This is a genomic window from Actinoplanes sp. NPDC021490, from assembly GCF_055562135.1.
Genome location: NZ_JBVHFW010000003.1, coordinates 610455 through 666490, shown reverse-complemented (window position 1 = coordinate 666490; position 56036 = coordinate 610455). Strand labels below are relative to the sequence as shown.

The 56036-nt window shown below is 70.3% G+C and carries 50 protein-coding genes and 3 pseudogenes (2 of these 53 cut by a window edge); 35 read left to right on the top strand and 18 right to left on the bottom strand.

What is annotated here, in order from left to right:
* Nucleotides 1-474, bottom strand: the 5' portion of a protein-coding gene (locus ACZ3I4_RS11450) for an ATP-dependent Clp protease proteolytic subunit (RefSeq protein ID WP_465381854.1). The gene continues 132 nt to the left of window position 1, outside the view; only the first 474 of its 606 coding nucleotides appear in the window; the start codon lies at nt 472-474; its stop codon lies off the left edge, out of view.
* 202 nt (nt 475-676) lie between these two features.
* Here ACZ3I4_RS11450 and ACZ3I4_RS11445 point away from each other — a divergent pair, with 202 nt between their 5' ends.
* From ACZ3I4_RS11445 to ACZ3I4_RS11435, 3 genes are read left to right on the top strand one after another with little or no spacing between them, the layout of a single operon-like run.
* Nucleotides 677-1411, top strand: a complete 735-nt coding sequence (locus tag ACZ3I4_RS11445) for a GntR family transcriptional regulator (protein WP_465381783.1) — start codon at nt 677-679, stop codon at nt 1409-1411.
* 26 nt (nt 1412-1437) lie between these two features.
* A complete protein-coding gene (locus tag ACZ3I4_RS11440) occupies nt 1438-2937 on the top strand; it encodes an NCS1 family nucleobase:cation symporter-1 (RefSeq protein ID WP_465381782.1) in 1500 nt (499 codons plus the stop codon).
* Entirely contained in the window at nt 2934-3656 is a 723-nt protein-coding gene (locus ACZ3I4_RS11435; protein ID WP_465381781.1) for an aspartate/glutamate racemase family protein, read from the top strand. The genes ACZ3I4_RS11440 and ACZ3I4_RS11435 overlap by 4 nt, the downstream gene beginning before the upstream one ends.
* 7 nt (nt 3657-3663) lie before the next feature.
* On the opposite strand, the gene ACZ3I4_RS11430 is transcribed toward ACZ3I4_RS11435, so the two are convergent.
* Nucleotides 3664-4311, bottom strand: a complete 648-nt coding sequence (locus tag ACZ3I4_RS11430; RefSeq protein ID WP_465381780.1) for an MBL fold metallo-hydrolase — start codon at nt 4309-4311, stop codon at nt 3664-3666.
* A 2-nt stretch (nt 4312-4313) separates the two neighbouring features.
* Nucleotides 4314-5018 carry a maleylpyruvate isomerase family mycothiol-dependent enzyme gene (locus ACZ3I4_RS11425; protein WP_465381779.1) on the bottom strand — a complete coding sequence of 235 codons (705 nt, stop codon included), beginning with the start codon at nt 5016-5018 and terminating at the stop codon, nt 4314-4316.
* 188 nt (nt 5019-5206) lie between these two features.
* Between ACZ3I4_RS11425 and rsgA the strand changes: the two genes are divergently transcribed.
* The 13 genes and pseudogenes from rsgA (at nt 5207) to ACZ3I4_RS11360 (ending at nt 22445) form a co-directional block, all read left to right on the top strand.
* Nucleotides 5207-6244 carry a ribosome small subunit-dependent GTPase A gene (rsgA, locus tag ACZ3I4_RS11420; RefSeq protein ID WP_465381778.1) on the top strand — a complete coding sequence of 346 codons (1038 nt, stop codon included), beginning with the start codon at nt 5207-5209 and terminating at the stop codon, nt 6242-6244.
* A 25-nt stretch (nt 6245-6269) separates the two neighbouring features.
* Nucleotides 6270-8063 carry a DUF6311 domain-containing protein gene (locus tag ACZ3I4_RS11415; RefSeq protein WP_465381777.1) on the top strand — a complete coding sequence of 598 codons (1794 nt, stop codon included), beginning with the start codon at nt 6270-6272 and terminating at the stop codon, nt 8061-8063.
* A 168-nt stretch (nt 8064-8231) separates the two neighbouring features.
* Nucleotides 8232-11198: pseudogene (uvrA, locus tag ACZ3I4_RS11410) on the top strand (excinuclease ABC subunit UvrA); the annotation flags it as partial.
* Nucleotides 11199-11653: 455 nt separating this feature from the next.
* Nucleotides 11654-12187 (top strand): Rieske (2Fe-2S) protein, encoded by a 534-nt coding sequence (locus tag ACZ3I4_RS11405; protein ID WP_465381776.1) that lies wholly within the window; start codon nt 11654-11656, stop codon nt 12185-12187.
* 98 nt (nt 12188-12285) lie between these two features.
* Nucleotides 12286-14451: pseudogene (gene uvrC, locus ACZ3I4_RS11400) on the top strand (excinuclease ABC subunit UvrC); the annotation flags it as partial.
* A gap of 831 nt (nt 14452-15282) precedes the next feature.
* A complete protein-coding gene (gene rapZ, locus ACZ3I4_RS11395) occupies nt 15283-16182 on the top strand; it encodes an RNase adapter RapZ (protein WP_465381853.1) in 900 nt (299 codons plus the stop codon).
* A gap of 2 nt (nt 16183-16184) precedes the next feature.
* A complete protein-coding gene (locus ACZ3I4_RS11390; RefSeq protein ID WP_465381775.1) occupies nt 16185-17168 on the top strand; it encodes a gluconeogenesis factor YvcK family protein in 984 nt (327 codons plus the stop codon).
* Between the two features lie 54 nt (nt 17169-17222).
* Complete coding sequence (gene whiA, locus ACZ3I4_RS11385; RefSeq protein ID WP_097322458.1) at nt 17223-18203, top strand: DNA-binding protein WhiA; 981 nt, start codon at nt 17223-17225, stop codon at nt 18201-18203.
* A 404-nt stretch (nt 18204-18607) separates the two neighbouring features.
* Nucleotides 18608-19606, top strand: a complete 999-nt coding sequence (gene gap / locus ACZ3I4_RS11380) for a type I glyceraldehyde-3-phosphate dehydrogenase (RefSeq protein ID WP_465381774.1) — start codon at nt 18608-18610, stop codon at nt 19604-19606.
* Complete coding sequence (locus tag ACZ3I4_RS11375) at nt 19603-20805, top strand: phosphoglycerate kinase (RefSeq protein WP_465381852.1); 1203 nt, start codon at nt 19603-19605, stop codon at nt 20803-20805. Before gap ends, ACZ3I4_RS11375 begins: the two co-directional genes overlap by 4 nt.
* Complete coding sequence (gene tpiA, locus ACZ3I4_RS11370) at nt 20805-21593, top strand: triose-phosphate isomerase (RefSeq protein ID WP_465381773.1); 789 nt, start codon at nt 20805-20807, stop codon at nt 21591-21593. Before ACZ3I4_RS11375 ends, tpiA begins: the two co-directional genes overlap by 1 nt.
* A gap of 97 nt (nt 21594-21690) precedes the next feature.
* Nucleotides 21691-21948, top strand: a complete 258-nt coding sequence (secG, locus tag ACZ3I4_RS11365) for a preprotein translocase subunit SecG (protein WP_465381772.1) — start codon at nt 21691-21693, stop codon at nt 21946-21948.
* Nucleotides 21949-22100: 152 nt separating this feature from the next.
* Entirely contained in the window at nt 22101-22445 is a 345-nt protein-coding gene (locus ACZ3I4_RS11360; protein WP_465381771.1) for an RNA polymerase-binding protein RbpA, read from the top strand.
* Between the two features lie 6 nt (nt 22446-22451).
* Here ACZ3I4_RS11360 and ACZ3I4_RS11355 read toward each other — a convergent pair whose 3' ends face one another.
* The 6 genes from ACZ3I4_RS11355 to tkt form a co-directional block, all read right to left on the bottom strand.
* Complete coding sequence (locus ACZ3I4_RS11355; RefSeq protein WP_465381770.1) at nt 22452-23051, bottom strand: GNAT family N-acetyltransferase; 600 nt, start codon at nt 23049-23051, stop codon at nt 22452-22454.
* Nucleotides 23052-23099: 48 nt separating this feature from the next.
* Entirely contained in the window at nt 23100-23834 is a 735-nt protein-coding gene (pgl, locus tag ACZ3I4_RS11350) for a 6-phosphogluconolactonase (protein WP_465381769.1), read from the bottom strand.
* Between the two features lie 76 nt (nt 23835-23910).
* Nucleotides 23911-24924 (bottom strand): glucose-6-phosphate dehydrogenase assembly protein OpcA, encoded by a 1014-nt coding sequence (locus ACZ3I4_RS11345; protein ID WP_465381768.1) that lies wholly within the window; start codon nt 24922-24924, stop codon nt 23911-23913.
* Nucleotides 24921-26438 carry a glucose-6-phosphate dehydrogenase gene (zwf, locus tag ACZ3I4_RS11340; protein ID WP_465381767.1) on the bottom strand — a complete coding sequence of 506 codons (1518 nt, stop codon included), beginning with the start codon at nt 26436-26438 and terminating at the stop codon, nt 24921-24923. Before zwf ends, ACZ3I4_RS11345 begins: the two co-directional genes overlap by 4 nt.
* Nucleotides 26439-26530: 92 nt before the next feature.
* Nucleotides 26531-27667, bottom strand: coding sequence for a transaldolase (tal, locus tag ACZ3I4_RS11335; protein ID WP_465381766.1), 1137 nt, complete (start codon nt 27665-27667; stop codon nt 26531-26533).
* Nucleotides 27668-27678: 11 nt separating this feature from the next.
* Nucleotides 27679-29811 carry a transketolase gene (gene tkt, locus ACZ3I4_RS11330; RefSeq protein ID WP_465381765.1) on the bottom strand — a complete coding sequence of 711 codons (2133 nt, stop codon included), beginning with the start codon at nt 29809-29811 and terminating at the stop codon, nt 27679-27681.
* 264 nt (nt 29812-30075) lie between these two features.
* Between tkt and ACZ3I4_RS11325 the strand changes: the two genes are divergently transcribed.
* The 3 genes from ACZ3I4_RS11325 to ACZ3I4_RS11315 all read left to right on the top strand — a co-directional run bounded on the left by ACZ3I4_RS11325 (nt 30076) and on the right by ACZ3I4_RS11315 (nt 32823).
* Nucleotides 30076-31041, top strand: coding sequence for a heme o synthase (locus tag ACZ3I4_RS11325; RefSeq protein ID WP_465381851.1), 966 nt, complete (start codon nt 30076-30078; stop codon nt 31039-31041).
* Between the two features lie 581 nt (nt 31042-31622).
* On the top strand, nt 31623-31916 hold the full coding sequence (locus tag ACZ3I4_RS11320) for a hypothetical protein (RefSeq protein ID WP_436654614.1): 294 nt from the start codon (nt 31623-31625) through the stop codon (nt 31914-31916).
* A 1-nt stretch (nt 31917) separates the two neighbouring features.
* Nucleotides 31918-32823: an ATP-grasp domain-containing protein gene (locus ACZ3I4_RS11315; protein ID WP_465381764.1), complete on the top strand. Its 906-nt coding sequence runs from the start codon at nt 31918-31920 to the stop codon at nt 32821-32823.
* Between the two features lie 1012 nt (nt 32824-33835).
* Here ACZ3I4_RS11315 and ACZ3I4_RS11310 read toward each other — a convergent pair.
* Entirely contained in the window at nt 33836-34780 is a 945-nt protein-coding gene (locus tag ACZ3I4_RS11310) for a COX15/CtaA family protein (RefSeq protein WP_465381763.1), read from the bottom strand.
* A gap of 149 nt (nt 34781-34929) precedes the next feature.
* Here ACZ3I4_RS11310 and ACZ3I4_RS11305 point away from each other — a divergent pair, with 149 nt between their 5' ends.
* The 9 genes and pseudogenes from ACZ3I4_RS11305 to ACZ3I4_RS11265 all read left to right on the top strand — a co-directional run bounded on the left by ACZ3I4_RS11305 (nt 34930) and on the right by ACZ3I4_RS11265 (nt 42056).
* Entirely contained in the window at nt 34930-35601 is a 672-nt protein-coding gene (locus ACZ3I4_RS11305; RefSeq protein WP_465381850.1) for a helix-turn-helix transcriptional regulator, read from the top strand.
* On the top strand, nt 35598-37019 hold the full coding sequence (gene sufB / locus ACZ3I4_RS11300) for a Fe-S cluster assembly protein SufB (protein WP_465381762.1): 1422 nt from the start codon (nt 35598-35600) through the stop codon (nt 37017-37019). Before ACZ3I4_RS11305 ends, sufB begins: the two co-directional genes overlap by 4 nt.
* Nucleotides 37020-37022: 3 nt before the next feature.
* Nucleotides 37023-38153, top strand: a complete 1131-nt coding sequence (sufD, locus tag ACZ3I4_RS11295; RefSeq protein WP_465381761.1) for a Fe-S cluster assembly protein SufD — start codon at nt 37023-37025, stop codon at nt 38151-38153.
* Nucleotides 38150-38482 carry a Rieske (2Fe-2S) protein gene (locus ACZ3I4_RS11290; RefSeq protein WP_465381760.1) on the top strand — a complete coding sequence of 111 codons (333 nt, stop codon included), beginning with the start codon at nt 38150-38152 and terminating at the stop codon, nt 38480-38482. The genes sufD and ACZ3I4_RS11290 overlap by 4 nt, the downstream gene beginning before the upstream one ends.
* On the top strand, nt 38479-39240 hold the full coding sequence (gene sufC, locus ACZ3I4_RS11285; RefSeq protein WP_465381759.1) for a Fe-S cluster assembly ATPase SufC: 762 nt from the start codon (nt 38479-38481) through the stop codon (nt 39238-39240). Before ACZ3I4_RS11290 ends, sufC begins: the two co-directional genes overlap by 4 nt.
* 14 nt (nt 39241-39254) lie before the next feature.
* A complete protein-coding gene (locus ACZ3I4_RS11280; RefSeq protein ID WP_465381758.1) occupies nt 39255-40484 on the top strand; it encodes a cysteine desulfurase in 1230 nt (409 codons plus the stop codon).
* Entirely contained in the window at nt 40481-40942 is a 462-nt protein-coding gene (sufU, locus tag ACZ3I4_RS11275; RefSeq protein WP_465381757.1) for a Fe-S cluster assembly sulfur transfer protein SufU, read from the top strand. The genes ACZ3I4_RS11280 and sufU overlap by 4 nt, the downstream gene beginning before the upstream one ends.
* A 17-nt stretch (nt 40943-40959) precedes the next feature.
* A pseudogene (locus ACZ3I4_RS11270) lies at nt 40960-41283 on the top strand (metal-sulfur cluster assembly factor); the annotation flags it as partial.
* Nucleotides 41284-41312: 29 nt separating this feature from the next.
* Nucleotides 41313-42056 (top strand): maleylpyruvate isomerase family mycothiol-dependent enzyme, encoded by a 744-nt coding sequence (locus ACZ3I4_RS11265; RefSeq protein WP_465381756.1) that lies wholly within the window; start codon nt 41313-41315, stop codon nt 42054-42056.
* Between the two features lie 2 nt (nt 42057-42058).
* Here the strand turns inward: ACZ3I4_RS11265 and ACZ3I4_RS11260 are convergent, their stop codons facing one another.
* Nucleotides 42059-42754, bottom strand: a complete 696-nt coding sequence (locus tag ACZ3I4_RS11260; protein WP_465381755.1) for a histidine phosphatase family protein — start codon at nt 42752-42754, stop codon at nt 42059-42061.
* A gap of 18 nt (nt 42755-42772) precedes the next feature.
* A complete protein-coding gene (locus ACZ3I4_RS11255) occupies nt 42773-43741 on the bottom strand; it encodes a GlxA family transcriptional regulator (RefSeq protein WP_465381754.1) in 969 nt (322 codons plus the stop codon).
* Nucleotides 43742-43811: 70 nt separating this feature from the next.
* Here ACZ3I4_RS11255 and ACZ3I4_RS11250 point away from each other — a divergent pair, with 70 nt between their 5' ends.
* The gene (locus ACZ3I4_RS11250) at nt 43812-44546 is read left to right on the top strand and encodes an MBL fold metallo-hydrolase (RefSeq protein ID WP_465381753.1); all 735 of its coding nucleotides are present in this window, start codon (nt 43812-43814) and stop codon (nt 44544-44546) included.
* Nucleotides 44547-44991: 445 nt separating this feature from the next.
* Complete coding sequence (locus tag ACZ3I4_RS11245; RefSeq protein WP_465381752.1) at nt 44992-45594, top strand: LysE family transporter; 603 nt, start codon at nt 44992-44994, stop codon at nt 45592-45594.
* 74 nt (nt 45595-45668) lie between these two features.
* On the opposite strand, the gene ACZ3I4_RS11240 is transcribed toward ACZ3I4_RS11245, so the two are convergent.
* Nucleotides 45669-46562 carry a Vgb family protein gene (locus ACZ3I4_RS11240; RefSeq protein ID WP_465381751.1) on the bottom strand — a complete coding sequence of 298 codons (894 nt, stop codon included), beginning with the start codon at nt 46560-46562 and terminating at the stop codon, nt 45669-45671.
* Between the two features lie 53 nt (nt 46563-46615).
* Complete coding sequence (locus ACZ3I4_RS11235) at nt 46616-47284, bottom strand: DNA alkylation repair protein (RefSeq protein ID WP_465381750.1); 669 nt, start codon at nt 47282-47284, stop codon at nt 46616-46618.
* A gap of 32 nt (nt 47285-47316) precedes the next feature.
* Between ACZ3I4_RS11235 and ACZ3I4_RS11230 the strand changes: the two genes are divergently transcribed.
* Nucleotides 47317-47952 carry an acVLRF1 family peptidyl-tRNA hydrolase gene (locus tag ACZ3I4_RS11230; protein WP_465381749.1) on the top strand — a complete coding sequence of 212 codons (636 nt, stop codon included), beginning with the start codon at nt 47317-47319 and terminating at the stop codon, nt 47950-47952.
* Here ACZ3I4_RS11230 and ypfJ read toward each other — a convergent pair.
* A complete protein-coding gene (gene ypfJ, locus ACZ3I4_RS11225) occupies nt 47949-48848 on the bottom strand; it encodes a KPN_02809 family neutral zinc metallopeptidase (protein WP_465381748.1) in 900 nt (299 codons plus the stop codon). The genes ACZ3I4_RS11230 and ypfJ overlap by 4 nt on opposite strands.
* 217 nt (nt 48849-49065) lie before the next feature.
* On the opposite strand from ypfJ, the gene ACZ3I4_RS11220 reads away from it, so the two are divergent.
* From ACZ3I4_RS11220 to ACZ3I4_RS11205, 4 genes are all read left to right on the top strand, one after another.
* On the top strand, nt 49066-50670 hold the full coding sequence (locus ACZ3I4_RS11220) for an ABC-F family ATP-binding cassette domain-containing protein (protein WP_465381747.1): 1605 nt from the start codon (nt 49066-49068) through the stop codon (nt 50668-50670).
* Between the two features lie 458 nt (nt 50671-51128).
* Nucleotides 51129-51356, top strand: a complete 228-nt coding sequence (locus ACZ3I4_RS11215) for a helix-turn-helix domain-containing protein (protein WP_133872162.1) — start codon at nt 51129-51131, stop codon at nt 51354-51356.
* Nucleotides 51353-52138: an enoyl-CoA hydratase/isomerase family protein gene (locus tag ACZ3I4_RS11210; RefSeq protein WP_465381746.1), complete on the top strand. Its 786-nt coding sequence runs from the start codon at nt 51353-51355 to the stop codon at nt 52136-52138. The genes ACZ3I4_RS11215 and ACZ3I4_RS11210 overlap by 4 nt, the downstream gene beginning before the upstream one ends.
* An 80-nt stretch (nt 52139-52218) precedes the next feature.
* On the top strand, nt 52219-54150 hold the full coding sequence (locus ACZ3I4_RS11205) for an ABC transporter ATP-binding protein (RefSeq protein ID WP_465381745.1): 1932 nt from the start codon (nt 52219-52221) through the stop codon (nt 54148-54150).
* A 28-nt stretch (nt 54151-54178) separates the two neighbouring features.
* Here ACZ3I4_RS11205 and ACZ3I4_RS11200 read toward each other — a convergent pair whose 3' ends face one another.
* The 3 genes in view from ACZ3I4_RS11200 to ACZ3I4_RS11190 are tightly spaced (each overlapping or abutting the next) and all read right to left on the bottom strand, a layout consistent with a single transcriptional unit that may run on beyond the window.
* Nucleotides 54179-54736 (bottom strand): TIGR03086 family metal-binding protein, encoded by a 558-nt coding sequence (locus tag ACZ3I4_RS11200; RefSeq protein WP_465381744.1) that lies wholly within the window; start codon nt 54734-54736, stop codon nt 54179-54181.
* Nucleotides 54733-55284: a G/U mismatch-specific DNA glycosylase gene (gene mug, locus ACZ3I4_RS11195; protein WP_465381743.1), complete on the bottom strand. Its 552-nt coding sequence runs from the start codon at nt 55282-55284 to the stop codon at nt 54733-54735. Before mug ends, ACZ3I4_RS11200 begins: the two co-directional genes overlap by 4 nt.
* A protein-coding gene (locus tag ACZ3I4_RS11190; RefSeq protein WP_465381742.1) for an SDR family oxidoreductase crosses the window boundary here: on the bottom strand, nt 55281-56036 show its 3' portion. Its footprint extends 6 nt past the window's final position; only the last 756 of its 762 coding nucleotides appear in the window; the start codon falls outside the window, past its right edge; the stop codon is at nt 55281-55283. The genes mug and ACZ3I4_RS11190 overlap by 4 nt, the downstream gene beginning before the upstream one ends.

Genomic DNA, 56036 nt, shown 5'->3' with positions numbered 1-56036 from the left:
GATCTCCTCAAGTTCGCGAAGGTGCTGCCCGGCGGCCCGGGCGACCTCGTCGGCGGTGCCGGTCACGCCGGCCGAGCGGGGCTCGTTGAGCTTGAAACGGGCGTGCCGGTACGCCGCCCGCCGCTCGGCCGCGGCCAGCAGGGCCACCACGGCGCCGCCGGCCTGCGAGGTGATCACGGCCTGAACCGGTGCGGCCATCGAGTCGATCACGTCGATGATCGAGAGAACGGCCCCGAGTTCGCCGCCCGGGCTGGCCACGTGCAGCTGGACCGGGGCCGCGCCGTGCGCGTCCAGGGTCATCAGGGCCGCGGCGACCCCCGAGGCGGCCTCCGAGGTGAGCTGGCCGCGGATCATCACGATCCGCTGGTCGAAGAGTTTCTCCTCGAGCCAGCCCGGCAGGCCCGGCCCACCGCCGCCCTGCGCCCAGGGTTCGGGCGACTGCGGCTGGCCCCATCGCATCGGATCGTGGCGCATCTCCACCGACATACCTCCCAGGCCGAGTGTCCTTCAGCCTAATCAGACCCACCGGCCACGACTTCCCCTTCCGCTGAGGGCAGAGAGATGCTTGCGTGAGGGGAGTGACGCGGGCCACAACCCAGGGGGCGGGATGACGAAGGTGCGCCGGAACGACCGAAGTGGCAAAGGCCCCGTAACGGCCCGGGTCTAGATTCCGGTCATGCCAGGTCCCCGTCGTCGATCGGTTCTGATCTCGCGGCTGGCCGGACGCCCCCTCGGCCGCCCGCAGAACGTCATCCTCGACGAGCTGCGCGGCATCATCCTGGACGGGCAGGTGCCGCCGGGCTCGGCCATCCCCGTCGATGCGGTGGCGGCCGCGTTCGGGGTGAGCCGGATCCCCGTACGGGAAGCTCTGATGACCTTGATCGGGGAAGGGCTGGTCGATCACCGGCCCAACGGCGGGTATCGCGTGGCCATGATGACCGCGCCCGAGTTCGCGGAGATCTATCTGGTGCGCGAGGCCCTCGAGACGGCCGGGCTGCGGGTGGCCGTCGAGCGGGCGTGCCCGGACGACGACGAGCAGGCCCGGTCGGCGCTGCATGCCCTCGACGAGGCGATCACCGCGTACGACGGAAGGGTCTATCACCGCGAGAGCCGGCGCTTCCACCTGGCGCTGATCAGGCCGTGCCGGATGCGCCGCCTGCTGCACATGCTCGACCTGGCGTGGAACCAGACCGAGCCGTTGCAGCCGATGTCGCATCTGGGCAGTTCCGAGCGGGAGCAGCTGCACGCCGACCACGCCGGCATGCTGGCCGCCTTCTGCGCCCGCGACACCGACACGCTGATCGCGGTGTTCGAGACCCACCATCATCGGCTGCAGACCGCGATCGGGGCGTTGCCGCAGGACACCGGCCTGTTCGAGCCGGAAGATATACAGTTCCGCTCATCTATGTGAAACAGCCGATACCTAGCGTCACGGCTATGGCCGACATCACCACGAGCAAGCCCAAGGACCTGGTCGAAGCCGCCGGCATGCCGGTCGGTAGCGGCGTCATCAAGCCCTCCTACGATCCGCGCCTGACGAACGAGGACCTCGCCCCGCTGCGCAAACAGCACTGGGGTTCGTACAACATCTTCGCGTTCTGGATGTCCGATGTGCACAGCGTCGGTGGCTATGTGACCGCGGGCAGCCTGTTCGCGCTGGGCCTGTCGAGCTGGCAGGTGCTGGTCTCGCTGGTCGTCGGCATCACGATCGTCTACTTCTTCTGCAACCTGGTCGCCAAGCCGAGCCAGATGACCGGCGTGCCCTATCCGGTGATCAACCGGGCCGCGTTCGGTGTGCTCGGCGCGAACGTGCCGGCGATCATCCGGGGGGCGATCGCCGTCGCCTGGTACGGCATTCAGACCTACCTGGCCTCGGCCGCGCTCGACGTCGTGGTCCTCAAGTTCTGGCCCAGCCTGCTCCCGTACGCCGATGTCAACCAGTACGGGTTCCTCGGCCTGCCGCTGCTCGGGTGGTGCACGTACGCGATCCTCTGGGTTCTGCAGGCGGCGGTGTTCTGGACCGGCATGGAGACGATCCGCAAGTTCATCGACTTCTGCGGGCCGGCCGTCTACGTCGTGATGATCCTGCTGTGCGGCTATCTGATCTGGAAGGCCGGCTGGAGCGAGATTGACCTCAACCTGGGCGACGTGAAATACCACGGCTGGGACGCGGTGCCGGTCATGCTGGGGGCCATCGCGCTGGTGGTGTCGTACTTCTCCGGCCCGATGCTCAACTTCGGCGACTTCTCCCGCTACGGCAAGTCGTTCGCCGCGGTCAAACGGGGCAACCTGCTCGGCCTGCCGCTGAACTTCCTGTTCTTCGCGATCCTGGTGGTGGTGACCGCGTCGCTGACCCTGCCGGTCTTCGGCGAGCTGATCACCGACCCGGTGCAGACCGTGTCGCGCATCGACAGCACGTTCGCCATCGCCCTGGGCGCGCTGACCTTCACCGTCGCGACGATCGGCATCAACATCGTCGCCAACTTCATCTCGCCGGCGTTCGACTTCTCCAACGTCAGCCCGCAACGCATCAGCTGGCGGGCCGGCGGCATGATCGCGGCGGTCGGGTCGGTGCTGCTCACGCCGTGGAACCTCTACAACAACCCGGACGTCATCCACTACACGCTGGAGACGCTGGGCGCCTTCATCGGCCCGCTGTTCGGGGTGCTGATCGCTGACTACTACCTGATCCGCAAGCAGCAGATCGACGTCGACGCCATGTTCACGATGTCGCCCGAGGGCCGCTATCACTACAAGAAGGGGTACAACCCGCCGGCGATCATCGCGACGGCGGCCGGCGCGGTGATCGCGATGATCCCGGTGCTGTGGACCGGCGGACCCGGCATGCACACCACCGCGCAGTACAGCTGGTTCATCGGGATGGGCCTGGGCTTCGTCACCTATCTGCTGCTGACCCCCAGGACCCGCGTCGCATGAGAATCCGGGTCGTCAACCCCAACACCACGGAGTCGATGACCGCGCTGATCGCGGCGAGCGCCCGGGCCGTGGCCGGTCCGGGCGTCGTCGTGGAGGCGGTCACCCCGGTCATGGGCCCGGCCTCGATCGAGAGCCACTACGACGAGGCCCTGGCCGTCCCGGGGGTGCTGGCCGCGGTCGCCGCCGAGGGGGCCGACGGCCACGTGCTGGCCTGTTTCGGCGACCCCGGTCTGGACGCGGCCCGCGAGCTGGCCACCGGGCCGGTGGTCGGCATCGCCGAGGCCGCGATGCACGCGGCCACCCTGGTCGGTCGCGGTTTCAGCGTGGTCACGACCCTTTCCCGTACGCGGGGACGGGCGCACGACCTGGCCGCGCGTTACGTGCCGGCCGGGGCCTGCCGCGGGGTGCACGCCTGCGACATCCCCGTGCTGAGCCTCGAGTCCGACCCGGCCGCGCGCGAGGAGGTCGTCGCGCTGGCCCGGCACGCCCTCGAGCGTGACCAGTCCGACGTGATCGTGCTGGGCTGCGCGGGGATGGCCGCCTTCGCCGCCGAGGCGAGCGCCGAGCTGGGGGTGCCGGTGATCGACGGTGTCGCCGCGGCCACGGTCATGGTGCAGTCGCTGGTCACCCTGGGGATCCGCACGTCGGCCCGCCAGGAGTACGCGCCGCCGCCGCCGAAGGCCTACACGGGCCTTCTACGGCAGTTCACCGTCGCGTGAGGGCCGGCTACCAGCCGCGGGCCCGCCACTCGGGCAGGTGGGGGCGCTCGGCGCCGAGCGTGGAGTCCTTGCCGTGACCCGGATAGAACCAGGTGTCGTCGGGCAGGCGGTCGAACAGTTTGCGTTCGACGTCGTTGATCAGGGACTCGAAGTTCTGTTTGTTCTTCCGCGTGTTGCCGACGCCGCCCGGGAAGAGGCTGTCGCCGGTGAACAGGTGGGCCGAGCCGTCCGGGTCCTGATAGAGCAGGGCGATCGAGCCCGGCGTGTGCCCGACCAGCTGGATCACCTCGAGCGTGGCGTCGCCCACCGTGAGGTGTTCGCCGTCGCGCAGGTCGCGGTTGACCAGCGGGATCTCGGCGGCGTCGTCGATGTGCGCCAGCGACTCGGCCCCGGTCGCCGCGACGACCTCCTCGAGCGCCTGCCAGTGGTCACCGTGGCGGTGGGTGGTCACGATCGTGCTCAGCCGGGCGCCGCCGGCCAGGGCGATCAAGGTCGGCGCGTCGTTGGCCGCGTCGATCAGCAGCTGGTCGTCGCCGCTGCGCAGCAGGTAGGCGTTGTTGTCCATCGGGCCCACCGACACCTTGGTGATGGTCAGGCCGCCCAGCTCACGCACGTCGGGCGGCCCGCCCTGGGTGACTTCTCCGGTGTACGCCATGGCTATTTCCACCTCGCGGGGGTCGGGAACTCGCCGTCGGGCGAGACGGTCAGGCCGGCGCTGTCGCCCCGGCCGGTCAGCCAGGCGGCGATCGACTTGGTGGGCCCGCCGACGACCGGCGGGTTGGGCCCGTCGCCGATGGCCACCACGTGGTCGATGCCGTAGGGCCGCAGGTGCATCGCGGGCCAGTCCGCACCGGCCCCGGCGGCGATCTCGCGCAACAGGCGCAGCGCGAACGCGTCGGACCAGTCGGACGGCGTGTAACCGAGCCCGAGGTCGACGTGGTGCACGGTGACCTCGCGCAGCCGGGTCCACGGCACCGCCGCGGCCGACTGCCCGAGCCAGGGCAGCCGGAACGCCCACGCCTCGGCGGGCATGGCCGCCCCGGCGTCGGCGAACCGGTCGTGCGCGGCCCGGATGTCTTCGAGCTGCTCGCGCAGGGGACGGCCGGCGCCCTCCTCGATGGCCGCGTCGCGCGCCTGCGGGGAGGCGTACGGGAGGGTCTCGACACCGGTGCGGGCCCAGGTCAGCAGGTTGGTCAGCGCGTCGGCGTTGCGCGCCACATGCGTCAGCACGTGCCCGATCGTCCAGCCGGGCAGCAGCGACGGCCCGCCCACCGCCGCGGGGTCTAGGTCGGCCGCGGTGCGCAGCAGGTCGTCGGTCGCCCGGTCTACGTCGGTCAACATGACGAGCGGATCCATGGTCACGCAGGAAACCCTAGTGGGTCGGAAATCGCTTTCGCTGGGGTAGGCGCGTCCGTACCGTCGGTGCAGACGCGCCGATCAGATTCCGCGGAGGAGGTGGGGAGCGTGCTGTTCGTCTTTGCGTCCCTCTACCCGGAGGCCGCCGCCTGACCACGCGGTCCGGCTGTCTCCCTGTCCTGAAACGGATCCTCATGGCACACGAGTTGTCCCAGCTGGGCTGGGACGAGTCCCGCGCATCCGCATACCGCCCCTACGACCGGTCCGACGCCTCGCCCGGCCGTGTGCTGCGGGCCGACCGCGGCGTCTGCACCGTGCTCGGCGCGGACGGCGTCGTCCGGGCCAGCCTGGGCGGCGGCGTGCTGCTCGGGGCGGCCCGCGACCCGGCCTCGCTGCCCTGCGCGGGCGACTGGGTGGTGCTGCGCCGATGGCCCGATCACCGGGTCACCGCCGAGGCCGTCCTGCCCCGGCGCACCTGCCTGATCCGCCGCACCTCCGACAAGGACAGCACCGGGCAGGTGCTGGCCGCGAACATGGACACGGTCGCCGTCGTCGAGCCGATCCACCCCGAACCGGACGACGCCCGCATCGAACGCCTTCTGGCTCTGGCCTGGGAGTCCGGCGCCCGGCCGCTGCTCATCCTCACCAAATCCGACACCTCGGCCGATCCGGAGGCGATCGCTCGGCAGATCGCCGAGATCGCGCCGGGCGTCCCGGTGGTCGCGGTGAGCGTCCGGCGGGGCGAGGGCCTCGAGCGGATCCGCCCGTACGCCGGTGAGGGCCGCACCCTGGCCCTGCTGGGCCGGTCCGGGGCGGGCAAGTCGACGCTGGTCAACGCCCTGGCCGGCACGCCGGTCATGCCGGTGCAACAGATCCGCGAACTGGACGGCAAGGGCCGGCACACCACCGCGTACCGCAATCTCGTGCTGCTTCCCGAGGGCGGCGCCGTGCTCGACACCCCCGGCATCCGCGGCGTCGGCCTGCTCGACACCGCCGAGGGCCTGAGCCGCGCGTTCACCGACATCACCGGGCTCGCGGCCGGCTGCCGGTTCGACGACTGCCGGCACGACGCGGAACCCGGCTGCGCGGTCACGCTGGCCGTGGCCGGCGGGTCGCTCGCGCCGCGGCGGCTGGGCAGCTGGCGCAAGCTCCGGGGCGAGATCGAGGTGGAATCGGCACGTCAGTCGGCCCGGCTGGCGGGCGCGGCCGGCCACCGCCGCAGGCGTTCCTGACCGACCCCTCTGGCACAATGCACCGGTGCGTGCGGTGGAGGAAGTCGTCGAAGGCAGGGCCGAGTCCCGGTCCGAGACGTCGGCGTCCCGGCGCTCGCGGGCCGATCTCTGGGCGCTGCTGAATTACGCCGTGCTGTCCGCGCTGGTCACGTTCCAGCTCTGGCGCGACCCCAACGGGCGGGTGCTGGCCACCAACGACGACGACCACGGCGTGTTCCTGTTCATGCTGGCGCACGGCGAGCGGGTGCTGTTCCACGGCGACACCCCGTTCTTCAGCGACCGGCTCAACGTGCCCGACGGCGTCAACATGATGGCCAACACGTCGGTGCTGGCCCTGAGCCTGCCGCTGGCCCCGGTCACGCACTGGTTCGGCCCCGGCTTCTCGGTGGCGCTGCTGATCACGCTGGGTCTGGCCGGCACCGCCGCCGCCTGGTATTGGGTGCTCTCGCGTCATCTGGTGCGCAGCCGGGTCGCGGCCTGGATCGGCGGCCTGTGGTGCGGGTTCGCGCCCACGATGATCTCGCACGCCAACGGCCACGTGAATTTCGTCAGCCAGTGGGTGCTGCCGTTCATCGTCTGGCACGCGCTGCGGCTGCGTGAGCCGGGCCGCGCCGTGCGCAGCGGGGTGGTCCTGGGCTTGCTGATCGTGGTGCAGGTCTTCATCAACGAGGAGAGCCTGCTGTTCGCCGCGCTCGGTCTGGGCGTTTTCGTCATCGCGTACGCGGTGATGGCCCCGGCCCGGGCCCGGCGTGACGCGCGGCCCATGCTGACCGGCCTCGGGGTCGCGGCCGCCATCTCGCTGCCGCTGCTGGCCTACCCGTTGTGGTACCAGTTCTTCGCCAAGGGCAACTACCACGGCCAGCCGTTCGCCCCCGACATGTACGCCACCGACCTGGCCTCGATCGCCGGGTTCGCCCGGCAGTCGCTGGCCGGCAACGCCGAACTGACCCGGCAGATGAGCGTGAGCGGCACGGAGGACAACCTGTTCTTCGGCCCGATCGGTCTCGTGATGATCGTGGCCTCGGTGATCGTGCTGTGGCGTTCGGTGGCCGCCCGGGCCGCCGCCGTCTCCGCGCTCGTCCTGCTGGTCGTGTCGATGGGCCCGGAAATGGTGGTGTTCGGCGGGCGCACCGGCATCCCGCTGCCGTTCGGGCTGATCAGCCACGTGCCGATCATCGACCTGGTCAGCGTCACCCGGTTCGCGATGGTGCCCGCCACGATCGCCGGCGTGCTGCTCGCCCTGGCCACCGACCGGCGGCGCGAGTTCACCCCGCGCGGGCGCCGGCTGTGGCAGGTCGGCCTGGTGCTGGCGCTGGTGCCGCTGTTCCCCAAGCCGCTGCCGGTCGTCCAGGGCGACCCGATGCCGCCGTTCCTGACCGAGGGCACCTGGCGGCAGTACGTCAGCGACGACCGCACCCTGGTCACCGTGCCGCTGCCCGAGGTCACCACCGGCCGTACGGGGATGCGGTGGGCCACGCTCTCGCACCTGGAATACCGCACGCCGCGGGGCTACTTCATGGGCCCGGCCGACCCGCCGCGCGACGACACCGGGTCGTGGAACGCGCCGCGCCGGTTCACCTCCGACCTGCTGTGGCGGGTCCGGGAGTTCGGTGAGCGCCCGCAGCTGACCCCGGCCGACAAGACCCGCATCACCGAAGATCTGATCTTCTGGCGGGCCGCCGTGGTGGTGCTGGTGCCCGGCGGCCGCAACGAGGGCCCGTTGCTCGACACGATGACCGCCGCCCTGGGCCGCCCGCAGCTGATCGGCGGAGTCCAGGTCTGGGACGTACGCTCTCTTCCGGTTCCACCTTCAGAGTGAGTTTTCTCGCGCCCGAACTGCGGGAATGTGCGGGATGAGGCACGCGCTACACCTTCTTGGCGCGCGCGGCGGCGAAACTTGTCGTACCCCATGGCTAGAGTTGCCGCGGCTCTGCTCGACTCATACATCTGTACGGTTTTCGATCTTCGCGGCATGAAGGGCTGGCTGGTGGCCGACCGTTTGACTATTCGAGGCGCGCGCGAACACAACCTGCGTGACGTCAACCTTGACCTGCCCCGCGACGCGATGATCGTGTTCACCGGTCTGTCCGGGTCCGGCAAGTCCAGCCTCGCGTTCGACACGATCTTCGCCGAGGGGCAGCGGCGCTACGTCGAGTCCCTCTCGTCGTACGCGAGGCAGTTCCTCGGGCAGATGGACAAGCCCGACGTCGACTTCATCGAGGGCCTGTCCCCGGCGGTGTCGATCGATCAGAAGTCGACCTCGCGCAACCCGCGCTCGACGGTCGGCACGATCACCGAGGTCTACGACTATCTGCGTCTGCTCTTCGCGCGTACGGGCATCCCGCACTGCCCGATCTGCGGCGAGCGGATCAGCAAGCAGACGCCGCAGCAGATCGTCGACCGCGTCCTGGCCATGGACGAGGGCACCCGTTTCATGGTGCTGGCGCCGGTCATCCGCGGCCGCAAGGGTGAATACGTCGACCTCTTCGCCGAGCTGCAGTCCAAGGGCTACGCGCGGGCCCGGGTCGACGGCGTGGTCCACCCGCTGACCGAGCCGCCGAAGCTCAAGAAGCAGGAGAAGCACACCATCGAGGTGGTGGTCGACCGGCTCAGCGTCAAGGCGAGCAGCAAGCAGCGCCTCACCGACTCGATCGAGTCGGCGCTCGGCCTGGCCGCCGGCATCGTGCTGCTCGACTTCGTCGACCTGCCCGAGGACGACCCCAGCCGCGAGCGCCGGTTCTCGGAGCACCTGGCCTGCCCCAACGACCACCCGCTGGCGATCGAGGACCTGGAGCCCCGGGTCTTCTCGTTCAACGCGCCCTACGGCGCCTGCCCGGAGTGCACCGGCCTCGGCACCAAGAAAGAGGTCGACCCCGAGCTGATCATCCCGGACGAGGAGCGGAGCATCCGCGAGGGCGCCATCCAGCCCTGGTCCGGCGGCCAGACCCAGGAATACTTCCTGCGCCTGCTCGAGGCGCTGGCCTCCAGCGAGAAGTTCAGCATCGACACCCCGTGGCGCCAGCTGTCCACCCGGGTGCAGAAACTGGTGCTGTACGGCGCGGAGGACCAGGTCCACGTGCGTTACCGCAACAAGTACGGCCGCGAGCGCTCGTATTACACCGGTTTCGAGGGTGTGATTCAGTGGATCGAGCGTCGGCACAACGACACCGAGAGTGACTGGTCGCGCGACAAGTACGAGGGCTACATGCGCGACGTGCCCTGCCCGGTCTGCGGCGGCACCCGGCTCAAGCCCGAGGTGCTGGCCGTCACGATCGACGGCAAGAGCATCGCCGAGGTCTGCAACTTGTCGATCGGCGAGTGCGCCGAGATGCTGTCGGGCATCGAGCTCGACGACCGGCAAAAGATGATCGCCGAGCGGGTCCTCAAAGAGATCAACGCCCGGCTGCAGTTCCTGGTCGACGTGGGCCTCGACTACCTGTCGCTCGACCGCGGCGCCGGCACGCTCTCGGGCGGCGAGGCGCAGCGCATCCGGCTCGCCACCCAGATCGGCTCCGGCCTGGTCGGCGTCCTCTACGTGCTCGACGAGCCGTCGATCGGCCTGCACCAGCGCGACAACCACCGGCTCATCGAGACGCTGGTGCGGCTGCGCAACCTGGGCAACACGCTGATCGTGGTCGAGCACGACGAGGACACGATCCGGACGGCCGACTGGATCGTCGACATCGGCCCCGGCGCGGGTGAGCACGGCGGTCACATCGTGCACAGCGGCTCGGTCGAGGGCCTGCTCAAGAACGAGAAGTCGCCGACCGGGGCCTACCTGTCGGGCCGCAAGTCGATCCCGACCCCGGCCGGTCGCCGCCCGCAGATGCCCGGCCGTGAGCTGGTCGTGCAGGGCGCCCGTGAGCACAACCTGCGCGGCCTGACCGTCGGCTTCCCGCTCGGGCAGTTCATCGCGGTCACCGGGGTCAGCGGCTCCGGCAAGTCGACGCTGGTCAACGACATCCTCTACACCGTGCTGGCCAACCAGATCAACGGCGCGCGCATGGTGCCGGGCCGGCACACCCGCATCTCGGGCCTGGAAAACGTGGACAAGGTCGTCGGCGTCGACCAGTCGCCGATCGGCCGCACCCCGCGGTCCAACCCGGCGACGTACACGGGCGTCTTCGACAACATCCGCAAGCTGTTCGCCGAGACGACCGAGGCCAAGGTGCGCGGCTACGGCCCGGGCCGGTTCTCGTTCAACGTCAAGGGCGGCCGCTGCGAGAACTGCGCGGGCGACGGCACGATCAAGATCGAGATGAACTTCCTGCCCGACGTCTATGTCCCGTGCGAGGTGTGCAAGGGCGCCCGATACAACCGCGAGACGCTCGAGGTGCACTACAAGGGCAAGACGATCTCCGAGGTGCTGGAGATGCCGATCGAGGAGGCGGCGGGCTTCTTCGAGCCGATCACGTCGATCCACCGTCACCTCAAGACGCTGGTCGACGTGGGCCTCGGCTACGTGCGTCTGGGCCAGCCCGCCCCCACGCTCTCCGGTGGTGAGGCGCAGCGCGTCAAGCTGGCCTCCGAGCTGCAGAAGCGGTCGACCGGCAAGACGGTCTACGTGCTCGACGAGCCGACCACCGGCCTGCACTTCGAAGACATCCGCAAGCTGCTGCTGGTGCTCAACGGCCTGGTCGACAAGGGCAACACGGTGATCACGATCGAGCACAACCTCGATGTGATCAAGAACGCCGACTGGCTTATCGACATGGGACCCGAGGGCGGCAGCAAGGGCGGTCTGGTGCTGGCCACCGGCACGCCCGAAGAGCTGGCCGAGGTGCCCGAGAGCCACACCGGTCAGTTCCTGCGGCACATGCTCGGGCTCGAGGGCGAGGCTCAGGGCTCGCCCGCCGCGGTCAGCCGCGCGGCCAAGGCGAACGGCGCCGCTGGCAAGGCAGCCGGCGGCACGCCGGCCAAGAGCGCGGCGGCCGGCGGCACGGCGGCCAAGAGCGCGGCGGCCGGCGGCACGGCGGCCAAGAGCGCGGCGGCGAAGAGCACGCCGGCCAAGGCGGCCCCAGCCAAGGCGGCGGCCAAGACTCCGGCGGCGGCCAAGACTCCGGCCGCCAAGACCACGGCGGCCGTCAAGCCGCGGGCCGCCCGGTCGCGCGCCAAGGCCGCGACCCAGGCGTGACGAGGTGCGGCCCGGCGCCGGCCGGGCCGCACCTTCAGCAAGGTCACAGGTGACTCATAGCTACCGCGCCCGGTCGGGGACATAGCCTCGACCGGGCGTTGCCGTGCCGGTAAACAGCAGGAAACCGCGCCGGGCGAAGGCCCGCAAAACCGCACGGACCGCCACGGCAACGGCAGAGAATTTCGCGGTGCGCCTGAACCTGGCGGACCGCGTCAGCGTATGTAGAGGCGACGCCGCGTGACCATCTACGCGGACCAGGCACTGGAGGACACACGATGACAGACGTGCAGACCAAGACCGACGCCGAGATCTCCCCCGAGGAGCCCCGCCGTCCGACGGCCTCGACGCGCCGTGTGGTCCTGCTCGGCGCGGGCGCGGCGGGCGCCACCGCTGTCCTCGCGGCTTGCGGCACGAGCTCGTCCAGCACCAACAGCAACGGCAGCGACTTCACCGACAACCCCGGTCCGGCCGGCAGCGCCGGTCCCGCCGGTGGCGACAGCGGCTCGGGCAGCAACGGCGGTTCCGGCGGCGCGACGCTGGCCGCCGTGGGCGACGTGCCCGAGGGCGGCGGCGTGATCCAGGGCGACTACGTGATCACCCAGCCCACGGCCGGACAGTTCAAGGCGTTCAGCAAGGTCTGCACGCACGCCGGCTGCGACGTCAACAAGATCGACGGCGGGCAGATCGCGTGCCCCTGCCACAACAGCAAGTTCTCGATCGAGACCGGCGAGCCGACGTCGGGCCCGGCCACCAAGGCCCTGCCCGCGATCAAGGTCAAGGTGGACGGCGACAACATCGTCGCGGCCTGATGTGACGCGATTGGCCGGGCCGGAGGTCCGCACCGTGGCGGCGGTGACGGACCTCCGGTCGGGTAATCATGTCAGTCCCCCGCACTACTGTTGAACCTGTGCCAGACCCCTCGAGCTATCGCCCGGCGACCGGAACCATCCCCGAGGCCCCGGGTGTCTACCGTTTCCGCGATCCGACCGGCCGCGTCATCTACGTCGGCAAGGCGAAGAACCTGCGGAACAGGCTGAATTCGTACTTCGCCGACACCTGGTCGCTGCACGCGCGCACGCAGCAGATGGTGACCACAGCGGCCAGTGTGGACTGGGTGACCGTCGGCACCGAGGTCGAGGCGCTGCAGCTCGAGTTCTCGTGGATCAAGGAGTTCGATCCCCGGTTCAACGTGAAATACCGGGACGACAAGTCCTACCCGTTCCTGGCGGTGACGCTGAACGAGGAGTTCCCCCGGTTGCAGGTGATGCGCGGGGCCAAGCGCAAGGGCGTCCGCTATTTCGGGCCCTATTCGCACGCCTGGGCCATCCGCGAGACCCTCGACCTGCTGCTGCGCGTCTTCCCGGCTCGCACCTGCTCGGCCGGCGTCTTCAAACGCTCGGGCCAGATCGGCCGGCCCTGCCTGCTGGGCTACATCGGCAAGTGCTCGGCCCCGTGCGTCGGCTCGGTCAGCGCCGAACAGCATCGCGCGATCGTCGACGACTTCTGCGACTTCATGGGCGGCAAGACCGACACGTTCGTCAAGCGGCTCGAGCGCGACATGATGGCCGCCTCCGAAGAGCTCGAGTTCGAAAAGGCCGCCCGCCTGCGCGACGACATCGCCGCCCTGCGCCGTGCCATGGAAAAGCAGACGGTCGTGCTCGGCGACGGCACCGACGCCGACGTGGTCGCCTTCGCCGAAGACCCGCTCGAGGCCGCCGTCCAGGTCTTCCACGTACGCGACGGCCGGGTCCGCGGCCAGCGCGGCTGGGTCGTCGAAAAGGTGGAAGACCTCACCACCGGCGACCTGGTACACCACTTCTGCACCCAGATGTACGGCGAGTCCGAGGGTGAGAGCGACGTCCCCCGCGAGTTGCTCGTGCCCGCCCTGCCCGACGACGCCCCCGCCCTGGCCGACTGGCTCTCCGCCCGCCGCGGCACCAGCCGGGTCGCCCTGCGTGTGCCTCAGCGCGGCGACAAGCGCGCGCTGATGGAAACGGTGGCCCGCAACGCCGGCGAGTCCCTGCAGCGGCACAAGCTGCGCCGGGCCGGCGACCTGACCACCCGCAGCAAGGCCCTCGACGAGATCGCCGAGGCCCTCGGCCTCGACTCGGCCCCCTTGCGCATCGAGTGTTTCGACGTCTCCCAGATCCAGGGCACCGACGTGGTCGCCTCCATGGTCGTCTTCGAGGACGGCCTGGCCCGCAAGAGCGAATACCGCCGCTTCGCCGTACGCGGCAACCCCGACGGCAGCGGCACGGACGACCTGTCCGCCATGAGCGAGGTAATGCGCCGCCGCTTCGCCCGCTTCCGAGCCCAGCCCGGCGCCGACGCCCCGCGCGACCGCCCCGAGTCCGAAGACCCGGACGCCGCCGCCCTGACCGATGCCGCCGCCCTGTCGGGCCATGCCGCTGGGCCGCTCGCCGCCGCTGAGTCGGACGCCGCCAGTTGGCCGATCGCCGCCGCGGAGTCAGACGCCGCTGCTGGGCCGGTCGCCGCCGGCTTGTCGGGCGATGCCGCTCAGTCGGTCTCCGCCGGCCTGCCGGGCGATGTTGTCGAGCCGGACGATGCCGACCAGGTCATCACCAGCAACCTGCCCGGCATCGATCCGCTCACCGGCCGGCCACGCCGTTTCGCCTACCCGCCGCAGCTGGTCGTCGTCGACGGTGGCCAGCCGCAGGTCAACGCGGTCGCCGCGGTGCTGTCCGACCTGGGCATCACCGACGTCGCACTGTGCGGCCTGGCCAAGCGACTGGAAGAGGTGTGGCTCCCCGGCGACGACTTCCCGGTCATCCTGCCGCGCACGTCCGAGGCGCTCTACTTGCTGCAGCGCGTCCGCGACGAGGCCCACCGCTTCGCCATCACGTTCCACCGTCAGCGGCGCTCCAAGCGAATGACAGCCTCGGCGCTGGACAACGTGCCCGGCCTGGGGGAGACCCGCCGCAAGGCACTGCTGCGCCACTTCGGCTCACTGAAGCGCCTCTCCGCGGCCACCCCGGAAGAGATCACCGAGGTCCCCGGCATCGGCCGCCGCACAGCCGAGGCTCTGCTCGCCGCCCTCAACCCCGGCGGCGCAAAACCGGCGGGCACCGAGTCGCCCGAGTCAGACCCGTCCGAGACCGACGCCGGGCCGACGGTGCGGGATGCCGGGCCGGAGCCTTCGGTGCAAAAGGTCGAGCCGGAGCCGGAGCCGGGGATGCGGGAGGCCGGACGCGAGCCAGTGGCGGGGGAGGCCGGACGCGAGCCAGTGGCGGGGGAGGCCGGACGCGAGCCAGTGGCGGGGGAGGCCGGACGCGAGCCAGTGGCGGGGGAGGCCGGACATGAGCCAGCGGCGGGGGAGGTCGGACATGAGCCGGTTACTCGGGAGACCGAGCCGGAGCCGGTAGCCCCGGGCTGGGAGTCGGTGTCGCAAGACCCCAAGTCAACGGCACAGGGACTGGAACCGCTGGCGCAACGGTCCGAGTTGGGCGCGATCCCAGCCGGTGGTGCCGGCCGCACGAAGCCGGGGGCCAACCGGGCTCAGGCGCCCTGGCCGAGCGCGGGGACCCGCCACTGAATAAGCCAGAGCCGCCAAGGCCCGGTCGCGAGGTCGGCCCGCGGTTGATCCGAACTGAAATGTCACTCGTCGGGTCGCGTGCGGGCGCTGCTGGTGTCTGCTCGCGCTGGAATGTCACCGCCGCGAGTGGGCGGGCGGGCGGGGATTGATCCAGAGTGAAATGTCACTGGCTGCGGGGGCGTGCGGCGGAACGCGGGGCGGCGGCCTGCGGTTGGAACGACGGGGCCGGGCACCGATCGGATGGATGACAGTCGTCCGGAGAGATCGGTCTGCCGGGTTCGGCCTAGGATGTTGTGTCCGCCAGGGGCGCGGGCGAAGCGACGCTGGGAGGCGTGTGCGTTGACGGAGTCGATGCCGGAGTTCGTGTCCGACGCGACCGATCGTGACGAGGTGACCACCGATCTGGTGGTCGTGACCGGTGTCTCCGGCGGTGGGCGCAGCACGGTTGCCCGCGCGCTCGAGAACGTCGGGTTCTATGTGGTCGACAACCTGCCGCAGGCGCTCATGCTCGACATGGCGCAGCTGGCCTTCCAGGCCGGCGGGGCCGCGCGGCGCACGGCCATGGTGCTCGACGTGCGCAGCCGGGCCTTCTCAACCGACCTGGCCGGGGCCATCCACGCGCTGCGCGAGCGCGGCTTCTCGCCCCGGGTCGTCTTCGTCGACGCTGAGGACGACGTGCTGATCCGGCGGTTCGAGTCGGTGCGCCGCTCGCATCCGCTGCAGGGTGACGGCCGGCTGGCCGACGGCATCGCGGCCGAGCGCAAGCTGCTGGCCGAGGCGCGCGAGCAGGCCGATGTGATCATCGACACCAGTCACCTGAACGTGAACCAGCTGCGGCGCCGGGTCGAGGAGCTGTTCGGCGGCGAGGACGTGCGGCGGCTGCGCATCACCGTGCTGTCGTTCGGGTTCAAGTACGGCCTGCCGCCCGACGCCGACTACGTGATGGACGCCCGGTTCCTGCCCAACCCGTTCTGGGTGCCCGACCTGCGCGACCACACGGGGCTGGAGGAGGCGGTCAGCACGTACGTGCTCGACCAGGAGGGCGCGGGCGACTTCGTGAAGACGTACGCAGGACTGATCGCGGCCACCGCCCCGGGCTTCGAGCGTGAGGGCAAGCGTTACCTGACTGTCGCGGTCGGCTGCACCGGCGGCAAGCACCGCAGCGTCGCCATCTCCGAGGAGCTCACCGCCCAGCTGCGCGACATGCGTCTGGCCGCCCACTCGTCGCACCGCGACCTCGGGCGGGAGTGAGCATGCCCGTACGGGTGGTGGCGTTCGGCGGCGGGCACGGTCTCGGTGCCTCGTTGCGGGCTCTGCGCAGCCGGGCCGCGGCGGGCCTCGAGCTCGACATCACGGCCGTGGTGACCGTGGGCGACGACGGCGGCTCGAGCGGCCGGCTGCTGGCCGAACGGGACGCGCTGCTGCCCCCGGGCGACCTGCGTCAGGCCCTGGCCGCGCTGGCCGACGATCAGGCGACCACTCAGCGCACGGCCGAGCTTCTGCAGTATCGCTTCGCCGAGATCCCGGCGCCGGGCGTCGGCGGTCCCGACCCGCTGGTCGGTCACGCCGTCGGCAACCTGCTGCTGCTCGGCCTCATGGAGATGCTGGGCGACCCGGTGCAGGCGCTCGACCACGCGGCCGCCATGGTCGGCGCGCGCGGGCGGGTGCTCCCGATGGCCCGGCACGCGATCGGCATCGAGGCCGACATGCGGGGCACCGACCCGGGCCGTCCGGACGAGGTCGTCACCGTGCGCGGTCAGCACGCGGTGGCGGTCGCGCACGGGCACGTCGAGGCGGTGCGGATCGACCCGGCCGACCCGCCGGTGTGCGCGCAGGCGATCGCCGCGATCGACGAGGCGGACTGGCTGATCTTCGGGCCGGGCAGCTGGTTCACCAGCGTGCTGCCGCATCTGATGGTGCCGCGGCTGGCCGAGGCGATCATGAAGAGCCCGGCCCGGCGGCTGGTGACGCTCAACCTGGCCAACGAGAACGAGACGCTCGGCCTGTCGGTCGCCGACCACCTGGCCGCCCTGCACCGCTATCTGCCCGGTCTGCGCGTCGACGTCGTGCTGGCCGATGGCGAGTGGGTGGGCGAACCGGAGCCGGTGCGGCGCGCCGCCGAGGGTCTGGGCGCGCGCCTGGTATTGGCACCCGTGGCCGTTGCGGACGGTCGCCCCAAGCATGATCCTGAGTCGTTGGGCGTCGCCCTGGTTCCCGTACTGGGCGCCGCTCGTTAAGCACGCGTAATCGGTACAAAATGGTCAAGACCCGGCGCATGAGGTGACATCACGATGGCGATGACGGCAGCAGTCAAAGACGAGCTGAGCCGGGTCGACGTGCCCAAGCCGTGCTGCCGGCGGGCCGAGATGGCGGCCCTGCTGCGGTTCGCCGGCGGTCTGCACATCGTCTCGGGCCGGGTGGTGGTCGAGGCGGAGCTGGACACCGGCGCGGTGGCGCGGCGGCTGCGGCGCGAGATCGCCGACGTCTACGGCTACCCGAGCGAGGTGCACGTTCTCGCCTCCGGCGGCCTGCGTAAGGGCAGCCACTACATCGTGCGCATCGTCAAGGACGGCGAGGCGCTGGCCCGCCAGACCGGCCTGCTGGACGTGCGTGGCCGCCCGGTGCGCGGCCTCCCGCCGCACGTCGTGTCGGCCAACGTGTGCTGCGCGGTGGCGGCGTGGCGGGGCGCGTTCATGGCGCACGGCTCGCTGACCGAGCCCGGCCGGTCCAGCGCTCTGGAGATCACCTGCCCCGGTCCGGAGGCGGCGCTGGCGTTGCGCGGCGCGGCCCGGCGCATCGGCATCACCGCCAAGGAGCGCGAGGTCCGCGGGGTCGACCGGGTCGTCATCAAGGACGGCGACGCGATCGCCGCGCTGCTCACCCGCATCGGCGCGCACGCCAGCGTGCTGGCCTGGGAGGAGCGCCGGGTGCGGCGCGAGGTGCGGGCCACCGCCAACCGGCTGGCCAACTTCGACGACGCCAACCTGCGCCGCTCGGCCCGCGCCGCCGTGGCCGCCGCGGCCCGGGTCACCCGCGCCCTGGAGATCCTGGCCGACGAGGCCCCCAACCACCTCACGTCGGCCGGTCAGCTGCGTCTGGAGCACCGCCAGGCCTCGCTGGAGGAGCTGGGCGCGCTGGCCGACCCGCCGCTGACCAAGGATGCGATCGCCGGCCGTATAAGGCGTCTGCTCGCCCTCGCCGACAAGCGCGCCCGCGACCTGGGCATCCCCGACACCGAGGCCGCCGTGACCCCGGAAATGATGGCCTGCTGATCTCCTCCGCCCACCGGGCCGGTGGCTGCGCCACGGCCCGGTGTGGCACCCGGCCGGGCAGAAGGGCCCGGGGCGGCCGTGGTTGCTTTTGGTGACGGCCACGTCGCGTACGGGATGGGTCGTGGTCCTGGCTTTCGGATTGTGGAAGCGCAGGTTAACGGCGGAACACTGTCACGGTTGGGTTGCGACCCCTCGGAAAAGTCCCGGCGGCTCTCGGATAGGGTCTTACCGACGGCGACGGTGCCGGCAGCTCGGCCGACCGCGCTGTGCGCCGCCAGTCTGACCCGGCGCCCCTCAACTCAGGCGCGGCGACCGGACGCCCCTTTGCCGGCCCTCGACGTGGTCGGCACGCAGACCCTCCGCCGGTCGCAAAATCCGGCGGACCGAAACGAGGAGATCCACCTGTGACCATCCGGGTTGGCATCAACGGCTTCGGCCGTATCGGACGCAACTTCTTCCGGGCGGCTGCCGCCTCGGGTGCGGACATCGAGATCGTCGGCGTGAACGACCTGACCGACAACGCGACGCTCGCGCACCTGCTCAAGTACGACTCGATCCTCGGCCGCCTGCCGCACGAGGTGAAGGCCACCGCCGACGAGATCACCGTGGGTGGCAAGACCTTCAAGGCGTTCGCCGAGCGCGACCCGAACAACCTGCCCTGGGGCGACCTGGGCGCCGACGTCGTCATCGAGTCGACCGGCTTCTTCACCGACGCCACCAAGGCCAAGGCGCACATCGACAAGGGCGCCAAGAAGGTCATCATCTCGGCGCCGGCCAAGAACGAGGACATCACGGTCGTCATGGGCGTCAACGACGGCCTGTACGACGGCGCGAAGCACAACATCATCTCCAACGCGTCCTGCACCACCAACTGCCTCGCCCCGATGGCGAAGGTCCTGAACGACACGATCGGCATCGAGCGTGGCCTGATGACCACGATCCACGCCTACACCCAGGACCAGAACCTGCAGGACGGCCCGCACAAGGACCTGCGTCGCGCCCGCGCCGCCGCCCTCAACGTGGTGCCGACCTCGACCGGCGCCGCCAAGGCCGTCAGCCTGGTGCTGCCCGAGCTCAAGGGCAAGCTGGACGGCTTCGCGATGCGCGTGCCGATCCCGACCGGCTCGGCCACCGACCTGACCTTCCAGGCCAAGAAGGACACCTCGGTCGAAGAGGTCAACGCCGCGATCAAGGCCGCCGCCGAGGGCGCGCTGCGGGGCATCCTGACCTACACCGAGGACGAGATCGTCTCGTCGGACATCGTCACCGACCCGGCCTCCTGCATCTTCGACGCCGGCCTGACCAAGGTCATCGGCAACCAGGTCAAGGTCGTCGGCTGGTACGACAACGAGTGGGGCTACTCGAACCGCCTCGTCGACCTGGTCAAGCTCGTCGGAGCCTGATCTTGAAGACTCTCGACGACCTGCTCGGCGAGGGTGTCTCGGGTCGGCGCGTGCTCGTGCGCGCCGACCTGAACGTCCCGTTCGACAAGCAGAACCCCGGCGTCATCAGCGACGACGGCCGCGCCCGCGCGGTGCTGCCGACGCTGATCGCGCTGCGTGACGCGGGCGCCCGCGTCATCGTGATGTCGCACCTGGGCCGGCCCAAGGGCGCGCCCGACCCCAAGTACACGCTGGCCCCGGTGGCCACCCGGCTCGGCGAGCTGCTGGGCTCGCCGGTCGTCTTCGCGTCCGACACGGTCGGATCCGACGCGGCGGCCAAGGCCGGTGAGCTGCAGGACGGCCAGGTGCTGCTCCTCGAGAACCTGCGGTTCAACGAGGGCGAGACGTCCAAGGACGACGCCGCCCGTTCCGCGTTCGCGGGCGAGCTGGCGAAGCTGGCCGACGTCTACGTCGACGACGCCTTCGGCGCGGTGCACCGCAAGCACGCCTCGGTGTACGACGTGCCCGCCGTGCTGCCGCACTACGCCGGTGGTCTCGTCCTCAAGGAGGTCGAGGTCCTCAAGCGGGTCACCGAGAACCCCGAGCAGCCGTACGTGGTCGTGCTCGGCGGCTCCAAGGTGTCCGACAAGCTCGCGGTGATCAAGGCCCTGCTGCCCAAGGTCGACAAGCTCCTCGTCGGCGGCGGCATGTGCTTCACCTTCCTCAAGGCCCAGGGTCACGAGGTCGGCAAGTCGCTGCTCGAGGACGAGATGGTCGGCACCTGCCGCGACCTGCTGGCCGAGGCGCAGGGCCGGATCGTGCTGCCGGTCGACGTGGTGGCGGCGTCGGAGTTCTCGGCGGACGCGGCCCACGACGTGGTCGCGGCGTCGGAGATCCCGGCCGACCGGCTGGGTCTCGACATCGGCCCCGAGTCGGTCGCGTTGTTCGCCGAGGCGATCGGCGGAGCCAAGACCGTGTTCTGGAACGGCCCGATGGGCGTGTTCGAGCTGGCCCCGTTCGCGGCCGGCACCCGCGGCGTGGCCGAGGCGATCACCAAGATCGACGGCTTCTCGGTGGTCGGCGGCGGTGACTCGGCCGCGGCCGTGCGCACGCTCGGCCTCGACGAGAGCGCGTTCGGGCACATCTCCACCGGTGGCGGCGCCTCCCTGGAGTACCTCGAGGGCAAGACCCTCCCCGGCATCGAAGCACTGGAGAAGTAATGGCGGACGCGCGCCGGCCCCTCATGGCCGGTAACTGGAAGATGAACCTCAACCACTTCGAGGCCAACCTTCTGGTGCAGAAGCTCGCCGCGAGCCTGAACGAGAAGCAGCTCACCGACGTCGAGGTGGCCGTGCTGCCGCCGTTCACCGATCTGCGCACCGTGCAGACGGCGGTCGACGGCGACAAGCTCAACCTCGTGTACGGCGCGCAGGATGTCTCGCAGCACAAGTCGGGCGCCTACACCGGTGAGATCGCCGGCTCCATGCTCGAGAAGCTGGGCTGCACCTACGTGCTGGCCGGCCACTCCGAGCGCCGCGAGTACCACAACGAGGACGACGCGCTGGTCAACGCGAAGGTGAAGGCGGCCTTCGCGAACAACCTGACGCCGATCCTCTGCGTGGGCGAGGGCCTGTCGATCCGCGAGGAAGGCGGCCACTGCGCGCACTGCGTCTCGCAGATCGACGCCGGTCTGGCCGGGCTCAAGCCCGAGCAGGTCAAGCAGATCGTCATCGCGTACGAGCCGGTCTGGGCGATCGGCACCGGCAAGACCGCGACGCCGGAGGACGCCCAGGAGGTCTGCGGCGAGATCCGCAAGCGGCTGGCCGAGGTGTACGGGGCCGAGGTCGCCGACGCTGTGCGGGTGCTCTACGGCGGCTCGGTCAAGGCGGCCAACATCGCGCAGATCATGGCCAAGCCGGACGTGGACGGCGCCCTGGTGGGCGGCGCGAGCCTGGACGCCGAGGAGTTCGCCTCGATCGCCCGGTTCCGCGAGCACGTGGCCCGCTGACACAGGACGTGAGCAGAGCGTGCCCGGGCGCATGGAGCGCCCGGGCACAAGCTATTGTTGGACGGCTCCTGTGCCCTTCGAGAGGAATGACCCGACCATGCCGATGTGGTTCGCGTACACGCTGATCTCGTTGCTGGTCCTCACCAGCTTGGTGCTGACGCTGCTGATCCTGCTGCACCGCGGCAAGGGCGGCGGCATGTCCAGCATGTTCGGCGGCGGCGTCACCTCCAGCCTCGCCGGCTCCTCGGTCGCGGAGAAAAACCTCGACCGTTACACCGTGCTGGTGGGCATCATCTGGTTCGCCTGCATCATCGGGCTCGGCCTGTGGATGCGCTTGGCCGTGCCCGGCTCCTGACTTTCCTTGCGCCCCGTTCTTTCTTACGGAGCGTAATAGTCGTAGACTCTGCCGCGCGTCCGGTTCTGCCGGGCGCGCGGCATTTCTACGTTCTGTTTCGGCCTGATTTCCGGCCGTCGACAACCAGCGCCCTCGAGACAGGAGTCACGTCCGTGTCCAGTGGCAGTGCGATCCGCGGCAGCCGTGTCGGCTCGTCCCCGGTCCGCCCCGACGAGCGCAGCGAGCCCGCCCCCCGCCGGGAGGTGACCTACTTCTGCGCCGCCGGGCACGCCAGCCAGATCCTGTTCGCGGCCGAGGCGTCGCCGCCCGACGCGTGGGACTGCCCGCGCTGCGGTCAACCCGCCGGCCTCGACCGGCAGAACCCGCCGGGCCGCTCGCGTGCCGAGCCGTACAAGTCGCATCTGGCCTACGTCAAGGAGCGGCGCTCCGACGAGGACGGCGCGAGGATCCTCGAAGAGGCCCTCGCGAAGCTGCGTCAGCGTCGCGGTCGCGAGTAGACCGTCTCAGACGGCCGTGTCGCGGCCCAGATACAGCGCGCCCGGCTGGGACGGCACCGGGATGGGTTCGAAGCCCAGACGGTCGTAGAAGGCGCGCGCCGCGGTGTTCGCCGGGGCCATGCCCAGGTGCACCCGCGGCGCCCCGGCCGCGTGCAGGCCGGCCAGGAACGACCACATCAGCCCGCGCCCGTGACCTCGGCCCTGCCACTCCGGCAGCAGGTCGATGTGCAGGTGCGCGGGATAGCCGGCCAGTTCGGGCACGAGCATCCGTTCCGGGTCGTGGTGCAGTCCCAGCCACATCTCGTCGCGCGGATCGTCGCCGTAGCGGCCGGCCGTGACGGGCAGCCACTCGGCGCGGTAACGCTTGACGAAGGTGGCCGTGTCGGTGGTGCCGACGACGTAGCCGACCGCGTTGCCGTGCCCGTCGTCGAGGATGCGGGCCACTTCGGGCTCCAGGACGACGTACGGCGCGGCGAAGATGTCGCCGACGAGCCGGTCGGAGCTGTTCTGCCCGCGCGCGTCACCCCCGGCGTCGGCGGTGCGGACGCAGATGTCGTAGACGGCGTCGAGGTCGGTGGGCCGGTAGGAGCGGATCTCAGGGTGCACCCCGGAATTCTATGATCCGGGGCGCACCCGCCCGCCAACGGCGGCCGCTCAGTTGACGGTCGCCGCGGCCTCCTGGTCGAGCAGCCAGTAGGTCTTCGAGGCGCCGGTGGCGTGGGCGGCCGGCAGCAGCTTGTCGCCGTTGAGCGCCTTGCCGACCGACTCGGCCTTGTCGGGGCCGGCGGCGATCAGCCACACCTCGTCGGCCGACTGGATCGCCGGCATGGTGAGCGTGATCCGGGTCGGCGGGGGCTTGGGGCTGTTGTGCACGGCCGACGTCGTACTCGAGGTCGCGTTGAGCACCGGGTGCTCGGGGAACAGCGACGCCACGTGCCCGTCCTCGCCCACGCCCAGCATCAGCACGTCGAACGGGGGCCGGTCGGCGCCGCCGATGCGCAGCTCCTCGGCGTACCGGGCGGCGGCCGCCTCGGCGTCGTCACCGTCCGGGCCGTCCGAGGCGGGCATCGCGTGCACCCGGGCCGGGTCGATCGGCAGCCCGTCGAGCAGCGCCTCCCGGGCCTGGGTCTCGTTGCGCTCGGGGTCGCCGGACGGCAGGAAACGCTCGTCACCCCACCACAGGTCCACCTGCGACCAGTTGATCGCGGCCGCCTCGGGCAGGTCCTTGAGCGCGGCCAGCACCCGCTTCGCGATGCGGCCGCCGGTCAGCACCACACCGGCCGAACCGCGCTCGGCCTGCGCGTCCACGATCTTGGCGATCAGGCGGGACGCCACCGTCGCGGCCAGCGTATCGGCGTCCGGTACGACCACGACCAGGGTCTTGCTCACGTGTCCTTCTCCTGTCGTCGGAACGGCGTCGGGCCGCCCACCTGGTCGGCGGACGGCCCCTCGATCTTGACGCGGTTTATGCGGCCGTGCCGCCCGGGCCCGCCATCGCGCCCTCCTCGTCGGCCTTGGCCGCCAGCGCCGGGTCCTTCCACACGTGCACGCGCATGGCGGGCTTGTGGTCGAGACCGGACACGCCCGCCATCGCGCCGAGCGCGTCGGCGTAGATCTGGTCGGCGTCGAGGCGGCGCAGTTCCTCGGCCAGCTCGTCACCGACCGGCCGCTTGGGCAGCGGCATGTAACGGTCCTCCTGGCCGGTGCGGCTGAACAGCGCGGTGTTCTCCTCGCGGGTCACCGTCACCGTGTCGCCGTTGGCGCAGAGCAGCTGCACCGAGTGCATCCGCGGGGCCCGGTCGGCCGCCTGCAGCTCGGGCACGATGCCCAGCCGCGACTGCAGCCAGCCCTTCATCAACCAGGCGGTCGGGTCCTTGCTCGGCGCCACGATGGTCGCGCCGACGACGCGCTCATCGGTGGTGTCGAAGGCCCCGGCGACCAGGGTGCGCCACAGCGTGATGCGGGTCCAGGTGAGGTCGGTGTCGCCGGGCGCGTAGTCGGCCGCCCGCTGCCGCAGCGCGGCCACCGGGTCGGGCGCCTGCGCGCAGTCGGTGATCCGGCGGTCGGCGACCACACCGAGGAAGTCGTTGGCGATCGTGTCCGGCGGCTCCTGGTGCCACCAGCTGACCACCGGGACGTCGGGCGCCAGCAGCGGCATGACCACCGACTCGGCGTGCAGCGCGAGCCGGCCGTACATGCGCATCACGACCGCCTCGGCCGGACCCAGCCGGCCACCGACGACGATCTCGGCGTCCAGCCGGCTGCGACCCTCCAGGTCGGAGCGGACCACGATGAGCAGCCGGCACGGGTGCGCGGCGGCCGCGATCGTGGCCGCCGCCTCGGCCTCGCGGACCTTCTTCTCCTCGACCACCGAGACCAGGGTCAGGGCGAGTCCGGAGGCCACGCCGCCCGCGCTGCGCCGCTCGGCCGCCAGCGCCTTGACCACCTCGTTGCCGGTGGTGTCCCACAACCCGATCATGCTCGCCTCCACGCACGGCCCTCGCGGGCCAGCATCTCGTCCGAAGCGCGCGGGCCCCACTCGCCGGCCCGGTAGGGCTCGGGCTTGGTGCCCGCCCACGCGGCCTCCAGCGGGTCGATGACCTGCCAGCTCTGCTCGATCTCGGCGGCGTCCGGGAACAGGGTCCGGTCGCCGACCAGAACGTCCAGGACCAGGCGCTCGTACGCCTCCGGGCTGGACTCGGTGAACGCCTCGCCGTACTGGAAGTCCATCGCGATGTCGCGGACCTCCATCGTGGTGCCGGGCACCTTGGAGCCGTACTTGAGGACCACGCCCTCGTCCGGCTGCACGCGGATGACCAGCTGGTTATGGCCCAGCATCTCCACGTCGGCCGGGTCGAACGGCAGGTGCGGCGCCTTCTTGAACAGGATCGCGATCTCGGTCACCCGGCGCGGCATGCGCTTGCCGACGCGTACGTAGAACGGCACTTCGGCCCAGCGCCGGTTCTGGATCCCGAGGCGGACCGCGGCGTACGTCTCCGTGGTGGAGTCGGCCGGGATGTTCTTCTCCTCGAGATAGCCCACCGCGCGCTCGCCGGCGACCCAGCCCGGCAGGTACTGCCCGCGGACCGAGCCCTTGGCGATGTCCTTCGGGATGGCGATCGCCTTGAGGACCTTGAGCTTCTCGGCCCGTACGTCGTCGGGGTCGAAGCTCGTCGGCTCCTCCATGGCCACCAGGGCCAGCAGCTGCAGCAGGTGGTTCTGCAGCACGTCGCGGGCGGCGCCGGACGCGTCGTAGAACGCGGCGCGGGTGCCGATGCCGACGTCCTCGGCCATCGTGATCTGCACCGAGTCGACGTACTTGGAGTTCCACACCGGCTCGAACAGGCTGTTCGCGAAGCGCAGGGCCAGAATGTTCTGGACCGTCTCCTTGCCCAGGTAGTGGTCGATCCGATAGACGTCGCCGGGCGTGAACACCTCGTCGACCAGCTGGTTCAGCGAGATGGCGGTCTGCAGGTCGTTGCCGAACGGCTTCTCGACCACGACCCGGCGCCAGCCGCCCGACTTGGCGTTGTCGGCCATTCCCGTACGGGCGAGCTGGTTGAGCACCAGCGGGAACGCGGCGGGCGGGATGGAGAAGTAGAAGGCGGCGTTGCCCGGGATGCCGTTGCGTTCGCGCAGGTCGTCGAGCGTCTCGGCCAGGTGGTCGAACGCGGCGTCGTCGTCGAACGAGCCCGGAACGAACTGGAACTGGCTGGCCAGACGCTGCCAGACGTCCTCGCGCCACGGGGTCCGGGCGCCCTTCTTCGCCGCCTCGTACGCCAGCGACTCGAAGTCGCCGTCGCCCCAGTCGCGGCGGGCGAAGCCCAGAACCACGAAACCGGGCGGCAGCAGACCTCGGTTGGCCAGGTCGTAGACGGCCGGGATGAGCTTCTTTCGGGACAGGTCACCGGTGACTCCGAAGATCACCAGAGCGCACGGCTCCGGGATCCGGGGAAGCCTGCGGTCCTGTGCGGTACGCAGCGGATTGCCCACGTGGTCCATCCTGCCAGTTTTCGGTGTCGAGCAAGTGTCTTAGCAGGGACAAGGCGAAGGGGACTCGCGTCGGCGAGTCCCCTTCGTCGTGATCAGGCCGCGTCGCTCGGGCTGCCGGAACCCTTGGCCGCTGCCTTGAGCGACTTGTCGACGCCCTCGAGCAGCTCCTTCCAGCTGGCCTCGAACTTGTCGACGCCCTCGTCCTCGAGAACCTTGAACACGTCGGCGAGGTCGACGCCGACCGTGCCGAGGTCGGCGAAGACCTTGCGGGCCGAGTCGTACGAGCTGGTCACCGCGTCGGCGCGGGTCTCACCGTGGTCGGCGAACGCGTGGATCACCGATTCCGGCATGGTGTTGACCGTGCCCGGAGCGACCAGCTCCTCGACGTAGATGGTGTCCTTGTACTCCGGGTTCTTGGTGGAGGTGGACGCCCACAGCGGACGCTGCGGCTGGGCGCCGGCGTCCTTCAGGGCCTTCCACCGGTCGGTCCCGAAGACTTCCTCGTACGCCTCATAGGCGAGCTGGGCGTTGGCGATGGCCGCCTTGCCCTTGAGAGCCTTGGCCTCGTCGCTGCCGATCTTGTCGAGGCGCTTGTCGATCTCGCTGTCCACGCGGGAGACGAAGAACGACGCCACCGAGCCGATCTTGGACAGGTCGTGGCCGTTGGCCTTGGCCTGCTCGATGCCGTCGAGGAAGGCGTCCATGACCTGGCGGTAGCGCTCGTTCGAGAAGATCAGCGTCACGTTCACGCTGATGCCCGCGGCCAGGACCTGGGTGATCGCCGGCAGGCCCGCGAGGGTGGCCGGGATCTTGATGTAGAGGTTTTCGCGGTCGACGAGCCACCAGAGCGTCTTGGCCTCGGCCACGGTGCTCTCGGTCTCGTGCGCCTTGCGCGGGTCGACCTCGATGGACACCCGGCCGTCGAGGCCGTTGGAGGCGTCGTAGGCCGGGCGCTCGACGTCGCACGCGTCGCGGACGTCGCGGCCGGTCATCAGGCGGACGGCCTCCTCGACCGTGACGCCCTGAGCGGCGAGGTCCTTCAGCTGCTCGTCGTACGCGTCGGCGTCGGAGAGCGCCTTCTGGAAGATGCTCGGGTTGGTCGTCACGCCGACCACGTGCTGCTCGTCCAGGAGCTTCTTGAGCGAACCGGTCGTCAGCCGGGGGCGGGAGAGGTCGTCGAGCCAGACCGCTACACCAGCGGCCGAAAGCTCAGCAAGCCTGTCGGTCATTGTGCTTCCCCTCAGTTACCGGTCGTGTGACCGGTGATCTCGCCGACCTTGGCCAGGGCGGCGTTGGCCTTTGCCACCACGTTGTCCGCGGTGAATCCGAACTGCTCGAAGAGGATCTTGGCGGGCGCGCTGGCGCCGTAGTGCTCGATGCTGACCGGCTCGCCGGCCTCACCGAGGATGCGGTCCCAGCTCTGCCGGATGCCGGCCTCGACCGTCACCCGGGCCTTGACGCCACGCGGAAGAACCTGCTGCTGGTACGCGGTGTCCTGCTCGTAGAACCACTCGAGGCACGGCATCGATACCACGCGGGTCGGCGTGCCCTCGGCCTCGAGGCGCTCCTGCGCGGCCAGGCAGATCGACACCTCGGAGCCGGTGCCGATGAGGATCACCTTGGGCTCGTTGCCGGACGCCTCGGACAGGATGTAGCCGCCCTTGAGCGTGCCCTCGGCCGACGCGTACTTGCTGCGGTCGATCGTCGGCAGGTTCTGCCGGGACAGGGCCAGGCCGGTCGGGCGGTCCTGGTGCTCGAGGGCGCCACGCCAGGCGTACGCCGTCTCGTTGGCGTCGGCCGGGCGCACCACGTCGAGACCGACGATGGCCCGCAGCGCGGACAGGGTCTCGATCGGCTGGTGGGTCGGGCCGTCCTCGCCGAGACCGATCGAGTCGTGCGTCCACACGTAGACGACCGGCAGCTTCATCAGCGCGGACAGGCGGACGGCGCCGCGCATGTAGTCACTGAAGACCAGGAACGTTCCACCGTACGGGCGGGTCCGGCCGTGCGCGGTGATGCCGTTGAGCACCGAGCCCATGCCGTGCTCGCGGATGCCGAAGTGCAGCGTGCGGCCGTACTCGTTGCCGGGGAAGGCCTTGGTCGCGTACTCGGCCGGGATGAAGGACGGCTCGCCCTTCATCGTGGTGTTGTTGCTCTCGGCCAGGTCGGCCGAGCCGCCCCACAGCTCGGGCAGCACCGGGGCCAGCGCCTCGAGGATCTTGCCGGAGGCGGCGCGGGTGGCCAGGCCCTTGGGGTCGGCCGGGAACTCGGGGAGCGACTTCTCCCAGCCCTCGGGCAGCGTGTGCGCCGAGAGCCGGTCGAACAGCGCCTTGCGCTCCGGGTTGGCCTTGGCCCACGTCCCGAACTTCGTGTCCCACTCGGCGTGCGCCGCCTTGCCGCGCTCGACCACCTGGCGGGCGTGGGTCAGGACGTCCTCGGCGACCTCGAACGACTTGTTCGGGTCGAAGCCCAGGATCTCCTTGGTCGCGGCCACTTCCTCGGCGCCCAGCGCGGAGCCGTGGATCTTGCCGGTGTTCTGCTTGTTGGGCGCGGGCCAGCCGATGATGGTGCGCAGCACGATGAAGGAGGGCTTGTCGGTGACCTTGTTGGCCTCGACGATCGCCCGGTGCAGCGCCTCGACGTCCTCGTTGTAGTCGCTGCCCTTGGACGGGTCGCCCTGGCGCCAGTCGACATGCTGCACGTGCCAGCCGTACGCCGCGTAGCGCGCGCCGACGTCCTCGTTCTTGGCGATCCGGGTGTCGTCCTCGATGGAGATCTCGTTGTCGTCGTAGATCAGCGTGAGGTTGCCGAGCTTCTGCACGCCGGCGATGGCGCTCGACTCGTGGCTGACGCCCTCTTCGATGTCGCCGTCCGAGCACAGTACGTACACGTTGTGGTCGAACAGAGAGTCACCGGTCTTGGGCTCGGGATCGAACAGGCCACGCTCGCGTCGGGCGGCCATCGCCATGCCCACCGCGTTGCCGATGCCCTGGCCGAGCGGGCCGGTGGTGACCTCGACGCCGGGGGTGTGGCCGTACTCCGGGTGACCCGGGGTCAGCGAGTCCCACTGACGCAGCGAGGCCAGGTCGTCCAGTGCCAGGCCGAAGCCGTTGAGATAGAGCTGAATGTAGAGGGTGAGGCTGGAGTGCCCACAGGAGAGCACGAAGCGGTCGCGACCGGCCCAGAGAGGATCGGTCGGGTCATGCCTCATGACCCGGTTGAACAGCAGGTAGGCGGCGGGCGCGAGGCTCATCGCCGTGCCGGGGTGGCCGTTGCCGGACTTCTCGACGGCATCCATGGCCAGGACCCGGACAGTGTCCACCGCTTTGCGGTCTAGGTCGGACCAATTGAGAGCAGGATCTGTGGCAGCCACGTCGCTTGTGCTCCTCGGGGCATGGTTTCGGTAGAACCTCTTTTGAGGTTGACCCTATCCACTTGCCTTAAACCCGCGCCCGGGGAACGCCCGAGGCCCATACGCTGAGAGCGGACACGCGACGTGTGACGCCGTGCACCCGATGTGGGCCGCCGGAGCAGCGCAGATGGCTGAGCGTAGGCTGTCCGAGCGTGCCGCCGGCTGGGCGCCGGTCATGGTCGTGAAATGGCGAGTGCCGATGCCGGAAGGTGGCAGTCCGTGAGCATGATCACCGAGCGTTCCGCCGAGGGGCGGGCGCCCGGCGTTCCTGAGGAGGCCGCGACGGCGGCTGTCCCCGAGACGCGTCGCGATCCTCTAACCCTGCTCCGCGCCTATCTGGCGCTGACCAAGCCGCAGATCGTCGAGCTCCTGCTGGTGACGACGGTGCCGGCCATGATGGTCGCCGCGGGCGGGTGGCCTGACCTGCGCACACTCGCCGTGGTGCTGATCGGCGGGGCGATGGCGGGCGGGGCGGCGAGCGCGCTCAACTGCTACATCGACCGCGACATCGACCAGGTCATGCGGCGCACCAAGCGACGGCCGCTGCCGGCCAACACGGTCACCCCGCGCTCGGTTCTCATCTTCGGCCTGACCCTCGCGGTGATCTCCGTCGCGCTGATGGCCGTCTTCACCAACTGGCTGGCCACCGCCATGACGGCCGGGGCGATCTTCTACTACGACGTCATCTACACGCTCTGGCTCAAGCGCCGCACCCCCGCCAACACGTTCTGGGGCGGCATCTGCGGATCGGCCCCCGTGATCATCGGCTGGGCCGCCGTGACCGGCAGCGTGGCCCCGCTGGGATGGGCGCTTTTTGCCGTTGTCTTCTTTTGGCAGATGCCGCACTTCTATGCGCTCGCCATCAAGTACAAGGACGACTACGCGCGGGCCGGCGTGCCGATGCTGCCGGTCGTCCGCTCGGTGGGCCGGGTCAACTTCGAGATCGTGCTCTTCACCGTGCTCACCGTGGCGTCCTCGATCGCGGCCTGGGCCCTCGGGCGCGACCTCGGGCTGGGGCTGATCTATCTGGCCGCCGCCATCGTCACCGGCGTGGCCTTCCTGGCTGAGGCGCTGCTGCTGGTCAAGCGGACCCGGGCGGGGGAGCCGGCCAAGCCGATGCGGCTGTTCCACTGGTCCATCACCTACCTGACGATCCTGTTCATCGCGGTCGCGGTGGACGCCCTGATCTGAGCCCGCTTCCCGCTCTTCTACGGCTTGCGCGCCCGCCCGCTCACGCGGTGCCGGGCGCGTCGCCGTTTCCGGCCTCGTAATCCCGGCCGTCGTGGGCGGCGTCCCGGCTGTCCTGAGCGCGTCCCCGCCGTCCCGGCCGTCCCGGGCGGTGACCCGGCCGCGGTCGGCGGGCGACCCGGCTAGCGGCCGGGGCCTGCGTGGGCCGGGGGCCTGCGTGGGCCGCGGCTGCTGTCTTCGGCCGAGCCGGTCTCGTTGTGCGCCTCGTGCGGCTTTGTGCCAAGATTCGCGTCTTCTGCACCGGCGCCGGCCGTCCCGGCGCCGCGCCGCGGTGAACCGTTCGCGCCCTCTGGTCGGTACATCCCGGCATCGCCCGAGGGTTACGGGTGTCGCACAAGGTGACCGGAAATGCCCGTTTACTGATTACTGTGCGTCACTCTTTAGATGGAAACCCGTTGATGTGGACAATTCGGGTAAATCGCTCAATACCAATGTGTCCAACGGTTAAACCCGCAGGTAATCCGTCTCACAAATGGCCCACGAAGGTTCTTGTCTCCGGCTTCGGGATGCTTACTCTTCCCTTCATGGCTCAAGGTTCCGATACGACACTGACCGCGGGGATCAAGTCCTTCGCCGCCGGCCACGGGGGCGCCAAGGCGGTCATCGAGTACGTCGGCAAGCGTGGTGCCCGCATTGTGCTCGTCGGCCAGGACGGCGAGTGGTCCGACCAGTTCGCCGACGACACCATGGTCGCCCGCAAGGCTTGTGAGAACGCCGGCGTCGAGGTGGAGAACGAGTGGGAGCGCGAGCTCATGGAGCAGATGCGCCCCAGCAACGACCTATGGCGCTCGATGTCGCGCCGGAGCATGGCCCGCTGAGTTGACCCCACGTCCCCAGGCGACCCGGGAGAACTCCCGGGTCGCTCTCGTCACCTGCGACCTCTTCCCGGACCTCTGGGAGGACGACCACCCGCTGCGCGACGCCCTGCGCGAGCGCGGCATCGAGGTGGACGCCGTCCGCTGGGACGACGACACGGCCGACTGGTCCTCGTACGACCTCGCAGTGATCCGCTCACCGTGGGACTACGTGCCCCGCCGCGATCAATTCATAACCTGGGCGCACAGCGTTCCCCAGTTGCTCAACCCGGCCGACGTGCTCGAGTGGAACACCGACAAGCGCTACCTGGACGAACTCGCGCAGGCCGGCCTGCCGGTCACCCCGACCGCGTTCGTGGCCCCCGGCCAGACCTGGACCCCGCCCGCCGCGGGCGAGTGGGTCGTCAAGCCCACGGTCAGCGCGGGCAGCCAGGACACCGGCCGCTACGAGCTGCCCGAGCAACTCGCCCTGGCCGAGGCCCACGTGGCCCGCCTGACCACCGCCGGTCGCACCGCGATGGTGCAGCCCTACTTGTCCGCGGTCGACGAACTCGGCGAGACAGCCCTGATCTTCCTGCCCGACGCCACCGGCACGCTGACGTTCAGCCACGCGATCCGCAAGGGCCCGATGCTCACGGGCCCCGACGAGGGCACAATCGACCCCGGCAGCGAGCAGATCGACCCCCGTACGCCGACAGTGGCCGAACGCGCCACGGCCGACCGCGTGCTCGAACACATCCCTGGCGGCACGAAGCGCCTGCTCTACGCCCGCGTCGACCTGATCCCGGGCCCCGACGGCGACCCGCTGCTGGTCGAGCTCGAGCTGGCCGAGCCCAGCCTGTTCCTGCTCGAGGGCGAGAGCGCAGGAGCCGCCCTCCGCCTGGCCGAAGCGATCACGAACCGCCTCTGACGCCCGCGGGCCCGCTTCAGAACATCGGCCCGCGTCAGAGCAGCCCGCGTCAGAGCACTGGCCCGCGTCGAAGCACTGGCCCGCGTCGAAGCACTGGCCCGCATCAGAGCACCGGGCCATTCCAAAGCGCCGGCCCGCCGCAGAGCACCAGCCCGATCGTGGGGCGCCCGGCGGCGGGGGTGGTGGCCGGAGAGAGTGGAGCCACCACCCCCGCGCCTGATGGCGACGGCCGCGCAGGGACACCGGGTTACGGCCGCCGGCCTCGTAGAGCTGCTCCTTAGGCTCACCTTCCTTCTTGTGCGTCCTTCATGGGGAACCCGGCGCGGACCGTGGCGGAGATCGCGCGGCCGGGCGACATGGGCGCGTGGCCTCGACGCCACGGACGCGCGCCGGGTGGGCGGGTGGCGCCCGCCGAGCCGTTCGGTGATTGCCGGGTGCCTTCGGCTCGAGGCGGGACGCCACCCGGTCGGCAGGGCTCGCGGGAGCCGATCCGGTTGACGGGTTCTCGGATCGGCAGCCCTGCCGAGTCTCAGCGGCCGGGCACCATCGGCCCGGTCTCAGGTGCCGAGCACCATCGGCCGGGTCTCAGGGGCCGGGCGTCCTCGGCGAGCCCCGCGCTCGTGGAGGCCGCAGACCGCGCACCGGTGGCTGGCCCGGCACGAGGGACGGAACTGCTATTCGCCGCGCCGGCCCGAAGCTGTCGAACGCCGACCGGCTCCGGGGACTGTGGAGGCTTGCGTCCTGAGTGGGCTCTGCGGTGCTTGGGGCTTCTGTGTGGCATGGGGAAAGCGTGCCGAAACGAGCCGATCAACGACGGCACAATGTGGCGGCCTGTGGATAACACGCGGTTGTCCACAGGCGGCGTTTGCGGCGCCCCAGGTCACAGCGTTTCGTCGGTCCGCGAGATGCCCGTTGAGCCGGCCGGCATCACGGGCCGGGGAAGGCAAAGTGACGTGGACAGCCGGCCACGGGTTGGTCCTTGTCGACCACCGGGTAGCGGCGGCCGGAGGGGTCAGCGCGGAGCCGGGATCGGCTCTTCCGCCGCGGTGGGGGAGAGGACGGCCGGCTCCGCCGGGGGCTCGACCGGCTCCAGCGGGCGCGAGCGGAGCGACCACAGGACGGCGAGGGTCGCGGTCCAGACCAGGGCCGAGCCGAGCATGTGGGCGCCGACCAGCAGGACCGGCAGGTGGGTGAAGTACTGGACGAAGCCGATCAGGCCCTGGGCCAGCTCGACCCCGAGCAGCACCATCGCCGCCCGTACGGTGGCCTGCGGAGCCTTGACGGCGCGCATGGCGAAGATCAGGGCCAGCGTCAGGCCGACCAGCAGGAACACCACGTCGGCGTGGGCCTGGGAGACCGTGGCCGGGTCGAGGCCGTTGCGCTTGGCGTCCCGGTCGCCGGCGTGCGGGCCGCTGCCGGTCACGACCACGCCCAGGGCGATCACCGCGGCGCTCACCGTGGTCAGAATCCACACCAGGTGGTGGATCGGGCGCGGCACCAGCGGGACCGGCGGTCCGTCGCCCTCGGCGCTGCGCCGCCACAACGCGTACGCGAAAGCAATGATCACGATGGAGACCAGGAAGTGCAGGCCGACCACCCACGGGTTGAGGTGGGTCCGCACCGTGATGCCGCCGATCACGGCCTGCAGCGGGATGTAGAGCAGCACCGCGATGCTCAGCATGACCCGGGCCCGGCGGCGGGGGCGTTCCAGCAGCGCCGCGATCACGCAGGCCACGGCGATGAAGCCGAGCGCGAAGGTCAGGAGCCGGTTGCCGAATTCGATGACGCCGTGCACGCCCATCTCGGCGGTCGTCGTATAGGACGCGTCGGTGCACCGGGGCCAGGTCGGGCAGCCCAGGCCGGAGCCGGTCAGACGGACCGCCGCACCGGTGACGACCAGCGCAACGTTGGCGACCAGGGACGCCAGGGCCAGCGGACGCAACGGCAAGAACCTCACCTCCGGCATCGTACGCAGGCAATTGATCGTGATTTTGACCGCTCCCGCAACCCGGTGGCGTGGATCACCGGGGGGTCGGTTTGCAGGGCTCGGAGGAAATACGTAACGTTGGAGTAGTGAAAAACGAGGTGCTGATCCGGACCGGGGCGATGGCTGCTGCCAGCGCGTCGGACGGCCGCACCCGTGACCGGGTCGCCCAGCTGCTGCTGGAGCGGGGTTCGGCCACCGCGGCCGAGCTCGGCGCCTGCCTGGGTCTGAGCCCGGCGGCCATCCGCAAGCACCTCGACGCGATGCTGGCCGAGAGCCTGGTCGAGGCGCGCGAGGTGCGCAAGTCCGGTCCCCGCGGTCGCGGGCGCCCGGCCAAGACGTTCGTGCTCACCGCCGCCGCGCGCGAATCGTTCCCGCACTTCTACGACGGCATCGCCACGGCCGCGCTGCGCTGGATCGCCCAGCATCACGGTCCCGACGGGGTCACCGCCTTCGCCTCGGCCCAGGTGGTGGCGCTCGAGGAGCGCTGCCGGCTGGCGCTCGAGGAGGCCGGCGACGACCCGATCGCCCGGGCGGAGGCGCTCGCCGAAGCGCTGACCGCCGAGGGCTACGCTGCCAACGCGTCGACGATCGCGTCCGGCGGGCAGCTGTGCCAGCACCACTGCCCGGTGGCGCACGTGGCCGCCGAGTTCCCTCAGCTGTGTGACGCCGAGACCGAGGTCATCTCCCGGCTCATCGGCACGCACGTCCAGCGTCTCGCCACCATCGCGCACGGCGATGGAGTGTGCACCACGCACATTCCTGCAATCCCACGGGTAAGGACAGACATATGACTGACCAGATCACTACTCAGGAAGAGCATCTCGCCGCCCTGGGCAAGTACGAGTACGGCTGGGCCGACGCCGACGTCGCGGGCTCCGCGGCTCAGCGCGGTCTGTCCGAGGCCGTGGTGCGCGACATCTCCGCCAAGAAGAGCGAGCCCGAGTGGATGCTCAACCTCCGGCTGAAGGGTCTGCGGCTGTTCGACCGCAAGCCGATGCCGTCGTGGGGCGCCGACCTCACCGGGATCGACTTCCAGAACATCAAGTACTTCGTGCGCTCGACCGAGAAGCAGGCCACGAGCTGGGAAGAGCTTCCCGAGGACATCAAGGCGACGTACGACAAGCTGGGCATCCCCGAGGCCGAGAAGCAGCGCCTCGTGGCCGGCGTGGCCGCGCAGTACGAGTCCGAGGTCGTCTACCACGCGATCCGTGAGGACCTCGAGGAGCAGGGCGTCCTGTTCCTCGACACCGACACGGCTCTCAAGGAGCACCCGGAGATCTTCCAGGAGTACTTCGGCACCGTCATCCCGGTCGGCGACAACAAGTTCGCCGCGCTGAACACCTCGGTGTGGTCGGGTGGCTCGTTCATCTACGTGCCCAAGAACGTCAAGGTCGACATCCCGCTGCAGGCCTACTTCCGGATCAACACGGAGAACATGGGCCAGTTCGAGCGGACGCTGATCATCGCCGACGAGGGCAGCTACGTGCACTACGTCGAGGGCTGCACGGCGCCGATCTACTCGTCCGACTCGCTGCACTCCGCGGTCGTCGAGATCATCGTCAAGAAGAACGCCCGCGTGCGCTACACGACCATCCAGAACTGGTCGAACAACGTCTACAACCTTGTCACCAAGCGCGCCACCTGCGAAGAGGGCGCGACCATGGAGTGGATCGACGGCAACATCGGCTCCAAGGTGACGATGAAGTACCCGGCCGTCTACATGACCGGCCCGCACGCCAAGGGCGAGGTGCTCTCGATCGCCATGGCCGGCGAGGGTCAGCACCAGGACTCGGGCGCCAAGATGGTGCACGCCGCGCCGCACACCTCCTCGACGATCGTCTCGAAGTCGATCGCCCGGGGCGGCGGCCGCACCTCGTACCGCGGTCTCGTGCAGGTGCTGGAGGGCTCGTCGTCCTCCAAGAGCACGGTCAAGTGCGACGCACTCCTGGTCGACACCATCTCCCGGTCGGACACCTACCCTTACGTCGACATCCGTGAGGACGACGTGTCGATGGGGCACGAGGCGACCGTCTCCAAGGTCAGTGAGGACCAGCTCTTCTACCTGATGAGCCGCGGTCTCACCGAGGACGAGGCGATGGCGATGATCGTGCGCGGCTTCATCGAGCCGATCGCCAAGGAGCTGCCGATGGAGTACGCCCTCGAACTGAACCGTCTCATTGAGCTCCAGATGGAAGGCGCGGTCGGCTAACCCATGACCACGGAAACAACGATTGCCCCGCCCAGCACCAAGTCGCAGGTGCTGCGGTCGTTCGACGTCACCGAGTTCCCGGCCGTCAACGGCCTGGAGGAGGAGTGGCGTTTCACCCCGATCAAGCGGCTGCGCGAGCTGGTCACCGCCACGGCGCTGACCGGCACCGCGCCGCAGCTCGAGACGGGTGACCTGCCCGCCGGCGTCAGCGTGACCAGCGGGGCGACGGCCGAGCCGGTGCTGACGCCGTTCGACCGGATCAGCGCCCTGGCTCACGGCTCGGCCGCCGGCGTCACCTTGATCGAGGTGGCGCCCGAGACCGAGCCCGAGCAGGCCGTCGTCATCCGCCTGGTCGGCAAGGGCGGCGAGGCCGCGGCGGCCCGTACGTTCGTCAAGATCGGCGCGTTCGCCAAGGTCACGCTCGTGCTCGAGCAGACCGGCACCACCACGCTGGCCGACAACATCGAGGTCGTGGTGGGCGACAGCGCCCAGCTGACGTTCGTGACGATCGCCGACTGGGACGCGGACGCCGTGCAGGCGCAGCACGTCAAGATTCGTCTCGGCCGGGACGCCCGGGCCAGCCACGTGCAGGTGGCGCTGGGCGGCGACCTGGTCCGTCAGTTCACCTCGGTCGAATACACCGGCCGGGGTGGCGACGCCGAGCTGTGGGGCCTCTACTTCGCCGACGCCGGCCAGCACTTCGAGCACCGCCAGCTGGTCGACCACTCGGTGCCGGACTGCCGCAGCTACGTCGGTTACCGGGGCGCCCTGCAGGGTGCGTCCGCGCAGACCGTCTGGGTCGGCGACGTGCTGATCCGGGCGACGGCGACGGGCACCGAGACGTACGAGATCAACCGCAACCTGATCCTGACCGACGGCGCCGTGGCCCACTCGGTGCCCAACCTCGAGATCGAGACCGGCGAGATCGTCGGGGCCGGGCACGCCAGTGCGACCGGCCGGTTCGACGACGAGCAGCTGTTCTATCTGATGGCGCGGGGCATCCCCGAGGCCGAGGCGCGCAAGCTCGTGGTCCGCGGCTTCTTCGCCGAGCTGATCAACAAGATCCCGGTCCAGGAGATCCGTGACCGGCTCGGCGAGGCCATCGAGGCGCGTCTGGCGGAGTATTCATCGTGACCTTCGAGCTTGTCGGCCCGGCTGCGGACGTGGCCAAGGGCACCGCGATCTCGGTCGAGCTCGAGGGCGTCGACATCGCGGTGGTGCATGCCGACGACGACAACTTCTACGCCGTACGCGATGAGTGCTCCCACGCCGCGGTCCCGCTCTCCGAGGGAGAGGTCGAGGGGTGCATGCTCGAGTGCTGGCTGCACGGCTCCCGGTTCGACCTGCGCACCGGGGAGCCGAGCGGTCCGCCCGCGTTCTCCCCGGTAGCGATCTTCCCCGTCGAGATCCGCGACGGCGACATCTATGTTTCGACGACCCCGAGTAATGGAGTAAAGCCGTGAGCACCCTGGAGATCCGCGACCTGCAGGTGTCGGTGAAGTTGCCCGAGGGCGACCTGAAGCCGATCCTGGCCGGGGTCGACCTGACCGTGAAGTCGGGCGAGACCCACGCCATCATGGGTCCGAACGGCTCGGGCAAGTCGACGCTGGCCTACTCCATCGCGGGCCACCCGAAGTACGAGATCACCGGCGGTTCGGTGACGCTGGACGGCGACAACGTCCTCGACATGACGGTCGACGAGCGGGCCCGCGCCGGTCTGTTCCTGGCCATGCAGTACCCGGTCGAGGTACCCGGCGTCTCGGTGGCCAACTTCCTGCGTACGGCGAAGACCGCGATCGACGGCGAGGCCCCCAAGCTTCGTACGTGGGCGGGCGAGCTGCGTACGGCCATGGAGAAGCTCCAGATGGACCCGGCGTTCGCCCAGCGCAACGTGAACGAGGGCTTCTCCGGCGGTGAGAAGAAGCGTCACGAGATCATGCAGCTCGAGCTGCTCAAGCCGAAGATGGCGATCCTCGACGAGACCGACTCGGGCCTCGACATCGACGCGCTGCGGGTCGTGAGCGAGGGCGTCAACCGGGTGCGCGAGACCGGCGACACCGGCCTGCTGCTGATCACCCACTACACCCGCATCCTGCGTTACATCAAGCCGGACTTCGTGCACGTCTTCGTGGCCGGCAAGATCGTCCAGGAGGGCGGCTCCGAGCTCGCCGAGCAGCTCGAGGCCGAGGGCTACGAGCGCTACGTCGGCACGCGGGTCTGACAGGGGACTGAACAATGACGTTCGACGTGGCCCAGGTCCGAGCCGACTTCCCGATCCTCTCGCGGGAGGTCAACGGCCACCCGCTGGTGTATCTGGACAGCGCCAACACCTCGCAGAAACCGGCGCAGGTGATCAAGGCGATGCGTCTGCACAACGAGCGGCACAACGGCAACGTGTCCCGTTCGGTGCACACGCTCGGCACCGAGGCCACGTCGGCGTACGAGGAGGCCCGCGGCAAGATCGCGGCCTTCGTCGGCGCGGCGACGCCCGACGAGATCGTCTTCACCAAGAACTCGACCGAGGCGATCAACCTGGTCGCGCACTCGCTCGGGCAGCACCTGGCGCTCAAGCCGGGCGACGAGATCGTGATCTCCGAGATGGAGCATCACTCCAACATCGTCCCTTGGCAGCTGCTGTGTGAGCGGACGGGCGCCACGCTGCGCTGGTTCGGGGTCACCGACGAGGGCCGGCTCGACACGTCCTCGATGAATGAGCTGATCAACGAACGTACGAAGATCGTGTCGGTCGTGCACATGTCGAACGTGCTGGGCACGATCAACGACGTGGCGCCGATCGTGGCCCGGGCGCACGAGACCGGCGCGCTGGTCCTGCTCGACTGCTCGCAGTCGGTGCCCCACCTGCCGGTCGACGTGCAGGCGCTCGGGGCGGACTTCATCGCGTTCACCGGCCACAAGATGCTCGGCCCGACCGGCATCGGCGTGCTCTGGGGCCGGTACGACCTGCTGGCCGCCATGCCGCCGTTCCTGGCCGGCGGTTCGATGATCGAGACGGTCACGATGAACGGCACGACGTACGCCGCGCCGCCGGCCCGGTTCGAGGCGGGCACACCCCCGATCGCCGAGGCGGTCGGGCTCGGTGCGGCGGTCGACTACCTGAACGCGCTGGGCATGGAGGCCATCCACCAGCACGAACAGGACATCACCGCGTACGCCCTCAAGACCCTGGCCGACGTGCCCGGGGTGCGCATCTTCGGACCGGCCACCCCGGAAGGCCGCGGCGGCACGCTGTCGTTCGCCGTCGACGGGGTGCACCCGCACGACGTGGGTCAGGTCCTCGACGCGCTCGGTGTCGAGGTGCGGGTCGGGCACCACTGCGCCAAGCCGACCTGCGTACGCTTCGGCGTGCCGGCGATGACCCGCGCGTCGTTCTATCTCTACACGACCACGGACGAGATCGACACGCTCGCCCGCGGACTCGATCACGTCCGGAAGGTGTTCGGATGATGTTGGACGGGCTCTACCAGGAGATCATCCTGGACCACTACAAGCATCCGCACGGGCGTGGGCTGCGCGACCCGTTCGACGGCGAGGCGCACCACGTCAATCCGACCTGCGGTGACGAGATCACGGTCCGGGTGGCTGCTTCGGACGGCACGTTTTCCGAGATCTCGTACGACGGGCTGGGGTGCTCGATCAGCCAGGCGTCCGCCTCGGTGCTGCACGAGCTGCTCCAGGGGCGTACGGCCTCGGAGGCGTCCGGAATTCAGGACGCGTTCGTGGCGCTGATGCAGGGGCGCGGCCAGGTCGAGCCGGACGAGGACGTGCTCGGCGACGGGATCGCGTTCGCCGGGGTGGCCAAGTTCCCGGCCCGGGTGAAGTGCGCGCTGCTGCCGTGGATGGCGTTCAAGGACGCGGCGGCTCGTGCTGGTGTTGACGTTTCTTCCTCTGGAGTGAAGGCATGACTGACTCGGCCGTTTCCAAGGCCTCTATCGACGACATCGAAGAGGCGATGAAGGACGTCGTCGACCCCGAGCTGGGGATCAACGTCGTCGACCTCGGTCTCGTCTACGGCGCCCACGTCGACGACGAGAACGTGGCCACCCTCGACATGACGCTGACCTCGGCGGCCTGCCCGCTGACCGACGTCATCGAGGACCAGACGCGTACGGCGCTGACCACCGGCCCGGGCGGCGGCCTGGTGAAGGACTTCCGGATCAACTGGGTGTGGCTGCCGCCGTGGGGCCCCGACAAGATCACCGACGACGGCCGGGAGCAGTTGCGGGCTCTGGGCTTCAACGTCTGATTGTCGGACCCTGCTGCTAGACAGAGGGCATGGATTACTCCGGCTTCCTCACCCTGATCGATGAGCGGTCGGCGGCGCTGCGTGACGCAGTCGCCGCCGCTGCTGTTTCCGACGCGCGGGTGCCCGGCTGCCCCGACTGGGATCTCGGCGATCTCGTGGCCCATCTGGGGGCGGTCCAGCGCTTCTGGGCCGTGGTGGTGAGCGCGGGTGATCCGGCCGGCCCGCCCTCAGCCGAGGCGCTGGGCGATCGGGAACCCCGCGGCGACCTGCTCGAGTGGTCCGCCGAGTCGACGTCGTTGCTGCTCGACGCCCTGCGATCGTCGGCGGCCGACACCCCCGCGTGGGCCTGGTGGGGCGCGTCGTCGGCGCCGCTGACCGTGGGAGCCATCGCGCGTCACCAGGTGCAGGAGGCTGCGGTTCACGCCCGCGACGCGCAAGAGACGATCGGCCGGGCTGAGCCCCTGCCGGCCGCGGTCGCCGTCGACGGAGTGGCCGAGTTTCTGCGGGCCGGGGTGGGGTCGCTGGGGGCGTGGCCGCATCGGCCGGCCCGGGTGGCTTTCGACGCCGTGGACGGCCCGACGCATGTTCTCGATCTGACGCCCTCCGGTGGTCAGCTCGACCCGGCCGCGGCCGGCGATCCGGTGACGACCGTGCGCGGCACCGCCAGCGATCTGGTGCTGGCGCTCTACGGGCGGATGCCGTTCGACGATCTGACCATCGAGGGCGACCGTGAGGTGCTGACCCAGTTGCGGGAGTGGGCCAAAGCCGGCTGACGCTACTCGGTCGGCAGGTGGTCGACCGAGTTGTAATAGACGAGCTCCAGGCGGCCGTCCACCTCGGCGAAGCGGCTCAGGGAGGCGTTCCGGACGCTGCCCGCCTCGCGTTCGGCCGCCAGCACCTGATCCCAGGTCAGGCCCTCGATGACGGCCCGCATCATGAGGACCACCGCGTCGTGGGCGACCACGATGACGCGTTCGCCGGCGTGATCGCGATGCAGGTCTTCCAGGAACGAGCCCAGCCGCACTTCGATGTCGGCGAACGACTCGCCGCCCGGCGGGGTGTATCGGTATTCGCCGGCGTCGGTGCGGCGCTGGGCCTCGCCGGGGAAGCGCTGCGTGATCGCGGCCCGGGTCAGCATCTCGAGGTCGCCGAGCAGACGGTCGACGAGGCGGTCGTCGGTGGACGGCGTGGGAAGGTCGACCCCCGAGGCCTCGGCGGCCAGCCGCCAGGTCTCGCGCGCCCGCAGATAGGGCGAGGTGATCACGACCTGGGGACGCTCGTTCTCGGGCCGCGTCCCGATCCATTCGCCGAGCGCCCGGGCCTGCTTCTCGCCGGTCTCGGTCAGTGGCACCTCGGCGTCGCGACCGCTGACCTCCGCCTCGAGGAGGCCGCCCGCGTCGGCGGCCGGGAAAGCGACGTTGGCCAGGCTCTGCCCGTGCCGGACGAGAACGAGTTCGGCAACCACACCCATGGTCGGAACGATATCCCGTCAGGCGGCCTTGAAACTCGCCCGATACGTCTGCGGTGGCACCCCGACCAGACGGCGGAAGTGCGGGCGCAGGGCCACGCCGTCGCTGAAGCCGCAGGCCCGGGCCACCGTGTCGATCGGCAGGGCGGTCGTCGCCAGGATGTGCTGCGCCCGCAGCACCCGCTGGTGCAGCAGCCATTGCAGCGGCGAGCAGCCAGCCGTGTCACGAAAACGCCGGTCGAAGCTGCGCCGGCTCAGGCTCGCCACCGCGGCCAGCCGGTCGACGTCGAGGCCGGGGTCGTCGAGGTGCTCCAGCGCGTGCCGCATCGCGGCCGTCACCGTGTCGCCCGCGTCGAGTGGTGGCACCGGCTGCTCGACGAACTGGGTCTGACCGCCGGGCCGTTGCGGGGCCACGACCAGGGCGCGGGCGGTGGCGTTGGCGACCGCCGGCCCGTGGTCGCGGCGCAGCAGATGCAGGCAGGCGTCGAGCCCGGCGGCGCTGCCGGCGCTGGTGACGATGCGGCCCTCGTCGACGAAAAGCGCGTCGTGCTGCACGTCGACGGCCGGGAAGCCGTCGGCGAACTCGCGCAGCTTTGCCCAATGCGTGGTGGCGCGACGGCCGTTCAGCAGCCCGGCCTCGGCCAGCACGAACGCCCCCAGGCAGAGCCCGACCACGGTGGCGCCGTCGTTGTGAGCGCGGCGCACGGAGTCGAGCACCTCGGGCGCGGCCGGGGGTCCGCCGGGCAGGCGCCAGCCCGGGATGACCACGACGCCCGCCTCGTCGAGCGCCTCCAGCGTGTGCGGCGCGTGCAGGGCGATGCCGGCCGAGGTGGCGAGCGGGCCGGGGCGTTCACCCGCCGTGCGTACGTCGAAACGGGGTCCGCCTCGCGCCGAGTGATCGATTTCGAACACCCGGGGCGCGACGGCCACCTCCAGGATCGGTGCGCCGTCGCCGACGATGATGCCTACGGTGGTCGCCCGGCGAGTCATGGCTGGAACCTATCGCACGATGGCTTTCGCGCCACTCCCCGCCGGGCGTCGCGAGGCCGAGACTGCGTACATGACGCTGGATTTCCGCAGTTTCGGCGGCCCCACGGTGGCGTTCTCGCTGGCCGGCCGCACCTTCCTGACCGACCCGACGTTCGACGAGCCGGGCCGCTACCCGATCGGCGACCGAGCCTTGACCAAGACCAGAGCCGCTTCCGGTACGCCGGACCCGGTCGACGTCGTCCTGTTGTCGCACGACGAGCACCCGGACAACCTCGATCATGCCGGGCGAGCCTTCACCCTGGCCGCGCCGCTCGTGCTGACCACCACCGCGGGCGCCGAACGGCTCGGCGGCCCGGCGCGCGGGTTGCGGCCGTGGGAAAGCGCCGAGGTGGGCGGGGTCCTCGTCACGGCGGTGCCGGCCCAGCACGGCCCGCCCGCCGTCGAGCACCTGACCGGGCCGGTCATCGGGTTCGTGCTCACCGGGGAAGGCCTGCCCACCGTGTATGTGAGCGGGGACAACGCCTCGCTCGACGTGGTGCGCGAGATCGCGGGCCGGTTCCCGTCGATCGACGTGGCCGTGCTCTTCGGAGGGGCGGCGCGGACGGCTCTGATCGGCGACGCGAACCTGACGCTGTCCGCGGCGGACATGGTCTCGGCGGCGCGGATCCTGGGAGCCTCCACCGTGGTGCCGGCCCACGTCGACAGCTGGGACCACTTCACCGAGAGCCTGGACGACGTACGCGCCGCGTTCGACGAGGCCGGGCTGACCGACCGGCTGCTGGTGCCCGAGCCGGCCGCCGGTTGACCCGAGACCGCGGGCCGCTGTGTCGCCCGTTGGTTCCTGAGCCGGTCGCCGGTGAGCCGAGCCCCGAGCCGCTTGGCGCTGCGGGCGCCGCTGTGTCGCCAGTGGTGTCGCGGTCGGGGACGGGTGAGTCGGCCGCTGGTTGAGCCGAGATCCGGACCGCTCGTCGCTGCGGGCGCCGGTGTGTCGCCGTAGGTTCCTGAGCCGGTCGCCGGGTGAGCCGCGGCCCGGCTCGATGCGGCGGGCGCCGCTTTGTCGCCCGCGGCTTGGTGGGGTGCCGCGGTATCGCCGCTGCCGGTAATTGGCTCGCGGCCGGCCCGGCAGGGCGGCACGATGAGCGCGTGACCACGTCGTTGACGCATCCCGCTGTCTCTGTCGCTGCGGCCGATCGGGCCCCGCGACAGCAGAAGCGTGCCCTCACCGGAACGGCGGTCCGTCAGCAGCGGTCATGAGCGCGGCGTTTCTGGCCGGCGTCACTGCCGGCTATGGAGTCGCGCTGCCCATGGGGGCCATCGGGGTGCTCATCGCCGGGCTCAGCGCCCGCACCTCGCTCCGGGTGGGCGCGGCGGCGGGCCTGGGCGCGGCGACCGCGGACGGGGTGTTCGCGGCGATCGCCGTGGCCGGGGGAGCCGCCGTCGCGGGCGTGATCGCCCCGATCACCACACCGTTGCGCTGGGTGGCCGCCGTCGTGCTGCTCGCCATTGCCGCGCTTACCGCGCGGGCCGCTTTCCGCAGTCCCCGGGCCGCCGCCGTCGACCAGAGACCGGCCACACCGGGACGGGCCTATCTGGGTGTGCTCGGCCTGACGATGCTCAACCCGGCCACCGTCGTCTACTTCGCCGCGCTGGTGCTGGGCCGGGGCGGCGAGGGCGGGGGCGTGCTGTTCGTGCTCGGCGTGCTGCTGGCCTCGGCGAGCTGGCAGCTGGTGATCGCGGGCGGGGGATCGCTGGTGGGCCGCTGGCTGACGGGTCCGCGGGGTCGTCTGTGGACGGCCCTGGTGTCGAGCGCGGTGATCGCCTACCTGGCACTGCGGCTGCTGCTGCCGTCCTGACTTTCCTGGCGCTGAAATGTTGGGCCCGGCTGGCCTTAAACACAACGTCCGATACGGGATACACCGCGGGCACGTCACGCCATGGGAGCCGGAGGGGGCGGGTTGTCCACAGGGACGTGCTGGGCGATCGAACCGGTCTCGAGCGCTGTCCACACAGTGCCGTCCGCGGTGACTGCCAGACCGTGTGGTTCCGAGGACGACCCGGGAAGGTCGTATTCCGTCACGTGGCCGTCGGCGGTGATGTGGGCTAGGCGGTTTGCGGCCCACTCGGTGAGCCAGCAGCCGCCGGTCGGAGCGGCGGTGATCGCGTGGGGGCGGGAGGTTCGGTCGGGGAGGGGGAACTCGGTGATCTCGCCGCCGGTGGTGATGCGGCCCACCTGGCCGGCGCCGATCTCGACGAACCACAGGGCGTCGTCGGTGCCGCGGGTGATGCCGACGGGGGCGGCGGCCGGGGTGGGGAGCTCGTACAGGGTCACGTCGCCGGTGAGGGTGATGCGGCCGATGGCGTTGGCCTGGTTGAGGGTGAACCACAGGGCGTCGTCGGGGCCGGCGACGATCATCGAGGCGAAGGCGCCCGTGGTGGGCAGCGGGAACTCGGTCACCGCGCCGTCGGTGGTGATCCGGCCGATCGTGTCGGTGTTCATCTCGGTGAACCACAGGGCGCCGTCGGGAGCGGCGGCGATGCCGAACGGGCCGCCACGGACGGTGAACGAATCGTGTTTGCCGTCTGTGGTGAGGCGGCCGATGCGGTCGTCACGGCGGGTGAACCAGAGCGCGCCGTCGCCGCCCACGGTGATGATCGACGGGCCGCTCGCGGGATTGTCGAGCGGGAAGTCGCCGACCGTGCCGTCGGGGGTCAGCCGGGCAATGCGTCCGGCGTGCACCAACGTTGTCCACAGGGCGCCGTCGGGGCCGGCGACGATGCCGTACGGGCCGGCCGCGGCGTCGGAGATCGGGAACTCGCGCATTCAGGGCACGTTACCCGGGGCCGTGCGAGCCGGCATGCGGGAAAGGGGAGTGGCTAGAGGTGCTTTGTTGCTTCCCGGATGGACAGGCCGGACAGCCGGGAACGGTGCGACTCCACGAAGGAACTGACCTCGTGCGGGGCGGTGCGGGCGTATTGGCGCAGGGCCCAGCCGATGGCCTTGCGGACGAAGAAATCGCGATGGCCGGCCTGGGCCGAGCAATAGGCGAACAGGCGTTCCTCGTCGGTGTCGGCGCCGTAGTGCAGCTGGTGCAGGATGGCCACCCGGAGCAGCCACATGTTGTCGTCGCGCGACCATTCGTCCATCACCGGGACCAGCGAGCGGTGCCGTTTCACCAGGCCGCCGGTGAAGCGGGTGGCCAGCGGGTCGATCGTGTCCCACCAGGATTTCGTGGTGACCAGCTCGCGCACGACCGCGAGGAAGTCGGGGCCGGGGACGTCGACGTGGCGGATCAGATAGGAACAGGCGACGTACTGGTATTCGCGCTGGGGGCGGGCCCACAGTTCCAGCGCGTTCGTGCGCAATTTCTCCGGCGTGGGGCGGGGCAGGCCGGACTGGGCCGCCCGGGCCAGCTTTTGCACCACGGGAGCGGGCAGGCCGAGAAACGGGAACTGATTTTTCATGTACGCCGCCATGGCCGCCGCGCGCTCCGGGTCGGCGGCCGGCAGCAGATGTTCGTCGAGCCGGTCCAGCAGGTCGTTCATGGCCCGCATCCTGCCACCGTAGTGTGACAGGAATGGGCGAACGGGCAGCCGCGGGCGGCGGGAAATGGGTGGATGTCGCGCCGGAGCGGCTACCGCGATGGCTGGAGAACTTCGAGCGCCGGCACGGGGCGTACCGGGAAACGGGCTTGACCCTGATCGCCGAAGACGGTGCGACGGCGACCTGCCTGACGCCGCCGGGGGCGAAGGAAGCGGAAAGCATCGCCGAGCTTGTGGAAATCGCGCAGCAACCCCGCCGGATCGGGCTTCTGCTCGCGCGCAAGGGGGCGGTCGCGGCGGGCATTGCCGAGGGCGCCGAACTGGTCAGTTCCAAGGTGGACAGGCATTACGTGCAGGGGCGGACGGCGGCGGGTGGCTGGTCGCAGCAGCGCTTCGCGCGTCGCCGCGACAATCAGGCCAAAGCGGCCGCTGCCGATGGCGCCGGCATTGTGGGGCGCATTCTTCTTCCCTCCGTACGCGACCTGGCCGCGCTGGTGACGGGCGGCGATCGCGCCGCGGTGGAGGCGATTCTGTCGGCCCCGCCGCTGGCCCCGCTGGCCGCCATTCGCGCCGAACGGTTCCTGGACGTGCCCGAGCCCCGGCACGCGGTTCTGGTATCCGCGACGGCCGGGGCCCGGGCAGTATCCGTATTGGTGAAAGAACCCGCCTAGAACGACGCGGCGCAGCTCTTCGGCGAGCCCGACTCGTACCCGGTGCTGAACGCCTGCTGCCGCTGCGCCGCCGTGCCGTGGGTGAACTCCTCCGGGTTGACCGGGTTGCCGCTGCGCTTCTGCAGAACGTCGTCGCCGATCTGGCCGGCCGTCTGGATGCCCTGATCGATGTCCTGCTGGGTCAGGCTCTTGAAGATCTGCTGCCCGTCCTTGTCGGTGGTGGTGCTGGCCGCCTTGGCCCACGCGCCGGCATAGCAGTCGGCCTGCAGCTCGAGCTTGACCGACAGCGCGTTCTGCTCCGCCTCGGAGGCGCCCTGCTGGGCCTGGCGCATCTTGGCCTCGGTGCCGGTGATGTCCTGGATGTGGTGGCCGTACTCGTGGGCCAGCACGTACGGCTGGGCGAACTCGCCCGGCGCGCCCAGCTGCTTGGACAGCACCTGGTAGAAGGTCAGGTCGATGTACACGTTGTTGTCGCCGGGGCAGTAGAACGGCCCGACGCCCGAGTCGGCCGAGCCGCAGGCCGTGCTGACCCGCTGCGAAAAGATGATCGTCTTGGCCGGCTGGTACTCGGTGTTGAAGTTCTGCGGCGTGGCCGTCCGCCAGTACGCCTGGATCGAGTTGATGTAGAGCACGTTGCGGCACTCGAGCAGGTCGAGGGCGCCCTCCCGCTTGCAGGACTCAGTGATCTTGGTGTTGTCGCCGGTCTCGGCGCCGCCACCGCCGATCTGGTTGATGCCGAAGTAGCCGCCGACCAGCGCCACCACGATCGTGATGATGATGCCGACGAGGCCACCGCCGCCGATCGGCAGCCCACCCAGGCCGCCGCCACCGCCGCCGGAGCCACGTCGATCCTCGACCTGGCTGGTATCGATGTCGGCGTTCTCGTTGAGTTCCATCTCATCCTCACTGGGCCATGCGGCGAAGGGTGTGCGCTGCGTACCCGATGATCTTGATCGTTAATCGAGTGGGAGGTAACGGGATGCGCCCGGTAGTATGGACGGGTGCTGCTCTGCGAAGACTGACCTGTCCCGCGCCGACCGTCTCCGATCGTGATGGCCGGCGTTTTCGTGTGCCCGGAGTCAGCCTTTTTCACTCGAGAGCGAGCTTTCACTCATGATCACCGCCACCGGACTCGAACTGCGCGCGGGCGCCCGCATCCTGCTGTCCCCGGTCACCCTGCGGGTGCAGCCGGGCGACCGGATCGGCCTGGTCGGCCGTAACGGCGCGGGCAAGACCACGACGCTCAAGGTCCTGGCCGGCGAGGGCCAGCCCTACACGGGCGTCGTCGAGCGCACCAGTGAGGTCGGCTACCTGCCACAGGACCCGCGCACCGGCGACCTGAACGTGACCGGCCGCGACCGGGTGCTCAGCGCCCGCGGCCTCGACGCGATCATCTCGGAGATGCAGAAACTCGAGATCGAGCTCGAGGAGAGCGCCGACGACAAGCTGATCCGGCGCTACGGCAACCTGGAGGACCGGTTCGCCGCCCTGGGCGGGTACGCCGCCGAGGCCGAGGCCGCCCGCATCTGCTCCAACCTGGGTCTGCCCGACCGCGCGCTGGCCCAGACCATCGGCACCCTGTCCGGCGGTCAGCGCCGGCGCATCGAGCTGGCCCGCATCCTGTTCGCCGACTCCGGGCAGAACGGCAAGGGCATCTTGCTGCTGGACGAGCCGACCAACCACCTCGACCAGGACTCGATCGCCTGGCTGCGGGGTTACATGGCCCAGCACAAGGGCGGCCTCGTGGTGATCAGCCACGACGTCGAGCTGCTCGAGGCCGCGGTCAACAAGGTCTGGTATCTCGATGCCAACCGCTCGGTCGTCGACATCTACAACGTGGGCTGGAAGAAGTACCTGGAGTCGCGCGAGACCGACGAGCGCCGCCGCCGCCGCGAACGGGCCAACGCCGAGAAGAAGGCCGGCGCCCTGATGGCCCAGGCCGACAAGATGCGGGCCAAGGCCACCAAGACGGTCGCCGCGCAGAACATGGCCCGCCGGGCCGAGAAGCTGCTCGGTGGCCTGGAAGAGGTGCGGACCTCCGACAAGGTGGCCAAGGTGCGCTTCCCCAACCCGGTGCCCTGCGGCAAGACCCCGCTCACGGCGAGCGGCCTGTCGAAGTCGTACGGGTCGCTGGAGATCTTCACCGATGTCAGCGTGGCGGTCGACCGCGGCTCGCGCGTGGCCATCCTCGGCCTCAACGGCGCCGGCAAGACCACGCTGCTGCGCATGCTCGGCGGCCTGCTCAAGCCCGACACCGGCGAGGTGCGCCCGGGCCACGGGCTGCGGCTGGGGTATTACGCCCAGGAGCACGAGACGCTGGATGTCGACCGCACGATCCTGGAGCACATGCGCAGCGCCGGATCCGAGCAGACCGACACCGAGCTGCGGAAGATCCTGGGCGCGTTCCTCTTCTCGGGTGACGACGTCGACAAGCCGGCCGGTGTGCTCTCCGGCGGCGAGAAGACGCGGCTCGCGCTGGCCACCCTGGTCTGTTCGGGCGCCAACGTGCTGCTGCTGGACGAGCCGACGAACAACCTCGACCCGGTCAGCCGCGAGCAGGTGCTGGACGCCATCGCGAACTACCCGGGCGCGATTGTGCTGGTCACGCACGATGCGGGCGCGGTGCAGGCGCTCAAGCCGGACCGCGCGATCCTGCTGCCGGACGGCGACGAGGACGCGTGGAGCGACGACCTGCTGGAGCTCGTCGAGCTGGCCTAGGCCGCCCTCGCGGTCCGCGACGTGTGCGTGATCCGCGAATCATCACCATCGTTTGTTGTCAACCAGTGCCCACACAGACAGTGCGACGTTCGGGCGTTTGCGGTCAGGCCGGACATCGCTCCGGGCACGCCCGCGAGGGCTCTCGAGGGGCCGCAGCGGACGGTAGGCGATGCATCGACGCTGCGTCATGTCTGGCCCGCGGCTGTCCTCGATCGAGTGTTTCCGCAGGTGATCGATGGTCTTGGGAAAACGGAGCACTGAGTCCCGACTTCGTGTTGAAACGTTGTCGCCCTTACGTCAGTTAACTGTCTGACATTGATGGTCGTGGTCATCGTCAAGTTCCTGACAGTGATAAATGGGCACGTTGGCTAGGCCTGGATACCTAGCGCATGATCGTTGGAGGCGGTCTAATAGGTGAGACCGTATGAACCGCACAGTCTGGGACGTGAGGATTCAAGATGCCAGCCACGGGCACAGCCACCAGCACTGAGAAGGGTCGCCGAATCGTCGGCAGCGAGCGCCAGTCGTTAGCGAAGGATCTGGTCAAGCGATACACCGGCGGGGAGAGCATTCGCGCTCTCGCCGCCTCGACCGGTCGTTCCTACGGCTTTGTGCACCGCGTACTCACCGAGTCCGGCGTGCAGCTCCGCCAGCGTGGTGGCGCGCGTCGCCGCAAGAAGGCGTGACGTCCGGCGACGCCGCACCCGGCTTCCCCGCCGACGAGTCGGGCGTTCGCTACGACCTGGACGGGCCGGTGGCAACGGTGACGTTGTCCCGGCCCGAGGTGCTCAATGCGCAGACGCCGGCGATGTGGGCCGAACTCTCGAACATTTCCCGGAAATTACCGGGAGACGTTCGAGTAGTCATTGTCCGGGGCGCGGGACGTTCTTTTTCCGCCGGCCTGGATCTGTCGGCCGCGCGAGGTGAAGGCGATTCTTCACTTGCGAAGCTCGCACAGTTGTCACCGGCGGAGTGCGCCGATCGGATTGCCGGCTTCCAGTCGGCGTTCACCTGGCTGCGCGATCCCTCCATCGTGACGATCGCGGCCGTACAGGGGCACGCGATCGGCGCCGGTTTTCAACTCGCGCTCAACTGCGACATGCGCGTTCTCGCCGATGACGCGCGGTTCTCGATGGCCGAGGTGACCCTCGGACTGGTGCCCGACCTGGGCGGGACCAAACGGCTCACCGAGCTCGTCGGGGCGTCGCGGGCCCTGGAGATCTGCTTGACCGGCCGGCGCATCCCCGCCGACGAAGCCGTGCAGATCGGCCTGGCCACGGCCGTGGTGCCGGTGGCCGACCTGACCGCCGCGGTGGACGACCTCGCCAAGGCGATCCTGCAGGCCGACCGGGGCGCGGTGGCCGAGATCAAGGCGCTGCTGGCCGGGGCCGGTCAGCGGTCGTACGCCGAGCAGGACCGCGCCGAGCGCGAGGCGCAGACCCGTCGCCTGCGCGATTTGACGGAATAGTCTCCTCACCACCCGGAGTTGTCATACCCGGCGGGCAGACTCTGTTTGCCCGCACCACATGACGCCCGGGAGGTGACGAGATGAGCATGGCCGGTTGGAGCATGCTGCGCTCGATCCAGAACTCGGACCGGGTGGCCGAACACCGCCTCCGCCAGGGCACGACCCGGCGGATCCTGCGTTACGCCCGGCCCTACCGCCGGGACATCCTGGTCTTCCTGCTCACGGTGGTGCTCGCGGCCGGCATCGGCGTCGCGACACCTCTGCTCGCCGGTCACGTGGTCAACGCCATCACCGGCGCCGACCCCGACGCGGCCTCGACGGTCATCCGGCTCGCCGTCATGATCGCCGTCCTGGCCGTGGCCGACGCGTTCCTCTCCCTCGCCCAGCGGTGGTATTCGGCCCGCATCGGCGAGGGCATCATCCTCGACCTGCGCACCCGGGTCTACGACCACGTGCAGCGCATGCCCCTGCAGTTCTTCACCCGCACCCAGACCGGCGCCCTGGTCAGCCGGCTCAACAACGACGTCACCGGCGCCCAGCGCGCCTTCACGTCCACACTGTCCGGCGTGGTCAGCAACGTCATCCAGCTGGTGCTCACCGCGGCCGTGATGTTCAGCCTGTCCTGGCAGATCACCACGCTGTCGCTGTTCCTGCTGCCGCTGTTCATCATCCCGGCCCGCCGCGTCGGCAAGCGCCTGGCCGAGATCACCCGGGAGTCGTACAACCTGGACGCCAAGATGAACGCGACGATGACCGAGCGGTTCAACGTCGCGGGCGCCATGCTGGTCAAGCTGTTCGGCAGCCCCGGCGCCGAGGCGTCCCGCTTCGGTGAGCGGGCCTCCCGCGTCCGCGACATCGGCGTGCAGCAGGCGATGTATTCGCGCACGTTCTTCGTGGCCATGCTGCTCGTCGCGTCGCTGGCCCAGGCCCTGACCTACGGGCTGGGCGGCTGGCTCGCGGTCACCGGCGGCGTCACCGCGGGCACCGTCGTCACGCTCGCGCTGCTGCTCACCCGCCTCTACGGCCCGCTCACCGCGCTCAGCAACGTGCGGGTCGACGTGATGAGCGCGCTCGTCTCGTTCGACCGCGTCTTCGAGGTGCTCGACCTCGAGCCGGGCATCGAGGAGCGTCCCGGCGCCGTCACCCTGCCGCCCGGGGCCGGGCGCGTCGAGTTCCACGACGTCGGGTTCCGCTACCCCAGCGCGGACGAGGTCTCGCTGGCCAGCCTGGAGGACGTGGCGACCCTCGACCGGACGGAGAACGCGCCGGTGCTGCGCGGCGTCGACTTCACCGTCGAGCCGGGCCAGATGGTCGCGCTCGTCGGTCCGTCGGGCGCCGGCAAGTCCACCACGTCGATGCTGGTCTCGCGCATTTACGACGTCACTTCGGGTTCCGTACGCATCGACGGGGTCGACGTGCGCGACGCGACACTCGACTCGCTGCGCGACACCATCGGCGTCGTCACCCAGGACGCCCACCTGTTCCACGAGAGCATCGCCGAAAACCTGCGGTACGCCCGGCCCGAAGCGACCGACGACGAGATGTGGGAGGCGCTGCGTGGCGCCCAGGTCGCCGACCTGGTGGCCGCGCTGCCCGACGGTCTCGACACGGTGGTGGGCGAGCGGGGCTACCGGTTCTCGGGCGGCGAGAAACAGCGGCTGGCCATCGCCCGGCTGCTGCTCAAACGACCGTCGATCGTGGTGCTCGACGAGGCCACGGCCCACCTCGACAGCGAGTCCGAGGCCGCGGTGCAGCGCGCCCTGACCACGGCGCTCGAGGGCCGCACGGCGCTGGTGATCGCGCACCGGCTGTCGACGGTCCGCGAGGCCGACCAGATCCTGGTCCTCGACCGGGGCCGCATCGTCGAGCGCGGCCGCCACGAGGAACTGGTGGCGGCCGGTGGGCTCTATGCCGAGCTCTACCGCACCCAGTTCGCGGCCGGGTCACCCGCGGCGGGCTTCGGCGACCAGGTCGAGATCGTGACGGTTCCGGCAGGCCAGATCGAACCGTGATCCGAAGCCGGAGCCGGACGCCGGGAGGTCAGGCGGCGCGGCCGCTGAAGGCCAGCAGCCGCTCGAACTCCCCGGCTCCGGCCGGCGCCTCGACGACCTGCTTGCCGAACGCGCCCATCTGACGGCCGGTCGGGGCCATCTGCTCCATGAAGGGCAGCAGGGCCCGGACCGCGCCGTCGTCCGGCTCGTAGGGCTGGCCGGTGGCCCGGGCCAGATCCCAGCCGTGGATCGTCAGGTCGGCCAGCGCGAGGTTGCCGATCAGGGTCTGCGGCAGGCCCATGCCCGGTGACACGCCCTCGAGAGCCTCCGGGTCGGACCAGGCGGCGATCATGCGCCCGGTCTCCTCGGCGAACCGGTCCCGCCAGCCTTCGGTGATCGAGTCGGGCGTGCTGCTCATGTCCAGCGGCTCCCGCCGCGCGGCACCCTGAAACGCGACGACCACCTGGAAGAGATGGTTGAGCAGGTCACGAACCTGGAACTCGGTGCACGGCGTCGCATCGCCGAGCTGCTCGTCGCGGATGCCCCGCACGACCGGGACGGTCCGCTCGGCCGCTGCCGCCATCAAACCGCTGATCTCGGTAGTCATGGCGACGACCGTAGCGAAGCCTCGCGGAGTTCGGCATAGGACGCGGCCAGAGTGTCCACCGTGTAGTGGGCGTTGAGCCCGCTCGGGTTGGGCAGCACCCAGACCGGCACCCCGCCGACCGTGTCGGTCTGCGGTCCGATCGACGCCTTCGGGCGTCCGAACGCGGCCCGGTAGGCCGTCACGCCGAGCACGGCCAGCCAGCGGGGCTGCCACCGGGCGGCCAGCGCGGCCAGGATCGCGCCGCCCTCGACGAGCTCGGCCGGGCTGAGCTCGTCGGCCCGGGCGGTGGCCCGGGCGACCACGTTGGTGATGCCCAGGCCGAGCGCCGGCAGCTCGGACTGCTCGGACGGGTGCAGCTGCCGCCCGGTGAAGCCGGAACGGTGCAGGGCCGGCCAGAACCGGTTGCCGGGGCGGGCGAAGTGGTGCCCGGTCGCCGCCGAGTACAGGCTCGGGTTGATGCCGGAGAACAGGACCCGCAGGTCCGGGCCGATCAGGTCGGGAATGGTCCGGCCGGCGGCGGCCGCTATCTCGGCCGGGGAGGGCTTCACAGCGTGCGCAAGATGCCGCCGTCGACCGTGACGGTCACGCCGGTGACATAGCTGGCCGCGGGGGACAGCAAAAACGCCGCCACCCGTCCGAACTCGGCCGGCTCACCCAGGCGGCGCATCGGGATGGATTCGGCGGCCGAGGACGCGGCGGCCGACGCGTCGCCCGAGGCCTCGAACATTTCCCGGTTGCGGTCGGTGAGGAACCGGCCGGGCAGCAGGCTCACGATGCGTACACCGCGGGCCGCGTACTCGTCGGCCATGTCCTTGGCCGCCATCGCCAGACCGGGCCGCAGGCCGTTGGACAGACCCAGGCCGGGCAGCGGGGACTTGACCGTCGTGGACAGCACCAGGCCGATCGCGCTGCTTTCGGGCAGCGCGGCGGCGAACACGCGCGCGGCCCGGACGGCACCGAGGAACACCGTTTCGAACGCCGTACGCCACTGGTCGTCGGTCATCGCCGCGGCCGTGCCCAGCGCCGGGCCGCCCACCGAGATCAGCGCGCCGTCGAACCGGCCGAACCGTTCCACCGCCGTATCGGCCAGGATGCGGGCCGCCGCCGGATCGGCCAGGTCGGCCACCACCCCGGCCGCGACAGGAGCGCCGCCCAGCTGGTCGACCGCCGCCGCGACCTTGGCCTCGTCGCGCGACGAGATCACCACCTTGGCCCCGTCGGCGACCAGCGCCTCGGCCGTGGCGAACCCGAGCCCGCGCGAGGCTCCGGTGAGGACGTAGACACGATCGGCCAGCCCGAG

What these genes read in the sequence shown, in the direction of transcription:
- ACZ3I4_RS11205 (WP_465381745.1), top strand. Translation starts at nt 52,219, where the DNA reads ATGAGCATGGCCGGTTGGAGCATGCTGCGCTCGATCCAGAACTCGGAC.
- tpiA (WP_465381773.1), top strand. Translation starts at nt 20,805, where the DNA reads ATGGCGGACGCGCGCCGGCCCCTCATGGCCGGTAACTGGAAGATGAAC.
- ACZ3I4_RS11440 (WP_465381782.1), top strand. Translation starts at nt 1,438, where the DNA reads ATGGCCGACATCACCACGAGCAAGCCCAAGGACCTGGTCGAAGCCGCC.
- ACZ3I4_RS11390 (WP_465381775.1), top strand. Translation starts at nt 16,185, where the DNA reads ATGCCCGTACGGGTGGTGGCGTTCGGCGGCGGGCACGGTCTCGGTGCC.
- ACZ3I4_RS11220 (WP_465381747.1), top strand. Translation starts at nt 49,066, where the DNA reads ATGATCACCGCCACCGGACTCGAACTGCGCGCGGGCGCCCGCATCCTG.
- secG (WP_465381772.1), top strand. Translation starts at nt 21,691, where the DNA reads ATGCCGATGTGGTTCGCGTACACGCTGATCTCGTTGCTGGTCCTCACC.
- ACZ3I4_RS11245 (WP_465381752.1), top strand. Translation starts at nt 44,992, where the DNA reads ATGAGCGCGGCGTTTCTGGCCGGCGTCACTGCCGGCTATGGAGTCGCG.
- ACZ3I4_RS11250 (WP_465381753.1), top strand. Translation starts at nt 43,812, where the DNA reads ATGACGCTGGATTTCCGCAGTTTCGGCGGCCCCACGGTGGCGTTCTCG.
- tal (WP_465381766.1), bottom strand. Translation starts at nt 27,667, where the DNA reads ATGACCGACAGGCTTGCTGAGCTTTCGGCCGCTGGTGTAGCGGTCTGG.
- sufU (WP_465381757.1), top strand. Translation starts at nt 40,481, where the DNA reads ATGATGTTGGACGGGCTCTACCAGGAGATCATCCTGGACCACTACAAG.
- ACZ3I4_RS11200 (WP_465381744.1), bottom strand. Translation starts at nt 54,736, where the DNA reads ATGACTACCGAGATCAGCGGTTTGATGGCGGCAGCGGCCGAGCGGACC.
- ACZ3I4_RS11280 (WP_465381758.1), top strand. Translation starts at nt 39,255, where the DNA reads ATGACGTTCGACGTGGCCCAGGTCCGAGCCGACTTCCCGATCCTCTCG.
- ACZ3I4_RS11320 (WP_436654614.1), top strand. Translation starts at nt 31,623, where the DNA reads ATGGCTCAAGGTTCCGATACGACACTGACCGCGGGGATCAAGTCCTTC.
- ACZ3I4_RS11235 (WP_465381750.1), bottom strand. Translation starts at nt 47,284, where the DNA reads ATGAACGACCTGCTGGACCGGCTCGACGAACATCTGCTGCCGGCCGCC.
- ACZ3I4_RS11265 (WP_465381756.1), top strand. Translation starts at nt 41,313, where the DNA reads ATGGATTACTCCGGCTTCCTCACCCTGATCGATGAGCGGTCGGCGGCG.
- whiA (WP_097322458.1), top strand. Translation starts at nt 17,223, where the DNA reads ATGGCGATGACGGCAGCAGTCAAAGACGAGCTGAGCCGGGTCGACGTG.
- ACZ3I4_RS11325 (WP_465381851.1), top strand. Translation starts at nt 30,076, where the DNA reads ATGATCACCGAGCGTTCCGCCGAGGGGCGGGCGCCCGGCGTTCCTGAG.
- ACZ3I4_RS11215 (WP_133872162.1), top strand. Translation starts at nt 51,129, where the DNA reads ATGCCAGCCACGGGCACAGCCACCAGCACTGAGAAGGGTCGCCGAATC.
- rapZ (WP_465381853.1), top strand. Translation starts at nt 15,283, where the DNA reads ATGCCGGAGTTCGTGTCCGACGCGACCGATCGTGACGAGGTGACCACC.
- ACZ3I4_RS11240 (WP_465381751.1), bottom strand. Translation starts at nt 46,562, where the DNA reads ATGCGCGAGTTCCCGATCTCCGACGCCGCGGCCGGCCCGTACGGCATC.
- ACZ3I4_RS11260 (WP_465381755.1), bottom strand. Translation starts at nt 42,754, where the DNA reads ATGGGTGTGGTTGCCGAACTCGTTCTCGTCCGGCACGGGCAGAGCCTG.
- ypfJ (WP_465381748.1), bottom strand. Translation starts at nt 48,848, where the DNA reads ATGGAACTCAACGAGAACGCCGACATCGATACCAGCCAGGTCGAGGAT.
- ACZ3I4_RS11445 (WP_465381783.1), top strand. Translation starts at nt 677, where the DNA reads ATGCCAGGTCCCCGTCGTCGATCGGTTCTGATCTCGCGGCTGGCCGGA.
- sufB (WP_465381762.1), top strand. Translation starts at nt 35,598, where the DNA reads ATGACTGACCAGATCACTACTCAGGAAGAGCATCTCGCCGCCCTGGGC.
- ACZ3I4_RS11405 (WP_465381776.1), top strand. Translation starts at nt 11,654, where the DNA reads ATGACAGACGTGCAGACCAAGACCGACGCCGAGATCTCCCCCGAGGAG.
- ACZ3I4_RS11435 (WP_465381781.1), top strand. Translation starts at nt 2,934, where the DNA reads ATGAGAATCCGGGTCGTCAACCCCAACACCACGGAGTCGATGACCGCG.
- rsgA (WP_465381778.1), top strand. Translation starts at nt 5,207, where the DNA reads ATGGCACACGAGTTGTCCCAGCTGGGCTGGGACGAGTCCCGCGCATCC.
- ACZ3I4_RS11345 (WP_465381768.1), bottom strand. Translation starts at nt 24,924, where the DNA reads ATGATCGGGTTGTGGGACACCACCGGCAACGAGGTGGTCAAGGCGCTG.
- sufD (WP_465381761.1), top strand. Translation starts at nt 37,023, where the DNA reads ATGACCACGGAAACAACGATTGCCCCGCCCAGCACCAAGTCGCAGGTG.
- ACZ3I4_RS11230 (WP_465381749.1), top strand. Translation starts at nt 47,317, where the DNA reads ATGGGCGAACGGGCAGCCGCGGGCGGCGGGAAATGGGTGGATGTCGCG.
- ACZ3I4_RS11430 (WP_465381780.1), bottom strand. Translation starts at nt 4,311, where the DNA reads ATGGCGTACACCGGAGAAGTCACCCAGGGCGGGCCGCCCGACGTGCGT.
- ACZ3I4_RS11255 (WP_465381754.1), bottom strand. Translation starts at nt 43,741, where the DNA reads ATGACTCGCCGGGCGACCACCGTAGGCATCATCGTCGGCGACGGCGCA.
- ACZ3I4_RS11305 (WP_465381850.1), top strand. Translation starts at nt 34,930, where the DNA reads ATGGCTGCTGCCAGCGCGTCGGACGGCCGCACCCGTGACCGGGTCGCC.